Annotated in this window: 55 protein-coding genes and 1 pseudogene (2 of these 56 cut by a window edge); 37 read left to right on the top strand and 19 right to left on the bottom strand. The window is 61.6% G+C overall.

Features of this window, described 5'->3' with window-relative positions; translation table 11 throughout:
- The 7 genes from HB676_RS09805 to HB676_RS09775 all read left to right on the top strand — a co-directional run.
- Nucleotides 1-127 carry the end of an isobutyryl-CoA dehydrogenase gene (locus tag HB676_RS09805; protein WP_213737588.1) on the top strand. It extends 1,019 nt beyond the left edge of the window, so 127 of the gene's 1,146 nt are visible here — the last part of the coding sequence; its start codon lies off the left edge, out of view; the stop codon is at nt 125-127.
- Nucleotides 124-1,206 (top strand): enoyl-CoA hydratase/isomerase family protein, encoded by a 1,083-nt coding sequence (locus tag HB676_RS09800; protein WP_213737587.1) that lies wholly within the window; start codon nt 124-126, stop codon nt 1,204-1,206. The genes HB676_RS09805 and HB676_RS09800 overlap by 4 nt, the downstream gene beginning before the upstream one ends.
- A gap of 38 nt (nt 1,207-1,244) precedes the next feature.
- Nucleotides 1,245-2,132, top strand: a complete 888-nt coding sequence (gene mmsB / locus HB676_RS09795; protein WP_213737586.1) for a 3-hydroxyisobutyrate dehydrogenase — start codon at nt 1,245-1,247, stop codon at nt 2,130-2,132.
- A gap of 9 nt (nt 2,133-2,141) precedes the next feature.
- Nucleotides 2,142-3,878 (top strand): AMP-binding protein, encoded by a 1,737-nt coding sequence (locus HB676_RS09790; protein WP_213737585.1) that lies wholly within the window; start codon nt 2,142-2,144, stop codon nt 3,876-3,878.
- 3 nt (nt 3,879-3,881) lie between these two features.
- Nucleotides 3,882-4,361, top strand: coding sequence for a MaoC family dehydratase (locus HB676_RS09785; protein ID WP_213737584.1), 480 nt, complete (start codon nt 3,882-3,884; stop codon nt 4,359-4,361).
- A gap of 135 nt (nt 4,362-4,496) precedes the next feature.
- Entirely contained in the window at nt 4,497-5,414 is a 918-nt protein-coding gene (locus HB676_RS09780; protein ID WP_213737583.1) for an SDR family NAD(P)-dependent oxidoreductase, read from the top strand.
- Nucleotides 5,415-5,566: 152 nt separating this feature from the next.
- Nucleotides 5,567-6,805, top strand: coding sequence for a TIGR03862 family flavoprotein (locus HB676_RS09775; protein ID WP_213737582.1), 1,239 nt, complete (start codon nt 5,567-5,569; stop codon nt 6,803-6,805).
- A gap of 102 nt (nt 6,806-6,907) precedes the next feature.
- Here HB676_RS09775 and HB676_RS09770 read toward each other — a convergent pair whose 3' ends face one another.
- From HB676_RS09770 to HB676_RS09760, 3 genes are all read right to left on the bottom strand, one after another.
- Entirely contained in the window at nt 6,908-7,990 is a 1,083-nt protein-coding gene (locus HB676_RS09770) for a D-TA family PLP-dependent enzyme (protein WP_213737581.1), read from the bottom strand.
- A 146-nt stretch (nt 7,991-8,136) separates the two neighbouring features.
- Nucleotides 8,137-9,948, bottom strand: a complete 1,812-nt coding sequence (locus HB676_RS09765; RefSeq protein WP_213737580.1) for an ATP-binding cassette domain-containing protein — start codon at nt 9,946-9,948, stop codon at nt 8,137-8,139.
- Nucleotides 9,949-9,959: 11 nt separating this feature from the next.
- Nucleotides 9,960-10,457: a YaiI/YqxD family protein gene (locus tag HB676_RS09760; protein ID WP_213737579.1), complete on the bottom strand. Its 498-nt coding sequence runs from the start codon at nt 10,455-10,457 to the stop codon at nt 9,960-9,962.
- Nucleotides 10,458-10,622: 165 nt separating this feature from the next.
- On the opposite strand from HB676_RS09760, the gene HB676_RS09755 reads away from it, so the two are divergent.
- Nucleotides 10,623-11,423 carry a hypothetical protein gene (locus tag HB676_RS09755; protein WP_213737578.1) on the top strand — a complete coding sequence of 267 codons (801 nt, stop codon included), beginning with the start codon at nt 10,623-10,625 and terminating at the stop codon, nt 11,421-11,423.
- A gap of 163 nt (nt 11,424-11,586) precedes the next feature.
- Here the strand turns inward: HB676_RS09755 and HB676_RS09750 are convergent, their stop codons facing one another.
- The gene (locus tag HB676_RS09750) at nt 11,587-13,953 is read right to left on the bottom strand and encodes a xanthine dehydrogenase family protein molybdopterin-binding subunit (protein ID WP_213737577.1); all 2,367 of its coding nucleotides are present in this window, start codon (nt 13,951-13,953) and stop codon (nt 11,587-11,589) included.
- Between the two features lie 193 nt (nt 13,954-14,146).
- Between HB676_RS09750 and HB676_RS09745 the strand changes: the two genes are divergently transcribed.
- Nucleotides 14,147-15,217 carry a Ppx/GppA phosphatase family protein gene (locus HB676_RS09745; protein ID WP_213737576.1) on the top strand — a complete coding sequence of 357 codons (1,071 nt, stop codon included), beginning with the start codon at nt 14,147-14,149 and terminating at the stop codon, nt 15,215-15,217.
- Between the two features lie 166 nt (nt 15,218-15,383).
- On the top strand, nt 15,384-16,076 hold the full coding sequence (locus HB676_RS09740) for an RlmE family RNA methyltransferase (RefSeq protein ID WP_213737575.1): 693 nt from the start codon (nt 15,384-15,386) through the stop codon (nt 16,074-16,076).
- Between the two features lie 99 nt (nt 16,077-16,175).
- On the opposite strand, the gene HB676_RS09735 is transcribed toward HB676_RS09740, so the two are convergent.
- Nucleotides 16,176-17,648: a DHA2 family efflux MFS transporter permease subunit gene (locus HB676_RS09735; RefSeq protein WP_213737574.1), complete on the bottom strand. Its 1,473-nt coding sequence runs from the start codon at nt 17,646-17,648 to the stop codon at nt 16,176-16,178.
- Between the two features lie 302 nt (nt 17,649-17,950).
- Between HB676_RS09735 and HB676_RS33770 the strand changes: the two genes are divergently transcribed.
- The 5 genes from HB676_RS33770 to HB676_RS09715 all read left to right on the top strand — a co-directional run bounded on the left by HB676_RS33770 (nt 17,951) and on the right by HB676_RS09715 (nt 23,411).
- Nucleotides 17,951-18,202 (top strand): hypothetical protein, encoded by a 252-nt coding sequence (locus HB676_RS33770; RefSeq protein ID WP_249780153.1) that lies wholly within the window; start codon nt 17,951-17,953, stop codon nt 18,200-18,202.
- Between the two features lie 275 nt (nt 18,203-18,477).
- The gene (gene guaB / locus HB676_RS09730; protein ID WP_213737573.1) at nt 18,478-19,974 is read left to right on the top strand and encodes an IMP dehydrogenase; all 1,497 of its coding nucleotides are present in this window, start codon (nt 18,478-18,480) and stop codon (nt 19,972-19,974) included.
- Between the two features lie 149 nt (nt 19,975-20,123).
- A complete protein-coding gene (locus HB676_RS09725; RefSeq protein WP_213737572.1) occupies nt 20,124-20,747 on the top strand; it encodes a hypothetical protein in 624 nt (207 codons plus the stop codon).
- 114 nt (nt 20,748-20,861) lie between these two features.
- Nucleotides 20,862-21,887, top strand: coding sequence for an NADP-dependent oxidoreductase (locus tag HB676_RS09720; RefSeq protein ID WP_213737571.1), 1,026 nt, complete (start codon nt 20,862-20,864; stop codon nt 21,885-21,887).
- 123 nt (nt 21,888-22,010) lie between these two features.
- Nucleotides 22,011-23,411: an MFS transporter gene (locus HB676_RS09715; protein ID WP_213737570.1), complete on the top strand. Its 1,401-nt coding sequence runs from the start codon at nt 22,011-22,013 to the stop codon at nt 23,409-23,411.
- Between the two features lie 100 nt (nt 23,412-23,511).
- On the opposite strand, the gene HB676_RS09710 is transcribed toward HB676_RS09715, so the two are convergent.
- From HB676_RS09710 to HB676_RS09700, 3 genes are all read right to left on the bottom strand, one after another.
- Entirely contained in the window at nt 23,512-24,312 is an 801-nt protein-coding gene (locus HB676_RS09710) for an SDR family NAD(P)-dependent oxidoreductase (RefSeq protein WP_213737569.1), read from the bottom strand.
- Nucleotides 24,313-24,447: 135 nt separating this feature from the next.
- Nucleotides 24,448-25,281, bottom strand: a complete 834-nt coding sequence (locus HB676_RS09705) for a metallophosphoesterase (protein ID WP_213737568.1) — start codon at nt 25,279-25,281, stop codon at nt 24,448-24,450.
- Nucleotides 25,282-25,473: 192 nt separating this feature from the next.
- Nucleotides 25,474-26,178 carry an acriflavin resistance protein gene (locus HB676_RS09700; protein ID WP_346347307.1) on the bottom strand — a complete coding sequence of 235 codons (705 nt, stop codon included), beginning with the start codon at nt 26,176-26,178 and terminating at the stop codon, nt 25,474-25,476.
- Between the two features lie 221 nt (nt 26,179-26,399).
- Between HB676_RS09700 and HB676_RS09695 the strand changes: the two genes are divergently transcribed.
- The 3 genes from HB676_RS09695 (at nt 26,400) to guaA (ending at nt 29,934) form a co-directional block, all read left to right on the top strand.
- Nucleotides 26,400-26,822: an MAPEG family protein gene (locus tag HB676_RS09695; protein WP_213737567.1), complete on the top strand. Its 423-nt coding sequence runs from the start codon at nt 26,400-26,402 to the stop codon at nt 26,820-26,822.
- Between the two features lie 43 nt (nt 26,823-26,865).
- Entirely contained in the window at nt 26,866-28,167 is a 1,302-nt protein-coding gene (locus tag HB676_RS09690; RefSeq protein WP_213737566.1) for an RsmB/NOP family class I SAM-dependent RNA methyltransferase, read from the top strand.
- 171 nt (nt 28,168-28,338) lie between these two features.
- Nucleotides 28,339-29,934: a glutamine-hydrolyzing GMP synthase gene (gene guaA, locus HB676_RS09685; RefSeq protein ID WP_213737565.1), complete on the top strand. Its 1,596-nt coding sequence runs from the start codon at nt 28,339-28,341 to the stop codon at nt 29,932-29,934.
- Nucleotides 29,935-30,072: 138 nt separating this feature from the next.
- On the opposite strand, the gene HB676_RS33765 is transcribed toward guaA, so the two are convergent.
- Nucleotides 30,073-30,642, bottom strand: coding sequence for a hypothetical protein (locus HB676_RS33765; RefSeq protein ID WP_249780152.1), 570 nt, complete (start codon nt 30,640-30,642; stop codon nt 30,073-30,075).
- 667 nt (nt 30,643-31,309) lie between these two features.
- On the opposite strand from HB676_RS33765, the gene HB676_RS33760 reads away from it, so the two are divergent.
- Entirely contained in the window at nt 31,310-32,251 is a 942-nt protein-coding gene (locus HB676_RS33760; RefSeq protein ID WP_249780151.1) for an autotransporter outer membrane beta-barrel domain-containing protein, read from the top strand.
- Nucleotides 32,252-32,687: 436 nt separating this feature from the next.
- On the opposite strand, the gene HB676_RS09675 is transcribed toward HB676_RS33760, so the two are convergent.
- Together HB676_RS09675 and HB676_RS09670 are read right to left on the bottom strand one after the other, a co-directional pair.
- Nucleotides 32,688-33,287, bottom strand: a complete 600-nt coding sequence (locus tag HB676_RS09675; RefSeq protein ID WP_213737563.1) for an NAD(P)-binding domain-containing protein — start codon at nt 33,285-33,287, stop codon at nt 32,688-32,690.
- Nucleotides 33,288-33,341: 54 nt separating this feature from the next.
- The gene (locus HB676_RS09670) at nt 33,342-34,076 is read right to left on the bottom strand and encodes an SDR family oxidoreductase (protein WP_213737562.1); all 735 of its coding nucleotides are present in this window, start codon (nt 34,074-34,076) and stop codon (nt 33,342-33,344) included.
- A 275-nt stretch (nt 34,077-34,351) separates the two neighbouring features.
- On the opposite strand from HB676_RS09670, the gene HB676_RS09665 reads away from it, so the two are divergent.
- Nucleotides 34,352-35,248 (top strand): LysR family transcriptional regulator, encoded by an 897-nt coding sequence (locus tag HB676_RS09665; protein ID WP_213737561.1) that lies wholly within the window; start codon nt 34,352-34,354, stop codon nt 35,246-35,248.
- A 225-nt stretch (nt 35,249-35,473) separates the two neighbouring features.
- Nucleotides 35,474-35,839: a nuclear transport factor 2 family protein gene (locus HB676_RS09660; protein WP_213737560.1), complete on the top strand. Its 366-nt coding sequence runs from the start codon at nt 35,474-35,476 to the stop codon at nt 35,837-35,839.
- A 49-nt stretch (nt 35,840-35,888) separates the two neighbouring features.
- Here HB676_RS09660 and HB676_RS09655 read toward each other — a convergent pair whose 3' ends face one another.
- Nucleotides 35,889-36,791: a LysR family transcriptional regulator gene (locus tag HB676_RS09655; RefSeq protein WP_213737559.1), complete on the bottom strand. Its 903-nt coding sequence runs from the start codon at nt 36,789-36,791 to the stop codon at nt 35,889-35,891.
- A gap of 109 nt (nt 36,792-36,900) precedes the next feature.
- Here HB676_RS09655 and HB676_RS09650 point away from each other — a divergent pair, with 109 nt between their 5' ends.
- Nucleotides 36,901-37,221, top strand: a complete 321-nt coding sequence (locus HB676_RS09650) for a nuclear transport factor 2 family protein (RefSeq protein WP_213737558.1) — start codon at nt 36,901-36,903, stop codon at nt 37,219-37,221.
- Nucleotides 37,221-38,000: an SDR family oxidoreductase gene (locus HB676_RS09645; RefSeq protein ID WP_213737557.1), complete on the top strand. Its 780-nt coding sequence runs from the start codon at nt 37,221-37,223 to the stop codon at nt 37,998-38,000. Before HB676_RS09650 ends, HB676_RS09645 begins: the two co-directional genes overlap by 1 nt.
- Nucleotides 38,001-38,064: 64 nt before the next feature.
- Here HB676_RS09645 and HB676_RS09640 read toward each other — a convergent pair whose 3' ends face one another.
- Together HB676_RS09640 and HB676_RS09635 are read right to left on the bottom strand one after the other, a co-directional pair.
- Nucleotides 38,065-39,075, bottom strand: coding sequence for an MBL fold metallo-hydrolase (locus HB676_RS09640; protein WP_213737556.1), 1,011 nt, complete (start codon nt 39,073-39,075; stop codon nt 38,065-38,067).
- Between the two features lie 92 nt (nt 39,076-39,167).
- A pseudogene (locus HB676_RS09635) lies at nt 39,168-39,664 on the bottom strand (peptide deformylase).
- Between the two features lie 461 nt (nt 39,665-40,125).
- Between HB676_RS09635 and HB676_RS09630 the strand changes: the two are divergent.
- From HB676_RS09630 to HB676_RS09605, 6 genes are all read left to right on the top strand, one after another.
- On the top strand, nt 40,126-40,461 hold the full coding sequence (locus HB676_RS09630; RefSeq protein ID WP_213737555.1) for a hypothetical protein: 336 nt from the start codon (nt 40,126-40,128) through the stop codon (nt 40,459-40,461).
- A gap of 44 nt (nt 40,462-40,505) precedes the next feature.
- The gene (locus HB676_RS09625) at nt 40,506-40,937 is read left to right on the top strand and encodes a curli assembly protein CsgF (RefSeq protein WP_346347306.1); all 432 of its coding nucleotides are present in this window, start codon (nt 40,506-40,508) and stop codon (nt 40,935-40,937) included.
- 36 nt (nt 40,938-40,973) lie between these two features.
- Nucleotides 40,974-41,864, top strand: coding sequence for a CsgG/HfaB family protein (locus HB676_RS09620; protein ID WP_213737553.1), 891 nt, complete (start codon nt 40,974-40,976; stop codon nt 41,862-41,864).
- A 246-nt stretch (nt 41,865-42,110) separates the two neighbouring features.
- Complete coding sequence (locus HB676_RS09615) at nt 42,111-43,961, top strand: hypothetical protein (protein WP_213737552.1); 1,851 nt, start codon at nt 42,111-42,113, stop codon at nt 43,959-43,961.
- Between the two features lie 296 nt (nt 43,962-44,257).
- A complete protein-coding gene (gene csgH, locus HB676_RS09610; protein ID WP_213737551.1) occupies nt 44,258-44,581 on the top strand; it encodes a curli-like amyloid fiber formation chaperone CsgH in 324 nt (107 codons plus the stop codon).
- An 84-nt stretch (nt 44,582-44,665) separates the two neighbouring features.
- On the top strand, nt 44,666-45,316 hold the full coding sequence (locus tag HB676_RS09605; RefSeq protein WP_213737550.1) for a hypothetical protein: 651 nt from the start codon (nt 44,666-44,668) through the stop codon (nt 45,314-45,316).
- A gap of 47 nt (nt 45,317-45,363) precedes the next feature.
- Here HB676_RS09605 and HB676_RS09600 read toward each other — a convergent pair whose 3' ends face one another.
- Complete coding sequence (locus tag HB676_RS09600; protein ID WP_213737549.1) at nt 45,364-46,200, bottom strand: hypothetical protein; 837 nt, start codon at nt 46,198-46,200, stop codon at nt 45,364-45,366.
- 112 nt (nt 46,201-46,312) lie between these two features.
- Here HB676_RS09600 and HB676_RS09595 point away from each other — a divergent pair, with 112 nt between their 5' ends.
- Nucleotides 46,313-46,894 (top strand): YdeI/OmpD-associated family protein, encoded by a 582-nt coding sequence (locus tag HB676_RS09595; RefSeq protein WP_213737548.1) that lies wholly within the window; start codon nt 46,313-46,315, stop codon nt 46,892-46,894.
- Between the two features lie 50 nt (nt 46,895-46,944).
- Here the strand turns inward: HB676_RS09595 and HB676_RS09590 are convergent, their stop codons facing one another.
- Nucleotides 46,945-47,595: a dihydrofolate reductase family protein gene (locus HB676_RS09590; RefSeq protein ID WP_213737547.1), complete on the bottom strand. Its 651-nt coding sequence runs from the start codon at nt 47,593-47,595 to the stop codon at nt 46,945-46,947.
- Nucleotides 47,596-47,678: 83 nt separating this feature from the next.
- On the bottom strand, nt 47,679-48,170 hold the full coding sequence (locus HB676_RS09585; RefSeq protein WP_213737546.1) for an SMP-30/gluconolactonase/LRE family protein: 492 nt from the start codon (nt 48,168-48,170) through the stop codon (nt 47,679-47,681).
- 290 nt (nt 48,171-48,460) lie between these two features.
- Between HB676_RS09585 and HB676_RS09580 the strand changes: the two genes are divergently transcribed.
- Nucleotides 48,461-49,441 (top strand): hypothetical protein, encoded by a 981-nt coding sequence (locus HB676_RS09580; protein ID WP_213737545.1) that lies wholly within the window; start codon nt 48,461-48,463, stop codon nt 49,439-49,441.
- A gap of 44 nt (nt 49,442-49,485) precedes the next feature.
- On the opposite strand, the gene HB676_RS09575 is transcribed toward HB676_RS09580, so the two are convergent.
- Nucleotides 49,486-49,944: an SRPBCC family protein gene (locus HB676_RS09575; protein ID WP_213737544.1), complete on the bottom strand. Its 459-nt coding sequence runs from the start codon at nt 49,942-49,944 to the stop codon at nt 49,486-49,488.
- Nucleotides 49,945-50,859: 915 nt separating this feature from the next.
- Between HB676_RS09575 and HB676_RS09570 the strand changes: the two genes are divergently transcribed.
- Genes HB676_RS09570 through HB676_RS09560 form a run of 3 tightly spaced genes read left to right on the top strand, consistent with a single transcriptional unit; the run spans nt 50,860 to nt 52,098 of the window.
- Entirely contained in the window at nt 50,860-51,183 is a 324-nt protein-coding gene (locus HB676_RS09570; protein ID WP_213737543.1) for a metalloregulator ArsR/SmtB family transcription factor, read from the top strand.
- On the top strand, nt 51,180-51,647 hold the full coding sequence (locus HB676_RS09565; protein ID WP_213737542.1) for a DUF1801 domain-containing protein: 468 nt from the start codon (nt 51,180-51,182) through the stop codon (nt 51,645-51,647). Before HB676_RS09570 ends, HB676_RS09565 begins: the two co-directional genes overlap by 4 nt.
- A 43-nt stretch (nt 51,648-51,690) precedes the next feature.
- Entirely contained in the window at nt 51,691-52,098 is a 408-nt protein-coding gene (locus tag HB676_RS09560) for an SRPBCC domain-containing protein (protein WP_213737541.1), read from the top strand.
- 53 nt (nt 52,099-52,151) lie between these two features.
- On the opposite strand, the gene HB676_RS09555 is transcribed toward HB676_RS09560, so the two are convergent.
- On the bottom strand, nt 52,152-53,123 hold the full coding sequence (locus tag HB676_RS09555; protein ID WP_213737540.1) for an SDR family NAD(P)-dependent oxidoreductase: 972 nt from the start codon (nt 53,121-53,123) through the stop codon (nt 52,152-52,154).
- Nucleotides 53,124-53,263: 140 nt separating this feature from the next.
- Between HB676_RS09555 and HB676_RS09550 the strand changes: the two genes are divergently transcribed.
- The 3 genes from HB676_RS09550 to HB676_RS09540 form a co-directional block, all read left to right on the top strand.
- Nucleotides 53,264-53,851: a TetR/AcrR family transcriptional regulator gene (locus tag HB676_RS09550; RefSeq protein WP_213737539.1), complete on the top strand. Its 588-nt coding sequence runs from the start codon at nt 53,264-53,266 to the stop codon at nt 53,849-53,851.
- Nucleotides 53,852-53,939: 88 nt separating this feature from the next.
- On the top strand, nt 53,940-54,290 hold the full coding sequence (locus HB676_RS09545; protein ID WP_213737538.1) for a Lin0512 family protein: 351 nt from the start codon (nt 53,940-53,942) through the stop codon (nt 54,288-54,290).
- 358 nt (nt 54,291-54,648) lie between these two features.
- Nucleotides 54,649-56,248, top strand: partial view of a DEAD/DEAH box helicase gene (locus HB676_RS09540; protein ID WP_346347305.1) — the 5' portion only. It continues 773 nt past the right edge of the window; 1,600 of the gene's 2,373 nt are visible here — the first part of the coding sequence; its start codon is at nt 54,649-54,651; its stop codon lies beyond the right edge, outside the window.

Below are 56,248 nucleotides of genomic sequence, written 5' to 3'. Positions count from 1 at the left end.
CGGCTATCTCAGCGAATACGGCATCGAAAAGATCGTGCGCGATCTGCGCGTGCACCAGATCCTCGAAGGCACCAACGAAATCATGCGGCTGATTGTGTCGCGCAAGCTGATCGAGGGCGCTCGATGACGGCGCCGGCCGCGGTCGTGGACACCGAAGGCGATCTGATCGTCCGGCGCGAAGGGTCGGCCGGCATCATCAGGCTGAACCGGCCGAAGGCGCTCAACGCGCTGACGCTGGAAATGTCCATCAGCATCGACGCGGCGCTGGATCAATTTGAATCCGATCCTGCGATCGCGGTGGTGGTGCTGGAAGGAGCGGGTGAGCGCGGTCTATGCGCCGGTGGCGATATTCGCGGCCTTTATGAGAGCTCGCGCGCCGGTGGCGATCTTGGCAAGATGTTCTGGCGCCAGGAATACATCGTGAATGCGCGCATCGCGAAATATCCCAAACCCTATGTCGCGTTCATGGACGGGCTGGTGATGGGCGGCGGCGTCGGCCTGTCCGCGCACAGCGCGCACCGCGTCGTCACCGAGCGGACAAAGTTGGCGATGCCCGAAGTCGGTCTCGGCTTCTTTCCGGATGTCGGCGGCACCTGGCTATTGTCGCGCTCGCCCGGCGAGGTCGGGACTTATTTCGGATTGACCGGCCAGACCATGAATGGCCCGGATGCGATCTACGCCAAATTCGCCGACGCCGTTGTGCCTTCAAGCCGGCTTCCGGCCTTGCGCGAAGTTCTCACCAAAATCCAACCCGGCACAACCTCAGGAGAGGTGGGAACGCTCATCAAGGGCTTTTCGACCAGCGAGACTTTAGGTCCCGTCGCCGCGATGCAGGCGAGGATCGACGGCTGGTTCGCCGGCGACCGGATGGAAGATATCTTCGCATCTTTGCAGCGCGACGGTTCGGAACTGGCGCTGGCGACGCTGAAAACGCTGAACGAGAAATCGCCCCGCGGCATGGTTGTGACCCTGAAACTGTTGCGGCTGGCGCGCTCATCGTCTTCGCTGGAACAATGCCTGGTGCGGGAATATCGTGCCGCATTGGAAGTGTTCCGGAGCGACGATTTTCGCGAGGGCGTGCGCGCGGCCGTGATCGACAAGGATCGCAATCCCCGCTGGTCGCCGCCGCGGATTGAGGATGTGACACCTGCGATGCTGGCGCCTTATCTCGCGACGGTCGGCGCCGACGAACTCGTATTTGAATAAACAACAAAACAGAAACGCCTGAGCGGAGGAAGTTAGAGATGGCCAACATCGCATTCATCGGTCTCGGCAATATGGGTGGCCCGATGGCGGCCAATCTGGTCAGGGCCGGCCACAAGGTGGTCGCGTTCGATCTGGCCGGCGCCGCGCGCAATCAGGCGCAGGCCGACGGAGCCGGGATAGCTGATAGTTCGGTGGCCGCCGTCAAGGGCAATGATGTCGTCATCACCATGTTGCCGGCGGGCAAGCATGTGCTGTCGGTCTGGAACGAGATCTTGCCCGCCATGACAAAAGGCGCGCTGATCATCGATTGCTCGACCATCGATGTCGAAAGCGCGGTGCAGGCGCATGGTCTGGCCGCGAAACATAATATTGCGTCGGTCGATGCGCCGGTGTCCGGCGGTACCGGCGGCGCCAAGGGCGCGACGCTGACCTTCATGGCGGGCGGCGAGGCAAAGGCGTTTGCGGCGGCGAAGCCGGTGTTGGAAAACATGGGCAAGAAGATCGTGCATTGCGGCGGCGCCGGCGCGGGGCAGGCGGCCAAGATTTGCAACAACATGATCCTCGGCATTTCCATGATCGCGGTCAGCGAGGCCTTTACGCTTGCCGAAAAATTGGGGCTGTCGCATCAGGCCCTTTTTGATGTGGCCTCGACTTCATCAGGGCAATGCTGGTCGCTGACGACCTATTGCCCGGTGCCGGGCCCGGTGCCGACATCGCCGGCCAACAACGAATACAAGCCGGGCTTTGCGTCAGCGCTGATGGTGAAGGATCTCACGCTGGCGCAGGACGCGGCCAAGGCCGCCGGCGCGGCAACGCCACTCGGTAAGCATGCGCAGGAAATCTACAAGGCATTCGACGCAGCCGGACATGGCGGCGTCGATTTCTCCGGGATCATCCAGCATGTCCGTGACCTCGCGGGGAAATAACCAACGCCGATGACAAGTTTCCAGGAAGCGCGCGAATTCCTGCTCCGGCATCGGACGGATTACGACAAGGCTGTCGCGGACTTCCGTTGGCCCGATCCCGTCCCGTTCAACTGGGCGCTGGACTGGTTCGACGCGGAACTGGCGCGCAACGCCGACAGCAGGGATCGTCCGGCGCTCTGGATTGTCGATGCCGGCGGCAACCGCGAGACAAAATTGTCTTTTGCAGCATTGTCCAGCCGGTCCAATCAGGTCGCGAATTTTCTGCGCGCGCAGGGACTGAAGCGCGGCGATCATCTGCTGTTATTGCTCGGCAACGTCATTCCATTGTGGGAAACCATGCTGGCGGCGATGAAGCTCGGGGTGGTGGTGATCCCCGCGACCACGCTGTTGACGCCGGATGAGCTGTACGACCGGCTCGATCGCGGCCGCGCCAGGGTTGTCGTGGCGGCACAGGATCAGATCGCCAAATTGGCCGGGCTCGGTGGCGACGATCTCGTCCGTATCGTTGTCAATGCATCGTCGAAGCCTGGGGGCTGGCTGGCCTATGAGCAGGCCGCGGAATTTCCGGAAGCCTTTACGCCGGATGGTCCGACCGGGGCGGAAGATCCCATGCTGCTGTATTTCACGTCGGGCACGACAGCAAAACCAAAACTGGTGCGGCACAGCCAGCGCAGCTATCCCGTCGGTGGATTGTCGACAATGTACTGGCTCGGGTTGCAGCCGGGCGATGTCCATCTGAACATTTCCTCGCCGGGCTGGGCCAAGCATGCCTGGAGCTGCTTTTTCGCGCCGTGGAATGCCGGCGCCACGGTATTCGTGGTCAATCAGCCGCGCTTCGACGCCAAGGGATTGCTCGCGACCATCGGCCGATGTGGCGTCACCACGCTGTGCGCGCCGCCGACGGTATGGCGGCTGTTCATCCAGGAGAAGCTCGCGACGTTCAAAGTATCGCTGCGCGAGGTCTGCGGCGCCGGTGAGCCGCTCAATCCTGAAGTGATCGATCAGGTTCGCACGGCGTGGGGGCTGACGATCCGCGACGGCTATGGCCAGACCGAAACCACGGCGCTGGCGGGAAATTCGCCTGGCCAGAAAGTGAAGATCGGCTCGATGGGCCGTCCGCTGCCCGGATACCGCGTGCGGATCACCGACAGCGACGGGCAGCCAACCAGGGAGGGCGAGGTCAGCCTGGTGCTGGGCGATGCGCGGCCCGCGGGCCTGATGCAGGGCTATCAGGGCGACGACGGCAGCCTGAGCGGCGCCGACGGCGATCTCTATCGCAGCGGCGACGTGGTATTCGCCGACGACGAGGGGTATCTGACGTTTGTCGGCCGTTCCGATGACGTCTTCAAATCATCGGACTATCGCATCAGCCCATTTGAATTGGAAAGCATCCTGCTCGAACACGAGTGGGTCGCCGAGGCCGCGGTGGTTCCCAGTCCCGACCCGATCCGGTTGGCGATCCCCAAGGCCTATGTACTGCTGGTGGCGGGCGCGGAGCGTTCGCCGGAAACCGCGTTGTCGATCTTCAGGCATTTGCACGTCCGGTTGGCGCCGTTCAAGCGCATCCGGCGGATCGAACTGGTGACGGAATTGCCGAAGACGATTTCCGGAAAAATCCGCCGCGTACAATTGCGGCGTCTCGAGCACGACAATAATCGCGACGATGCACTGCGCGGGCAGGAACATCGCGAAGAGGATTTCCCGGAATTGCAGAAAATAAGATCAGCCGGATCGGCGGAGAGCTAGTGCATGAATGAAGTCTGGAAGAAGCCGCCGATCTCGCTTGAGGCTTATCAGGCCATGGTCGGCCATGAGGTCGGAGTGTCGTCATGGCATATGGTCGATCAGGAGCGGATCAACGTCTATGCCGATGTGATCGAGGATCATCAATTCATCCATGTCGATCCCGAGCGAGCCAAACGCGAAACCGCGTTCGGCTCGACGATCGCGCACGGGTTTCTGACGATGTCGCTGATGAGCATCATGTCCTATGAGGTGATGCCGGTCATCGAAGGCACGACCATGGGGGTCAATTACGGTTTCGATAAACTGCGCTTCATCTCGCCGGTGCGCGCCGGTCGGCGCGTGCGCGGACGGTTCACCCTGATGGAAGCCAAGTTGCGCAAGCCCAGCGAGCTGCAGTCACGCACCAATGTCACCGTGGAAATCGAGGGCGAGGAAAAGCCCGCGCTGGTGGCCGACTGGATCGGCTTGATTTATTTTTCCTAAAAGTCATTCGTCATTGCCGGGCTTGACCCGGCAATCCATCACTGATCAAAAATAATCCATCATCCATTTTTCTTTTGATGGATGCCCGGATCAAGTCCGGGCATGACGAGACAACAAAATCCGGGAATTGTAATCATGACAATCAGGTTTGACGGACACGTCGCCATCGTCACCGGCGCGGGCAATGGTCTGGGGCGGGCGCATGCGCTGGGGCTGGCGGCACGCGGCGCCAAGGTTGTGGTCAATGATTTCGGCGGCGCCCGCGACGGCACCGGCGGCTCGTTGACCCCGGCCGAAAGCGTGGTCGAGGAAATCAAGAAGGCCGGCGGCGTTGCGATGGCCGATGGCGCCGATGTTTCCAATTTCGAGCAGGTCACGGCGATGGTGGATCGCGCCACCAAAGACTGGGGCAGCGTCGATCTGCTCTGCGCCAATGCCGGCATCCTGCGCGACAAGTCGTTTGCCAAAATGGAGGTCGCCGATTTCGCCAAGGTGTTGGACGTCCATCTCACCGGCACGTTCTACTGCTGCAAGGCGGTGTGGGATGGCATGCGCGCGCGCAATTACGGCCGCATCGTCGTCACCACCTCATCGTCGGGTCTCTACGGCAATTTCGGCCAGGCCAATTACGGCGCGGCCAAGTCCGGCATGATCGGCCTGATGAATGTGCTGGCCGAGGAGGGCCGCAAGAACAACATCCGTGTCAATACGATCTCGCCGACCGCGGCAACCCGGATGACGGAAGAACTGCTGCCACCGCAGGCGCTGGCGCTGATGAAACCGGAATCGATCACGCCGGCGGTGCTCTATCTTTTGGGCGAAGATGCTCCGACCCGTACCATCATGGGCGCCGGCGCGGGCTCGTTCGCAGTGATCAAGATACTGGAAACCGAAGGCATCAACCTCGCCGAGGCCGACTGGACGCCTGACGCGATCGCAGCGCATTTCGCCGAGATCAGCGACATGTCGACCGCCAAGGCGCTGGAGGGGGCGTTCCAGCAGACCCAGAAGTATGTGGCGCAGGCGGCGGCAAGGGCGGGCGTGAAGTTGTAGGAGCGAGACGGGCCTGGTGATGACCTCATGGTGAGGAGCGCGTCTTCGCGCGTCTCGAACCATGGGAGCTTGTTGCCATCCTTCGAGACGCGGCGAAGCCGCTCCTAAGGATGAGGGCCTTCGACGCTGAGAGGAAATGAGACTTGCCCCCCGTGAAGAGTTCACAAGCGAACATTGCCATCCTCGGCGCCGGCCCGGCGGGGCTGATGGCGGCTGAAGTCGCCGCGCAAGGTGGCGCCGCGGTCACCGTCTACGACGCGATGCCGTCCGCTGGCCGCAAGTTTCTGATGGCGGGGCGTGGCGGGCTTAATCTCACGCACAGCGAACCACTACCGGACTTCCTCAAACGCTACGGTCAAGCTCAGCCAAAACTCGCTCCCGTGATCACGGCGTTTCCGCCTGATAGCTTGCGCGAATGGAGCGAGGCATTGGGGCAGCCGACTTTTGTCGGTTCCAGCGGCCGGGTTTTCCCGCAAGCCTTCAAGGCGTCGCCCCTATTGCGGGCATGGTTGCGACGGCTTGATGCGCTCGGCGTGCAATTCGAGCTGCGCCGTCGCTGGACCGGCTGGGACAAGGACGGACGGCTGGTGTTCACGACATCTGATGGCCCGCGCATTGTCGAGGCGGGGGCAACTATACTCGCGCTCGGCGGCGCGAGCTGGTCGCGGCTCGGGTCCGACGGCGGTTGGGTCGATACGCTCACGGCCAAGAGCGTGGCGATCTCGCCGCTACGACCGGCCAATAGCGGCTTCATCGTCGCCTGGTCCGAGATCTTCCGCAACCGCTTCGAGGGCCAGCCGCTCAAAGGGATCGCACTGTCGTTTGGCCCGCACAAGCTGCGCGGCGAAGCCATGATCACGCGTAACGGGATAGAGGGCGGCGGGATTTATGCGCTGTCGGCGGAGTTGCGTGAAGCGATCATCCGTTCGGGAAAAGCGACGCTCCACGTCGCGTTGCGGCCCGATCTCGAAACCGGCGATCTGGTGGCGCGTTTGTCGACCCCGCGCGGCAAGCAATCCTTTTCCAACTGGCTGCGCAAAACTGCGCATCTTTCGCCGGTTGGGATCGGCCTGCTTCAAGAGGCGGCGATCGCGTCAGGTGTTTCGCTGCCGTCGCTCTCGGCCACAAGCCTAGCGGGATTGATCAACGCGGTGCCGGTCGAACTCAACGGCATCGCGCCGATCGCGCGGGCGATTTCGACCGCGGGTGGCATTTCCTTTGATGAACTCGATGCGGATTTCATGATTCGCCGCTTGCCCGGCGTGTTCGCGGCCGGCGAGATGCTCGATTGGGAAGCGCCGACGGGTGGCTATCTGTTGCAGGCGTCGTTCGCGACGGGGGCTGCGGCGGGGCGGGGTGCGGTGAAGTGGTTGGAGAAGCGAAGCCGGTGAAATTGAGTCTCGTCATTGCGAGGAGCGTTAGCGACGAAGCAATCCAGCTTGCTTGTTGAGGGATGGATTGCTTCGCTTTGCTCGCAATGACGGTGGGACTGTCTATCTCAACTTCCCCCGCGCCGCCACCGACAACACCCCGACAATCTCCTCGCCGCGCACCATCACGACTTCGTCCATCATGTTGACGACGACGCAAACGTGATTGGGTACGATCCGTACGACGTCGCCGACATTGGGACGGGTGTTGCTGCGCGTCAGATCGAGAAAGCCGTGCTCCTCGGCAAAGCGCGCGATTTTCGCTTCGGGGTGCTCCAAGATCAGCCCGTAGCCGTCGAGCCCGCTGCCGGTGTCGGCGGTCAGGGTTTTGGAGCCGGCATCGAGAATGCCGCGATCAGGGCCTGCGCGGCTCACGACGGTGGAATAGATATTCAGCGCGCAATCATCCCAGCTTGCGACGCCGGCGCCGACTTGCATCCGGTCGTTGTAGATGTAGGTGCCCGGCCGATGCTCGGTCGCTCCCTTGAGCTTGCCGACGTTCTTCAGGTTCGGCGAACCACCCGTAGAGACCATCGTCGCATCAAGGCCGTGTGCTCGAACGCCGGCCAGCGCCTCGTCGTAAAAGCGTTGCGCCTCGGTCCAGCCGGTCTCGGTCGGGTAGAGCATGAAGCCGGCGAATACGAGCCCCTTCGAGGCGGCGATCTCGCGCGCCAGCGCGATGGCCTCAGCGGGCGTTTCGACCCCGGCGCGCTTGCGGCCGGTGTCGCATTCGACCACCACCGACAGCGGACGGCCGGAAGCCGCCGCGGCTTGAGGCAGGCCCGCGATGACAACCGAATTGTCAGCCGCGACCGTCATGTGTGCCTTGGCTTGGAGCGCGCCGAGCCGGGCCATTTTCTCGTCGCCGATCAGATTGTAGCTGATCAGGATATTGTCGATGCCAGCCGCCGCCATCACCTCGGCCTCGCCGAGTTTCTGGCAGGTGATGCCTTTGGCGCCGGCGGCGATCTGCAGTTTTGCGAGCATCGGGCTCTTGTGAGTCTTGATGTGCGGCCGGTTGGCGACCCCGGCCGCCTCGCAGGTAGCCTGCACGCGCGCGATATTGCGCTCGACGCGGTCCATGTCGATTACGGCGACGGGCGTGCCGTATTCGCGGGCGATCTTGGCGGCGAGGGGGGTGGTCATCGGCAAGACCCTTCAGTTATTTTTCGTAGGATGGGTAGAGCGAAGCGAAACCCATCAAATCTCTTGTGTCGCGATGGGTATCGCTTCGCTCCACCCATCCTACGGTCTACGCTCCTCGCAATGACGGGAGAAAAGTACGTGCGATCTCAAGCCTGTTCAATCTCTTCGCGCAGCACCTCAAGCTCCAGCCATTTTTCTTCGGCGGCCTCGAGTTCCTTCTGCGCGGTCGAGAGCGCGGCGGAGGCCGTATCGAATTTCTTACGATCCTTCTTGTAGAGGTTAGGATCGTCAAGATGGCGCTGCTGCTTGGCGATCTCGGCCTGCAGTTTGGCCATCGTCTTGGGCAGGGTGTCCAGCGCGTGCTTTTCGTTGAACGTCAGCCGTCGCTTGGCGGTGCTGCCCGAAGCCGCATTACCTTTGTTGGCCTTTGTAGTTTCGGCGGCAGCCTTCACCGCGTCGCGCTTGAGATCGGCGCCGCGCTGCTTGAGCATGTCGGTATAGCCACCGGCATATTCGACCCAGCGGCCGTTGCCTTCCGGCGCGATCACCGAGGTCACCACGCGGTCGAGGAAGTCGCGGTCATGGCTGATCAGGATCACGGTGCCTTCATAATCGCCGAGCATTTCCTCGAGCACGTCGAGGGTTTCGAGATCGAGGTCGTTGGTGGGTTCGTCCAGCACCAGGAGGTTGGAGGGTTTGGCCAGCGCGCGCGCCAGCATCAGACGGCCGCGTTCGCCGCCGGAGAGCACCTCCAGCGGCGTGCGCATCTGCTCCTGCGCGAACAGGAAGTCCTTCATGTAGCTGACCACATGCTTCGGCTTGCCGCCGACCATCATGTTGTCGCTGCCGCCGCCGGTCAGCGCGTCGGCCAGCGTCGTCTTCGGGTCGAGGCTTTCGCGGTGCTGGTCGAGCGTCGCCATTTCGATATTGGCGCCGAACCGGATGGTGCCGCTGTCCGGCGGATTGGCGCCGGTCAGCATCTCGATCAGCGTGGTCTTGCCGGCGCCGTTGGGGCCGACAATGCCGATACGGTCGCCGCGCTGCACGCGGATCGAGAAGTCATCGACGATCTTGCGCTCGCCATAGGTCCGGCCAATGCCCTTGGCTTCGATGATCAGCTTGCCGGATTTATCGGCTTCCGCAGCCGCAAGATTGGCATTGCCGGCGGCGCCGCGATAATCGCGCCGCTGCTCGCGCAGCGCATAGAGATTGCCGAGCCGCTTGACGTTGCGCTTGCGGCGTCCGGAAACGCCGTAGCGCAGCCAGTGCTCTTCATTGACGATCTTGCGGTCGAGCTTGTGCTGGTCGCGCTCCTCTTCCGCCAGCACCTCGTCGCGCCAGGACTCGAACGCGCTGAAGCCGCGGTCGATCTGCTTGATCTGGCCGCGATCGAGCCACGCCGTCGAGCGCGACAGATTTGAGAGGAAGCGGCGGTCATGGCTGATGATCACAAGCGCGCTGCGGCGGCTCGCCAGTTCGCCTTCCAGCCATTCGATCGTGGTGAGATCGAGATGGTTGGTGGGCTCGTCCAGCAGCAGGATGTCAGGCGAGGGCGCCAGCACCCGCGCCAGCGCGGCACGGCGGGCTTCACCGCCGGACACATGCGCGGGGTCTTCATCGCCGTGCAGCCCGAGTTGCTCCAGAATATAGCGCGCCTGGTAGTGATCGTCGCCGGGCCCGAGGCCGGCTTCGACGTAGGACAGCGTGGTTTCGTGGCCGGTGAAATCCGGCTCCTGCGGTAGATAACGCACGGTCGCGCCCGGCTGCACAAAGCGGCTCCCGCTGTCGGGGTCGACCAGGCCGGCCGCGATCTTCAATAGTGTTGATTTGCCGGAACCGTTGCGGCCGATCAGGCACACGCGTTCGGCGGTGGACACGGACAATTCGACGCCCGACAACAGCGGCGTGCCGCCGAAGGTCAGCTTGATGTCTTTCAACTGGATGAGCGGAGGCGCCATGCTTTTTCGATTCAATTCTGTTTTTGCGCCGGCGCGTCAGCGCGCTGGCGCTGGAGGCGGCGAATGGTCTGGTCGAGCGCCGACAGAAATGTCGAGCGGTCGCGGGGTGCAAAAGATCTGGGACCGCCGGTGACTTCACCTGACGAACGTAAATCGGTCATCAGGTTGCGGACCGCCAGCGTCATGCCGATGGACGCTTCGGTGAACGGCTTGCCGTTCGGCGCGATCACCTCGGCGCCGGCCTTCACGCAACGGCTCGCCAGCGGGATGTCGGAGGTGACGACGATATCGCCCCGGCCGGCGCGTTCGGCGATCCAGTCGTCGGCGGCATCCATGCCAGAGCCGGCGGCAATGCGCTCGATCATCGGATCCTGCGGCACCCGGATGAACTGACCGGCGACCACGCTGACGGGCAGGCCGTGGCGGGCGGCGACGCGGTAGATTTCGTCTTTGACCGGACAGGCGTCGGCGTCGACATAGATGCGGGTGGTGTTCAAGGCTGGCGTCATCGGTTGGGGATTTGGCCGGGAAACGCTACCGCGCTCCCATGAGGCGCGTGGTACTCTATCGCAGCCCAAATTGCGAGCAAAACAGCGGCCGGAACATGCTTGCCACGGTCTTTTGTTCGCGTACGATTATCGACGGAAAATAGCCGAAATAAGGGAAGTATGGGGATGACCGACCGGCTAGAGGCCTACCGTGTACAGGCCTACAACACCGCCAAATTGTCCGAGAACAAGATGCATGACGACACCGTCGCCAAGCGGTTCGGGTTCAGCGGCGGCCTGGTGCCCGGCGTCGATGTCATGGCCTATATGCTGCACTTGCCGGTGGCCAGATGGGGCCGCGCCTTTCTGGAGCGCGGGCTGATCGAGGCGCGTTTCGTTAAGCCGGTTTATGACGGCGAGATCACCGATGTGACAGCCACCGAGAGCGACGGCGTGTTGTCGATCGAGGTCGAAAGCCGCGGCGAACTCTGCGCGACCGGCAGCGCGCTGTTGCCGGCATCCGCGCCGTCGTTTTCGATCGCGGATTACAGCGAGACCGCCGCGGTGGCCGAGCGCAAGCCGGTGAGCATCACATCCTACGAACCCGGCAAGTGGCTGGGAACGATCCCGCGGGTCTGGGCTGGCGAGGACGCGAGCGAATATCTGACCGATGTCCGTGAGACCGATGCGATTTACGCGCGCGAAGGGCTGGTTCATCCCGGTCTGCTGCAGCGGGTGATGAACAAGGTGCTGGTCGACAACGCCATTCTCGGGCCGTGGATTCACGCCGGCAGCCGGATGCAACTTCTGGCCGCGGGCGCGAGCGGTGACGAATTGACCGCGCGAGCCAAGGTCACCGGCAATTATGAAAAGAAGGGCCACCGTTTCGTCGAACTCGACGCGCTCCTGGTCGCCAACGGCCGCACGGCGCTGGCGCATTGCCAGCACATCGCGATCTACCAGCCGCGCGAGCAGGCGGCGGCGTAGGCGCGGAAACTCAACCTTCGTCATTGCCGGGCAAAAGCGCGAAGCGCGTCTTCGCGCTAGGTGACCCGGCAATCCATCCCTCGGGAAGACTCTTGCGAAGCTTGATGGATACGCGGGTCAAGCCCGCGTATGACGAGTGGGGGTGTTGCGTAACAACGCGCCCTCACGCCGCCTTCGTCTTCGCATCCTGGATCGCGCGCCAGACCCGTTCCGGCGTTAGCGGCATGTCGATCTCGGTGATGCCGTATTCCGACAATGCGTCGATCACCGCGTTGACCAGTGTGGCGAGGCTGCCGGCGCAGCCGGCTTCGCCGCAGCCCTTGGTGCCCAGCGGATTGGATTTGGCGGGCGAGGGATGGTCGCCGACGGTCATGAACGGAATGTCGCCAGCGCGGGGCAAGGCGTAATCCATGAACGAGCCTGTGATGGGCTGGCCGCTCTCGTCGTAGCTGACTTCTTCCATCAGCACCTGTCCGATGCCCTGTGCGACACCGCCATGCAACTGGCCCGCGACGATCATCGGATTGACGATGGTGCCGAAATCGTTGACGCCGGTGTAGCGCACGACCTGGATGACGCCGGTTTCGGGATCGATCTCGACTTCCGAAACATGGCAGCCGTTGGGGAAGGTCGAAGGCGTATCTTTGGTGTTGTGATCGACATCGAGCGAGGACGGCACGCCTTCCGGCATCGTGCCTTCGCGCAGGCGCTGCGATAGTTCCATGATATCGATGCTGCGGTCGGTGCCGGCGATCGTGAAGCGGCCGTTGGCGAATTCGATATCGCCTTCCGACGCCTCCATCAGATGCGCGGCGGCCTGCTTGCCCTTGGCGATCACCATCGCGGAGGATTCGACGATCGCTGTTCCCGTCGCGGTGATCGAGCGGGAGCCGCCGGTGCCGTTGCCGAAGCGCACGATATCGCTATCGCCCTGTTCGAGCTTGACCTGTTCGAAGGGCACGCCGAGCTGCGCGCACAATACCTGTGCGAACGAGACCGCATGGCCCTGGCCGTAATCGAGCGTGCCGGTGATCAGTTTCACCGAACCGTCAGCCTCGAACACGATCTTGCCGAGTTCGCCGCTGGGCGGTGCGGTGACTTCGAGATAGGAGCCGACCGCGATGCCGCGCAGCTTGCCCTGCTTGCGGCTCTCCTTTTTGCGTTTGGCGAAACCGGCGTGGTCGGAGATCGCCAACGCCTTGTCGAACACGCCCTGGAAATCACCGCTGTCATAGGTGACGCCCGACGCCGCCGCGAACGGGATCTGCGCCGGCTTGATGAAGTTGCGCTTGCGCAAAGTCAGCCGGTTGATGCCCATCTCATCGGCGGCACGGTCGATCAGCCGCTCCATGTAGTAATTGGCCTCGGGACGGCCCGCGCCGCGATAGGCGCCCATATGGGTGGTGTTGGTCACGACGCATTTGATATCGACGCTCAGCAACGGCGTCTTGTAGACGCTGGCGAGGTTCTTGCCGGTATTGAGTGATAGCGGCCCCGGTGCGACACCGGTGATATAGGCCCCGAGATTGCCGTAACCCGAAAGCTTGACGGCGAGGAATTTGCCATCGGCGTCGAGCGCTAGTTCGGCATGAATGTCTTGCGCGCGGCCCTGGCTGTCGGACAGAAAACTGATGGATCGCTCATCGGTCCACTTGACCGGTTTGCCCAATTCCTTTGTCGCATACAGGATGCACATGTATTCGGGGTAGTTGACGTTCTTCATGCCGAAGGATCCGCCGACATTCGCGGTCAGGATCCGAACTTTCTCGTTCGGCAGCTTCATGTTTTTGGCGAGGTTGACCCGGTTGCCGGCGACGCCCTGGGTCGGAACCTGAATCGTGAAACGCTCGCTCGCCTTGTCGTAGGAAGCGAGAGCGGCGCGGGGCTCCATCGACACCACGGCGACGCGGGTGTTGACGATGTCGAGCTTTGTCACGTGGGCGGCTGCCGCGAAGGCGGCATCGATCTTGGCGGCGTCGCCATAGTGATAGTCCAGCGCCACATTGTTGGGGATGTGATCGTAGAGCTGCGGCGCGCCGGGCTTTGTTGCGTCTTCGGCGCTGGTGACGGCCGGCAATGGCTCGATATCAAGCACAACAGCTTCACCGGCATCGCGCGCCTGCGCCAACGTTTCGGCAACGACGAAAGCCACGGCATCGCCGACATAGCGCACCTTGTCGGTCATCAGCGGCATGCGGTTGGTTTGCAGCAGCGGCGAGCCGTCGCGGTTCTTCAACGGCAGGCCGCAGGTAAAGGGCTCGTAATGGGCGAGGTCGGCGCCGGTCCACACGCCGAGCACGCCGGGCATCGCCTTCGCGTCCGTGGTGTCGATCTTGCGGATGATGCCGTGGGCATGGCTGGAACGGACGATCCAGGCATAGGCCTGTCCCGGCAGATTGAAGTCGTCGGTATATTTGCCCTTGCCGCGCACCAGCGTGTCATCTTCGGTGCGGCGAACCGGCTGCCCAACGCCATATTTTTGCAGTGCAATAGCGTTTTCGAGCGAGGACGCGGAGATTTGATCTTGCATTGAAAGAACCTGAAATGAGCTTTTTTTCGCTATTTAGCAGTGTCTTACCCAGATAATGCACCCATATGCCAACGACAACGGCTGATTGGGCATGGTGCCATGTGATGGGTTGTTGCGCCGCCCCTCGGCGCTGCTAGAGTTTCGCCGAAACGAAGCTCCTCGCCGGCCCTGATCGGCCCGGGAAAGACATTTGATGAATGATGACACGCGGCTTCGCGACGGCCTTTCGTCGCGCGAAAGCCCGATAGCGCCGGTTGCGGCTGGTGACGATGGAGAGGCCAGGCTGGTTCCGGGTTCCGGCGTTTACGCCGCACTCGACCTCGGGACCAACAATTGCCGGCTGCTGATCGCCTGTCCGACCGATGATGGATTCCGTGTGGTTGATTCGTTCTCCCGGATCATCCGGCTGGGTGAGGGCATCTCTGCGACCGGCTATATCAGCGAGGCCGCGATCGAACGCGCCGTCGCTGCGCTGAGTATCTGCCGCGACAAGATCAAGTCCAGGAACGCGACACGGTTGCGGCTGATCGCGACCGAAGCCTGCCGTGCCGCGTCGAACGCCGACGGCTTCCGGGATCGGGTCGCGGCCGAGACCGGCATCAATCTCGAAGTGATCGACCGCGAGACCGAGGCTGCATTGGCCGTGATCGGCTGCTCGCCGCTGCTCGATCCCAAGGGGCGGGGCGCCATCCTCTTTGATATCGGCGGCGGATCGTCCGAACTGGTTCGCATCGCGCGCGATCCGGCCGAGCAGGATGCGACACCGCGCATCAAAGCCTGGATGTCGATCCCGCTTGGCGTCGTCACGCTGGCCGAGCGTTTCGGCGGCCGCGACGTCACGCCGGAATCCTATGCCCGGATGGTGCAGGAAGTAGCCAAACATGTCGCGCCGTTTGCGGCCGAACATGGCGATGACCTCGGCGATATGCACCTGCTCGGCACTTCCGGCACCGTGACCACGCTGGCCGGGGTCCATCTCAATCTGGCGCGCTACGATCGCCGCCGGATCGATGGGGTGTGGATGAACAATGCGGAGGTGACCGCGACCATCGCGCGGCTGCTTGGCATGACCTATCAGGAACGCGCCGCCAATCATTGCATCAGCGTCGAGCGCGCCGATCTGGTGCTGGCGGGCTGCGCCATTCTCGATGCGATCCGCAACGCGTTCCCGCTGCCGCGCCTGCGCGTCGCCGACCGCGGCCTGCGCGAGGGCATGCTGGTCGAGATGATGCGCGAGGACGGCGTGCTCAGCGCAAGCCGTTAGGCGCGACGGGCCGGGGTGTGCTAGAGCCTTGTGGCTTCATCCTTCGAGACGCATCGCTTCGCGAAGCTCCTCAGGATGAGGTCCACCAATCCCTCATGGTGAGGAGCGCGGCAACGCCGCGCGTCTCGAACCATCGGGCACAAAAAAAAGCACGATTGAAATCGACATGGCGAAAGATACCACCGGGCGATTGCACGTCACCGTCAGGAGCGGCGGCAGGCTGAAGCATTCGTCAAAGCTCTGGCTGGAGCGGCAGCTCAACGATCCCTATGTGGCGCAGGCCAAGCGGGACGGCTATCGCTCGCGCGCGGCCTACAAGCTGATCGAGATCGACGACAAGCACCGCTTCCTGAAATCCGGCATCACGGTGGTCGATCTTGGCGCAGCCCCCGGCGGCTGGAGCCAGATCGCGGCCAAACGCGTCGGCGCGGCCGACGGAAGGGGCAAGGTGATCGCGATCGATTTGTTGGAAATGCCTGATATCGCCGGCGTCAGCTTTGCGCAGCTCGATTTTCTCGCCGACGATGCGCCGGATAAATTGCTGGCCATGATGGGCGGCCGCGCCGACGTGGTATTGTCGGACATGGCCGCCAATACCACGGGCCACCGCAAGACCGATCAACTGCGCATTTTGGGTCTGGTGGAAGGTGCTGCAGCCTTTGCCGCCGACGTGCTCAATCCCGGCGGCACGTTCGTGGCCAAGGTATTTCAAAGCGGCGCCGATGCCGAATTGATGACGCAGCTCAAGCGCGATTTCGCCACCGTCAAACACGTCAAGCCGGCTTCGAGCCGCAAGGACTCGTCCGAGCGCTACGTGCTGGCGATGGGATTTCGGGGGCAGGGGAAGGCGGCAGTATAGGAGTTCGTCATTGCGAGCGAAGCGAAGCAATCCATAATCGCGAAGCAAGAAAGAATGGATTGCTTCGTCGCTGCGCTCCTCGCAATGACGGGGTGAAATCTACCCCAGCCGCTGATCCCTCGCATTCGCCGTCTCGGTCGCGGCGGTTTCTTCCGGCTCGGCATCGCGTTCCGGGCTAGGGATGACGATCACGCCGCGGCCGGAGACCTGATGGCCGGCATCGGGCGGCATCTTGTAGAAGAAGTACGCCGAAGCGGTCGAGATGATCGACACCACGATGAAGGCCGGCGCGAAATCGCCCGCGCTGAGCTGGCTCGCATGCTGCCATAACAAAGTGGATTCCACCGAGAACGCGCCGACCGCAACGCCGGCCGACACCGCGAGCTGCTGGTTGACGCTGACCAATGTGGTGGCGCGGCTCATCTGCGCCGGCTCGACTTCGGCGTAGGCCAGCGTGTTGATCGCGGTGAATTGCAATGAGCGGAAGAAGCCGCCGACCACCAGGAGAATCATGATCAGCAATAGCGGCGTCGAGATCGTGAACAGCGCGCAGGCGGCAAGGAAGATCGAACTCACGACCGCGTTGATCACCATGATGTTGCGAAAGCCGAACGTCTTGATGATGCGCGCGGCCAGCGTCTTCATGCCCATCGCCCCGACCGCCGAGGCAAAGGTCACAAGCCCCGAGCGCAGCGGTGACAGGCCGAACCCGATCTGCATCAACAACGGCAGCAGAAACGGCAGCGAGCCGATGCCGAGGCGGAACATGAAGCCGCCGATGATGGAGGCGCGCATGGTCGGCAAGTTTAACAGCGAGAAATCCAGCACCGGCGAGGCGGTTCGTCTGGCGTACATCACATAAAGCGTCATCGAAATCGTGCCGATCACGATCAGCGCGATCACGATGGTCCATGGCACGAGGTTGAGGCCCGCGATCGACAGGCCGAACGCGATGCCGCCAAGCCCGATTCCGGCCAGCACCAGCCCGTACAGATCGAACCGCTCGGGATTTTCGCTGCGGACCGGATCGATGTAGCGCAGCGCCATGAAAATGCCGAGCAGGCCGATCGGAAGATTGATCAGGAATATCCAGTGCCACGACAGATAGGTGGTGATGAAGCCGCCGAGCGGAGGCCCGATCACCGGTCCGACCAGCGCGGGGACCGTGACCCAGGCCATCGCGTTCACCAGCGCGCTCTTGTCGATCGAGCGTACCAGCACCAGCCGTCCGACCGGCGTCATCATGGCGCCGCCGATGCCTTGCAGCGTGCGCGCGATAACGAAGTCGGTGACCGAACTCGACAACGCGCAGCCGATCGAGCCGATCATGAACACAGCGATTGCAAGCGAGAACACCGTGCGCGCGCCGAAGCGATCCGCGGTCCAGCCGCTTGCCGGAATGAACACCGCCAGCGCCAACAGATACGACGTGATCGCGAGCTTCAGCGTCAGCGCGCTGGTGCCGATATCGGCCGCGATCGCTGGCAACGAGGTCGCAATCACGGTCGAATCCATGTTCTCCATGAACAGGGCAGTGGCCACGATCAGCGGAATCAGGCGTTCTTTGTTCATCAGGATTCGGAAATGAGGGGAAAATATTCGGCGGTTGCGCTGTAACATTCCCAATGCGCATAGGCCATTGCGGAACCGTGAAAAATGGCCAAAAAGTGCGCGACAAACGATTTCAATGCTTTGCGAGATGATGCTTGCCCCATTCGCATCACAATTCGCTTTTGGTTACGCAACAACCTTAACGGACCGCGGCATGCATGGCTCCTCCGCTTGAGATGAGGTTGCCTCACTCACGTCGCTGTGAGACCACGCGGCCATAGCCGTTAGGCTACCCCATCAATTCTAGGAAGGAACAACCCGGAATGGGATTACGTTGGCTTTTTGCTGTCGCGCTGGTTTTTGGATTTTCTCCGGAGGCATCTGCCGGTGAGTCCGGCGGCATTTTTCATCGGGCTTCATGCTCCGTCGTTCGTTATTATGTCGCCAAGTACAGCGCGTCGGCCGCTGAGGCGTGGGCGCGCAGCAAGGGCGCGACCGAGGGCGAGATTGAAGCCGCCCGGCGCTGCATTACGCCCACAGGGCCGAATGTGCGGACCGCTCAGGGACCGAACTAAGCTTACATCTGCGGGACTGCGGCAGCGCCGCGCCCGCGATCCTCAGGGGGTGGCGAACCACCCCCTCGGCTCCTAAATATGCTTCCCATGACGTTATCCGCAGTGAAGCGAGATTCGGGGCTGCGGCCCCTTTGATTCGTCATGGTGGCGTGCTATCGACCACCGCCAACCCTACCGATGGGCTCTGATTCGACGGTGACGCCAATGGCGCCGCCGGCGTATCCGCTCATCCCGAGGTCTTATCGCGGCGAATGTGCCGCTGAATGGAGTTGGTAATGGCTGCCGAGCAGGGACATCAGAGAATACGCGAAGCCTATACGTTCGACGATGTGCTTCTGAAGCCCAGCCTGTCGGATATTCTGCCTTCGGAGGCCGATATCCGTACGCACCTGACGCGGGCCATTCCCCTCAACATTCCAATCATCGCCTCGGCGATGGACACCGTCACCGAAGCGCGCATGGCGATCGCGATGGCGCAGTCCGGCGGCATCGGCGTTATCCACCGTAATTTCGATGTCGATGGCCAGGCCGCCCAAGTGCGCCAAGTCAAGAAGTTCGAATCCGGCATGGTCGTCAATCCCTTGACCATCGGCCCCGACGCGATGCTGTCGGATGCGATGGCGCTGATGAAGGATCACGGCTTCTCCGGCATCCCTGTTGTCACCGGCGCCAGCAAGGGCGTCCCGGGCAAGCTGGTCGGCATTCTCACCAACCGCGATGTGCGGTTTGCGACCGATCCGCGCCAGAAGATTTCCGAACTGATGACGCACGAAAATCTCGTCACGGTGCGCGAAGGCGTCAGCCAGGACGAGGCGAAGCGGATGCTGCACAAGCACCGCATCGAGAAACTGCTGGTGGTCGACGACCAATACCGCTGCGTCGGACTGATCACCGTCAAGGACATGGAGAAGGCGGTCGCGCATCCGCTGGCCTGCAAGGATGCGCAAGGACGGTTGCGGGTCGCCGCGGCGACCACGGTCGGCGAGGGCGGCTATGAGCGCACGGAGCGGCTGATCGACGCCGGCGTCGATGTGATCGTGGTGGACACCGCGCACGGCCATTCCTCGCGGGTGCTCGAGGCCGTCAACCGCATCAAGCGGCTTTCCAACGCGGTGCAGGTCATCGCCGGCAATATCGCGACGCAAGAGGGCGCGCAGGCGCTGATCGATGCCGGCGCGGACTCGATCAAGGTCGGCATCGGACCGGGCTCGATCTGCACCACGCGGATTGTCGCCGGCGTCGGCGTGCCGCAACTGACCGCGATCATGGACGCGGTCGAAGCCGCCAAGAAAGCCAACGTGCCTGTGATCGCCGATGGCGGCATCAAATATTCCGGCGACCTCGCCAAGGCGCTCGCCGCCGGCGCCGATATCGTCATGGTCGGCTCGCTCCTGGCCGGCACCGACGAGACGCCGGGCGAAGTGTTCCTGTGGCAGGGCCGTTCCTACAAGGCCTATCGTGGCATGGGTTCGGTGGGAGCGATGGCGCGCGGATCCGCCGATCGTTACTTCCAGCAGGACATCAAGGATACGCTCAAGCTGGTGCCGGAGGGCATCGAGGGCCAGGTGCCCTATAAGGGCCCGGTCGGCAACGTCATGCATCAGCTCGCCGGCGGCCTTCGCGCGGCAATGGGATATGTCGGCGCGCGGAACATGGCTGAATTCCATGAGAAGGCGCAGTTCGTGCGCATCACCGGCGCGGGCCTGCGCGAAAGCCACGTCCACGACGTCACCATCACCCGCGAAGCCCCGAATTATCCCGGCGGGAGTTAAGCCTGCGGGCTCAAATTGAGCCCCACAGGTCAGGGGAAACGCGGTAGTGTCCTGTTCGGCGCTGCCGCGTCGCCTTAGGTTTTGCGCGCGCGCGTGCAGCCGTTTTTGCAAGATTCATCTCATCACTTTTAGAAAAGAAGTTGGTCATCATGGTCGATTGGTCGGACGACAGGATTGCGGCGCTTTCGGATCAGGATCTGAAAAACCTGCTGGTCAACGCGGAGCGGAAATCCGTCGAGGGCGTGATCGCGCAGTGCAAGGCCGAGATGGAAAAGCGCGATGCCGCCAAGCCGCGCAAGGCCTCAAAGCCGCGCACGGAGCTGAAGGAATTCGAACACGACGTGTCCGGGCAACTCGCCGAAGTCGGCAAGGAAATGGCCGCGAAGTATGATTTGTCGGAAGAGACCGCGAAAGCGAACTCAGTGGGCGTGAAGGGTTTCAAGGCCCACAAGCTGCTGGATGCCAAGGGCTACGCCAAGCTCGGCGGCATGCAGCGCGACGGGTCGGTCGCGGTCGATCGCTACATCTCCTACCGGCGCGGCAAAGACATCGTTTCGCTCAGCGTCTTTCTCCTGAAGGACCAGCCGATCGAGGCCCATGAATTCCAGGTGATCGCGCCGCTGGCGATGCTCGACGGCGGAAAACCCGTCGCCGAAATTCGCCCGACCGCCACCGCAGCGCAAAAGCAATCCGCCGATGGCGGATTGGCGTTCAAGGACCTGCCGAGCGCGGCAGCGTCGTTCGACGCTGCGCTGGCGAAGATCACGGCGTAGGGTTCACGGTCGTCATTGCGAGCGCAGCGAAGCAATCCAACTTCCTTCCTTCACAACGATGGATTGCTTCATCGCTTCGCTCCTCGCAATGACGAGGAAAACGGAGCAAACCTCATGTCCCAATCCGCAAAGCGCGTCGTTCTGGTCTCTCGCCCCATTGGCGAGCCCAAGGCGTCCGATTTCCGCATCGAGGAATATGCGCCGCCGTTGCCCGGCGAGGGCCAAGTCCTGCTGCGCACGATCTGGCTGTCGCTCGATCCCTATATGCGCGGGCGGATGAGCGATGCGCCGTCCTATGCGACGCCGGTGCCGATCGGTGGGGTGATGGAGGGCGGCACGGTGGGCGAGATAATCGCCTCGAACAATCCGGGCTTTGCGAAAGGCGACATCGTGGTGTCACGCGCGGGCTGGCAAACGCATGCGCTGTCCAACGGCAAGGATCTGCGCAAGGTCGATCCGAAACTCGGTCCGATCTCGACCGCGGTGGGTGTGCTCGGCATGCCCGGCATGACCGCCTACACCGGGCTGCTCGATATCGGCAAGCCGCAAGCCGGTGAAACTGTCGTCGTGGCTGCGGCCTCCGGCGCGGTCGGCTCGGCGGTCGGCCAGATTGCGCGGATCAAGGGCGCGCGCGCCATCGGCATCGCCGGTGGTCCGGACAAATGCGACTACGTCAAGCGGGAGCTTGGCTTTGACGACTGCCTCGATCATCGCGATCCAGATTTGGCCGCGAAGCTGAGGGAAGCCTGCCCTGATGGCATCGACGTCTATTTCGAGAATGTCGGCGGTGCGGTGTTCGAGGCAGTGTTTCCGCTGCTCAATGCGTTTGCGCGCGTGCCGGTGTGTGGCTTGATCGCGCATTACAACGATACGGAAGCCACCACGCCGAAATGGGCTGCAACGATGATGCGCTCGGTGCTGACCAAACGTTTGACCATCCGGGGCTTTATCGTCAGCGATTTCGCCGCACGCCATGCGGATTTCCTGCAGGACATGTCGGAGTGGGTACGCGAGGGCAAGATCAAGCATCGTGAATGCGTCACCGAGGGGCTCGACAGCGCGCCGGCAGCGTTCATGGGGCTTCTGAAGGGCGCTAATTTCGGCAAGCAACTCGTGCGCGTCGGCCCGGACGTAGGCTGAACGGGTTCAATCCTCGTCGCTTCGCATACGCATCATGCAACAGGGTGACTGTGGACGGCTGCCCATCCATAGTACATCCCCGTTGACGGCGGCTGGCGTCGGCGATCCGGAGAGTTTTGAGGAATGTCAGTGGAGGCAACGGCGGTGAAGCAGGCATCACCGCCCGTGATGGACGGGTTGCCCCCGGAGCGGCGGCAATGGGCCGTGGCTGCGATCTTCGTGGCGGTCGCGATGGCCTCGCTGGATACCGCGATCGCCAATGTCGCCTTGCCCGCCATAGCTGCTAATCTCCATGTTAGCCCAGCCGACGCGGTCTGGGTGGTCAACGTCTATCAGATCGCGCTGGTCGCGACATTGCTGCCGCTCGGCGCACTCGGCGAAATCATTGGCCATGAGCGTATCTATATCGGCGGTCTCGTGCTGTTCACGCTGGCGTCGCTGGGATGCGCCTGCGCGTGGTCACTGGAAAGCCTGCTGGTTGCGCGGGCGCTGCAGGGACTGGGCGCGAGCGGGATCATGGCGGTGAATTCGGCGTTGATCCGTTTCGTCTATCCCGTTCGCATCCTCGGCCGTGGCTTCGGTCAAAACGCAATGGTCGTTGGGACGGCGATGACACTCGGACCGACGATTGCTTCAGGGATTTTGTCGATCGGGACATGGCCCTGGCTGTTCGCAGTGAATATTCCCTTCGGCCTGATCGCAATTTTTATCGGCCTGAAAACCTTGCCGCGTCCGCCGCGCGCCGAGCATGCCTTTGATTTTCTCGGCGCCGTCTTGGCCTCGGGCTGTCTCAGCCTTTTCATCATCGGTATCGGCAGCGCCGCGCATCGTTCATCCCTGGGTCTGGTGGCGGCTGAGCTTGCCGGTGCGATCGTGCTGGGGGCGCTGTTGATGCGACGGCAGGCGGATCATCCGGCGCCGATGCTGCCGATCGATCTGTTTCGCCGTCCGTTGTTTGCGCTTTCCGCCGCGACCTCCGTCTGCTCGTTCTCCGTTCAGGGACTGGCGTTCGTGTCGTTGCCGTTTTATTTCGAGGACGTGCTGCTGCGGACCCAGGTCGAGACCGGTTTCTTCATGACGCCGTGGCCGCTGGTGGTCGCCATCATGGCGCCGATCGGCGGGCGGCTGTCCGACCGCTATCCCGCCGGAATTCTCGGCAGCCTCGGATTGGCGCTGCTGTGCGTGGGGATGGTGCTGCTGGCGACGCTCCCTCCCTCGCCAAGCGTTATCAATATCGTCTGGCGGATGGCGCTGTGCGGATGCGGTTTCGGCTTCTTTCAGACACCGAACCTGCGCACGCTGATGTCGAGCGCGCCGCCGGACCGCAGCGGCAGTGCTAGCGGCATCGTCGCGACCGCGCGCCTGACCGGGCAAACCACCGGCGCGGCGCTGGCCGCGTTGTGCTTCACGCTCGCCGGCCATGATGGGGCCACCGTGGCGCTGGCGCTCGGCGCCGGCTTTGCCGCGCTCGGCAGCGTGATGAGCGTCCTGCGTTTGGCCGTCGGGCCGCCACGGGCGGCTTAAAGCGCTTTTGTTTGCCGCGTTTTCTGTACGCGAACCGGTACCCACGGAGCCTGTCATCGGGCGCGCATTCGCGCGACCCGTTGGCTCGAAAACGCTTTGATTACCCCCGCCGCACGCTCGCGCCGCCGTCCACCGGCAGCGTCACGCCGGTAACAAAACTCGCTTCATCCGACGCTAGAAACAGCGCGGCGTTGGCGACGTCCCAGCCGGTGCCCATTTTCCGGCGCAGCGGCACCTTCGCATCGCGATCGGCTTCGACCTCGGCGCGGCTTTTCTTGAAGGCGCGGGCGCGGGTATCGACCGCCATCGGCGTGTTCATCAGTCCAGGCAGGATCACATTGGCGCGGATACCGTATTCCGCATTTTCGTAAGCCAGTTGTTCCGTGAAGGCGATCATCGCCGCTTTAGTGGCCTTGTAGGCGACATAGGGATAGGTGGTGATCGCGGCCATCGAGGAGATATTGATGATCGCGCCGCTCATCTGCCGGCGCATGATCGGGATTACATGCCGGCTGGCGAACATGCAGCTCTTGAGGTTGACCGCGACACAACGATCAAGCGCTTCTTCGGTGATATCCAGCAACTGCGCATCGCCGCCTGCGAGACTGACGCCGACATTGTTGTGCAGGATATCAACGCGGCCCCAGCGCGCGTGCGCGTCGGCGACCATCGCCTTGAGCTCGGCCTCCCGGGTAACGTCGGCTTTGAACGCGACCGCCGCGCCGCCTTTGGCGCTGATCAGGTCCACGGTCTCCTGTGCCGATGCAAGATTGTGATCCACGCATAGCACGTTGGCGCCTTCGCGCGCGAAGGTGAGGGCGGTGGCGCGGCCGTTGCCGATGCCTTCGCCGGGGCTTTGGCCGGCACCAACGACGATGGCGACGCGATCTTTCAGGCGCATAAGTTCACTCCCGCTTGTTGGGTACCATTCAGTACCTCTTTTCATCGGCGGTGCTGACCGCCGCGGAGAGCCTAGTTGAATCGCGGGGAAGACGCCAAGAGAGATGCCAATAGAGAGATCAAGCCTGAGACGGTACTACCGGCCAGGCTTCAGCAGCGAATCCAGATCGATATCGATCTGGCCGGGAGCTCTGACGTGACGGACTTCAAAACTGTCGGGCTGGAAACGATACTCCACCAGTCCGGTCTCTTTGATCCCGATCACTTCCTGTCTTGCATCCGAAATGACAAAACCCGCCGAAGGCGACCAGACGTGGCGGATGTGTGCATACGTAAAATCCCGGCGCTGATGAACATGGCCGCTGGCGATCAGCCGGAGATCGGCCGTGCGCAGCATTTCCACGAGTTGGGTCCGTGCCTGCATCGGAACATAGCGGAACGATGTCGCCACAAGCTCCGGATCGTCGGGCGCATTCAGATAAAGCGGCTTATGCAGGAACAGCGCCACCGGTTTGCCGCTGGCGTGCGCGAGCTGCGACGCGAGCCAGTCGAATTGCTCGGTCTCGCTGGCGAGACCCGTGTTCATGATCAGCGAATTGAGGCCGATAAAACGCCAGCCGGCCGCATCGAAACTCCAGCGGTCTTCGCCGAAAATATCCAGAAAAGTCTGGCGGTGCGTTTCGGTGGCCGGTTGCGACGGTACCGCGCCCACCGCCGTCGGATTATCGCCGATGTCGTGATTGCCGGGCAGATAGCGGCAGGGAACCGCAAGTGCGTCGTGCAGCGTTTTGGCGAATTCGAGATCGGCGCGGCTGGTTGGCCCGTCAAAGGCGAGGTCGCCGGAATTGATGACAAGATCGGGCCGCTTCGCGTCGATATATTGGCGCACCCGGTCGAAGTTGGCGGTCAATGTCGGCAGGCGGCGGGCCAGATGGGTGTCTGAAATCTGGGTCAGGCGAAATTCGGACATGCGCAATTCCTCCCCACACGATCATACATTCGGCGCAAGTCGAAATCGTGAAATGGTGCGGCTGAGCCGGGTTTTCCTGATGCCGCAATGGGCTCGAGAGGCTGCAGCGTGCTGGACCTCTCGCTGCAGCCTCTCATCGGGCTCGCCGAAGCGAGGCCCGGTCTGAAACATGATGGCAACCTTGGGGGATGCTCAGAGCACGCGGTATCGGATCGCAAAGGCGTCGTTCTGCTCGGTGCGGCTCTCTTCGCCTTTACCGGGCAGGGCGACGCGATCGGCCAGATGCCATGGCCCGAATTCGTCGGAGTGGCTGGGGTCGGCCGCCAGCCGCAGCTTGAACTGGCACTGAACCTGGCCGGGCACATCCAGGATCACGATGCGGTCGGTAGTGCGATATTCCAGCGCGACCGATCCCTTCAGCACGCTGCGGCCGTCTCCGTCGGCCATCGCGCCCTGGATCTGCGCCAGTTCCTGGTTCCTGTCGGTATGCAGCTCAATCTGGCTGTCGGCGAGCGTGGTTGCGGCGGCCTTCGGCAGCCGGATTTCAAACTCGACCGCAGGCTTTGTCGGGTTGATGCCGAGATAGGCCAGCGCGGCATGCCGCATGTCATAGACAACAAAGGCCAGAAGCCCGAGCGCCAGCGCGGCGGCGAGGCCATGCCGGACGATATCGCGCAGGCTCCGATAGCCGGTCCGGAAATACACCGTCAAAAGGATCGCGACCGAGAGCGCCGCCGCGACGCCGGCGAGACCCGACATCAAGAGGCCGAATGAACTGTCGTCCGGGAACAGCCCGAGGCTGTCGGCGACCGTCCGCAGCAGCGAACTCATGGACGCGCCGGGCAGACCGGCGATTTCGGCTGCGCCTTTCAGGACGGGAGATGATGGAAGGTTCATTGCAGGCAGCTTGTGAACGTCTGGACCGGTTCGAGCCCGAAATGGCTGAAACCGCTGCGAGTTGGTCACCGCAGCGGTGATCAGGGTTCAACGGGCAGTGCGTATTCCGCAAAAGTGGTTACCGGTTTTGCGGAATGAGGACGCGGAAACGGGCTGTTTTATTGTCACATGAGGGCGCGGTCGCTATAGCGGGGGTTCGCGCTCAATCCGGGGAGATTTCGATGTCGGTTCCAATGGTTCTGCTGCCGGTCTTCGTCCTGATCGGGCTCACCTTTGCGTTGCTGTTGGGCATGGCCGGCGCCCGCCGCAGCGCGCTGGTCGGTGGCCAAACCAAGGTCAGGGATATCGTGATGGGGCAGCCGAACTGGCCAACCCGCGCCATGCAGATCGGCAATTGCTTCAGGAACCAGTTCGAACTGCCTGTTTTGTTTTACATTCTGATCGCCATCGCGCTGCCGTTGCGGCATGCCGATTTGATCATCGTGCTATTGTCCTGGGTGTTCGTGGTGACGCGCTTTATCCATGCCGGGATTTTTGTGACCTCCAACGATCTCAACCAGCGCTCGCTGGCGTGGTTCGCGGGCGTATTGGTGCTGCTGGCGATGTGGCTCTATTTCGCGCTCCGGATCATGCTGTTGATCTAAACGCTCGGATCGCTTCTCGCTCTTCTCGAACTGAAAGCTCTAAATGACTCCCGCAGCGCGCCTTTCGGCGGCCATCGAACTGATCGACACCATCGACGCCCAACGCGTCCCGGCCGCCAAGGCGCTGAAGGAGTGGGGCACCGCGCATCGCTATGCCGGCTCGGGCGACCGCGCCGCGATCTCAGGCCTGATCTGGGACGTGCTGCGCCGGCGCGCCTCCAGCGCCTGGATCATGGACGAGGACACGCCGCGTGCGCGCATGCTGGGCATGCTGAAGCTTGAGCGCGGGCTCGACACTGAGGCGATCGCGGCGCTATGCGACGGCAGCCGTTTCGCGCCGGCGCCGCTCAGCGACGGCGAGCGCTCGGCACTCACCTCGCGTTCACTCGACGCGGCGCCCGCTCATGTTGCCGGTGACTACCCGGAATGGCTCGATGCGACCCTGGCGCAGGTGTTCGGCGAGGACCGGGTCGCCGAGGCGACCGCGATGGCAAGCCGGGCGCCGCTCGACCTGCGCGTCAATACGCTGAAAGCCAAGCGCGAGAAGATCGCGGCATCGACCGCGCATCTGGGCACCACGCTGACGCCGTGGTCGCCGATAGGCTTGCGCATCGATCTCGGCGCCGATGCCCGCAACCCCGGCATCCATGCCGAGGAAGACTTTATCAAGGGCGCTATTGAAGTTCAGGACGAAGGCTCGCAACTGGCGGCGCTGTTATCCGCCGCCAAACCCGGCGAGCAGGTTATCGATCTCTGTGCCGGGGCCGGCGGCAAGACGCTGGCGCTGGCGGCGATGATGCAGGGCAAGGGCCGGCTGATCGCGACCGATCACGACAAGCGCCAGCTTGCGCCGATCTACGAGCGGCTGTCGCGCGCCGGCGTGCATAATTGCGACGTGCGCACCCCGAAGGGCCCCGATGACACGCTGAGCGATATTCATTCGTCCGCCGATCTGGTGCTGATCGACGCGCCCTGCACGGGGACCGGCACCTGGCGGCGCAATCCCGACGCCAAATGGCGGATGCGCCCCGGCGCGCTCGAAGTCCGGCTCAAGGACCAGGTCACGGTGCTGGACCGCGCCGCGGCGCTGGTCAAACCCGGCGGCCGGATCGCCTACATTACTTGTTCAGTATTGCCGCCGGAGAATAACGACCAGATCCGCAACTTTGTCGGCCGCTATCCCGACTTTTCGGTCATCCCCCCGTCGCAGACCATGTCCGTGCTGTGGGACAAGGCCGACGACTTTGCGGATGCGACAATCCAGTCGCCGGAGGGCCTCCTGATGACCCCGCGCCGGACCGGAACCGACGGGTTTTTCGTGTCGGTGATGAAGCGGGCGGGTTGAACTCTAACCACGTCATTCCGGGGCGATGCGAAGCATCGAGCCCGGAATCTCGAGATTCCGGGTCTGGTCCTTCGGACCATCCCGGAATGACGGAGGCATATCCCCAATAAGCCTGTCTCATCGGCCTTTCCGGGGGTTGCGACCCCACCCCCGGTCGCGTAATTCCTTCCCATGACAGCAGCACAGCCAGCCAGCGAGTCGGCGCCATCAGTGGCCTCGGCGCATGACAAGATTCTGATTGTCGATTTCGGCAGTCAGGTGACGCAACTGATCGCGCGCCGGGTGCGCGAAGAGGGCGTCTATTCCGAAATCGTGCCGTTCCAGAAAGCCGAAGCGGCCTTCGCGCAGATGAAACCGAAAGCCGTGATCCTCTCCGGCGGCCCGGAATCGGTGCACGAGGAAGGCTCGCCGCGCGCGCCGCAGGCGATCTTCGATTCAGGAGTTCCGGTGCTCGGCATCTGCTACGGCCAGATGACCATGGCGGCCCAGCTCGGCGGCCATGTCGAGGGCGGGCACCATCGCGAATTCGGCCGCGCCGACGTCGAGGTCAAGGCCGAGAGCCGGTTGTTCGATTCTACCTGGGGCATGGGCGAAAAGCATCCGGTCTGGATGAGCCATGGCGACCGCATCACGAAGATGCCGCCGGGTTTTGTCGTCGCCGGCACCTCGCCGAATGCGCCGTTCGCCGTCATCCAGGACGAGACGCGCGGCTATTACGGCCTGATGTTCCACCCCGAAGTGGTGCACACGCCGGATGGCGCGAGGCTGATCCGCAATTTCGTGCGCAAGGTCGCGGGCCTCACCGGCGACTGGACCATGCGTGCGTTTCGCGAGGAAGCGATCGAGAAAATCCGCGCCCAGGTCGGCAAGGGCAGGGTGATCTGTGGGCTCTCAGGCGGCGTCGATTCCGCGGTCGCCGCGGTATTGATCCACGAAGCGATCGGCGATCAGCTCACCTGCGTGTTTGTCGATCACGGGCTGCTGCGCAAGGACGAAGGCAAGACCGTCGTCGATATGTTCCGCAACCATTACAATATTCCGCTGGTGCATGTGGATGCTGCAAAACAGTTTCTCGGCGAACTCGCCGGGGTCACCGATCCCGAACAAAAGCGCAAGACCATCGGCCGCCTGTTCATCGATGTGTTCGACGCCGAAGCAAAGAAAATCGGCGGCGCAGAGTTTCTGGCGCAGGGCACGCTTTATCCCGATGTGATCGAGAGCGTGTCGTTCACCGGCGGCCCCTCGGTGACGATCAAGTCGCACCATAATGTCGGCGGGCTGCCCGCGCGCATGAACATGAAGCTGGTCGAGCCGCTGCGCGAACTGTTCAAGGATGAAGTGCGCGTGCTCGGCCGCGAACTCGGCCTGCCGGATATTTTCGTCGGCCGCCATCCGTTCCCGGGCCCGGGCCTCGCGATCCGCTGTCCCGGCGATATCACGCCGGAAAAACTCGAAATCCTGCGCAACGCCGACGCCGTCTATATCGATCAAATTCGAAAGGCCGGTCTCTACGACAAGATCTGGCAGGCCTTTGCGGTTCTATTGCCCGTCAAAACCGTCGGCGTGATGGGCGACGGCCGCACCTATGAATACGTCGTGGGCCTGCGCGCGGTGACCTCGACCGACGGCATGACCGCCGACTTCTATTCCTTCGAGATGAAGTTTTTGGGCGAAACCGCGACCCGCATCATCAACGAAGTCAAGGGCGTCAACCGCGTGGTCTATGACATCACGAGCAAGCCGCCGGGGACGATTGAGTGGGAGTAGGGGACACGCGGAGCGATCATGGCACACACCGCGACTTTTTTCCTTTGTTGTGCCCGGAGGAACTCTCGCGTCATTGGACGCGACCGGACGATTTTCAGATTTCCAAATCGTGCGGACTCTGATTCGACGACTGTCATCTCAACGAGATGTCGCGCTGATCGGCGGCGTCGGCTCGGGATAAGCTTTCTTCGAAAAAGTTATGCGGCGCCTTCGCAAGCATGCAGGCTTCGTCTCGGTTTCGATTTTACGTTGGTGACAAGTGCTGATCAGGCTGTGTTTCTTTCTTGACGCATCTGGAACCCGTGTTGGATACTCCGAGCCGGGAATCGTTGGTGCCTTGGTAGCGACGATGTTGGCTGAAGCGGCGCGTTGAGCGTTTGCGTGGGGTGGGTTCAAAATGTCGCGAAGTATTTCGCGGGCGGCGCGCATGGGCGCCGCCTCGAGGGTGGTTGCGTGTGTTATTCTGTTGGCGGGGTTATTTAGCGTAGCGGGCAAGGCCAATGCAGCGTCGCTCACCACCACGACGACCATTACGGGCGCTCCCAGTTCCAGCAGCGCCGGACATACCATCACGTTCACCATCACGGTGCTCTGCAGCCCGAGTAATGTTAGTTGCAGCGATTCCCCAATCGGCTTCACATCACCGACTGGCACCGTCACAATAAAGGATAATGGTAGCGCGTTGGGCAGCGCCACCTTCGGCGCCACGTCAAATTCGTTCCAAACGGTGGTGACCTTTCAAACCTCGGCGCTTGCCGTCGGGTCCCATACGATCACCGCTGCATACGGTGGTGACGCGAACTTCTTTACTTCTAACGGCACAACAACAGTAACGGTGGGCGGGAGTAGCAGCGGTAGCAGCAGTTCAAATCTCAGCTCGGTGCAGACGCAGGGGTCCACGGTGGTCGCGACCTTTTCCGGTCAGACGCTCCAAAGCGCAGTCGACGATGCCACCAACACGCAACTGACGTCGACCACCACGGCGACCAATAACAATACCACGATTACTTTCTCGAGTGCGCCAGCCGGCCCGCAACCGCTGAGTGAAGACGCTTTCATCACGCTGATTACAAACTTTTTGACGTCCTTTAAGTGTAGCGTTGCTAATTGTGCAGGTAGTACTCCTACCTTTATTTATACAATGATTGCACAAGGGGGTGCCGGAGCGGCAATTCCACCTGAAATTTCAAACATCGCGTATCTTGCGAACTATCAAGCAGCAAATGGACTAGTGGCCCCCCACGGTGACGTATTGGGTTATCCAAATTTATCGGCTGCTCAAAAGATAGCTGCCATAAATTTGTTTAAGGGCTTGTACACTGCAGCAGTGAGTAAGGGATATTCATTTGTCCCATCATCCAGTACCGGGTACGGTTTGGCGGTCGTAGCCCCTGCCTCGTCATCATCGAGTTCGTCGAACTCTTCCCGGTCGAACTACGCCCCCGAAGATTCGCCCTCCGCGACCGCGCGCCGCGCCAATGAAGCTTTCGCCAAGATCGGCGATGGCGTGCTGGTGACGAAAGCGCCGGGCAAGGTGCAATATGTGTGGGGGCCGTGGAGTGTGTGGGGCGATCTCGCAGGCTCGGGCTTCAATCAATCCTCAGGCGGCGGGTTGAACGGCACCCAGGTCAACGCCACCGCGGGCATCGGTTACAAGATCAAGCCCGATGTCGTGGTCGGCGCGTTCGGTGGCTATGAGAATTTCAATTACGATTTCGCCGCGCTTCAGGGACGTCTCAGGGGCAATGGTGGCACGATCGGCACTTATGCCGGCTGGGCGATCACCCCGGCATTGCGCTGGACCGGGATGATCGGTTGGACCGGCGAGGCTTACGACGACTCGGCCGGTACCGCGTCGGGTAGCTTCACCGGCTCGCGCTGGCTGTTCTCGACCGGCCTGACCGGCAGCTACCGCATTCAGCAATTCGTGCTGGAGCCGACGGCGACAGTCTTCGTGCTGACCGAGCATCAATCATCCTATACCGACTCACTTGGCACGGCGCATGGTACCTTCAATTTTTCCGCGGGCCGCGTGTCGCTTGGTAGTCGGGTGTTGCTGCCGCCGCTGGTGCAATCGTCCTTTGTCGTCGTGCCCTATGTCGGCCTCTATGAGGAGCGATATTTCACCTCGAACAGCGCCGCGATTGCCGGCTCGGCAGCCGCGGGCTTTGGCGATAGTTGGTCGGCGCGCGCCTCCGCCGGCGTTTCGATACCGGTGGCAAAAGGCGGAACCTTGTCGGTTGGCGGCGACTATGGCGGCATTGGCGCCGACTTCAAGACCTGGAGCGCCACCGCGCGCGCGAATATACCACTCTGAGAGGACAGACCGCGCGGACTTCCGAAGATCGCGGAGGCGCGGTCGGCGGGAGTTGAGGGTGCCGGGCAAGGCCGGTGTCCGGCTGGTCTCGATCACCCGGAGCTCGGTGACGATCCCATGAGCAACATGGTCCGAGATCATGGCGCTGAAGCTGAAGAACGATGTGCCGCAGCGACAAGCTCAGGATCAATTGTTTCTGGGTTCATCAAGTCGTACTAGCTATTGAAGATGGGATGGCTTGGGAGCCGAACGCGAAATCCGCTCAACTAAAGTCGCGACTGAGGTCGATAGGTGCCGAAGGCGTAATCCACCACATGCTTTCTTCGAGGCGTATTTTTCATGGCGGGTTACGCGTTTCAAATATTCGGTCGCGCGCTGCTCGAAGAAGTTAGCGCGCGCGACCAGTTCCTGGCGTCGATCCACGGTCATAGATCGATTACTGCTCCTTTTTGAACAAATCCTGGAAGATAAGCGGGCCCCAGACCCGGTCGCGTGCATGTACCAGCGCGCCACCCTCGTTGAGCTTTCCCAGCTTGACGGGTGCAAACCCGAGTTGTTTGGCCAAGGCCGCCACGGCAGCGGTCGCGTCCTCCTCGTCACTCGACAGAAAGACGACGCGGTGCCCGCCTTCGACGATCGGATCGGCAGCCAGCTTGGCCGCAACCAGATGATTGAACGCTTTCACGAGCTTGGCGCCGGTGAATGCCTTGGCGACAAAGGCGGAGGACGGCAGACCGTCCAGCTCCCCAGCGGGGACTAACGCGTTCATCGCGTCGATGATTATCTTGCCTCTCCAGTTTGGCAGGGCCTTCGCAATTTCGCGATGTTCAGCGAATGGGACCGCCAAGATGATTGTGTCGGCCTCGAGTGCATCCCGCAGCGACTTGGCGACGACCGTGGGTCCAATCGCTCGAGCCTGTGGCGTCAACGCCTCAGGCGGCCGGCGGCTCGCGACGGTCACGTCGATGTTTTTACGGGCGAAGGCGTGGGCGAGGGCCTGGCCTATCTTACCGAATCCTACAATCGCGTAGCTCATCATATTTCTCCAATCCGTGTTGATATTGATTCCCCGGCCTTCAACGGCGCGATTTCAGATGGCCGAGAAACCGCCGTCGACGGACAACTCCAGCCCATTCACGAAGCTCGAATCGTCTGAAGCGAGAAACAGCGCGACCGCCGCAATTTCCTCGGGACGCCCCATCGTGCCCCGCGGGATCAGGGACTCGAACATCTGCTTTGCCTCAGGGGTGAGAACCTGGTCCTGCATTGGTGTGGCGATCGGCCCCGGGTGCAGCACGTTCACCCGAATATTCCGGCCCTTCAGCTCGTTGAGCCACCCGCGTGCGAATGCGTGCAGCGCCGCCTTGCTCGCCGCATACACGCTGTAACCGGGAAAACCCTTCAGCGAAGCAACGGAGCCGGTCATGAAGATCGATCCGCCATCGTTGAACAGCGGCAGCGCCTTTTGCACGGTGAACAGCGTACCTCGCGTGTTCAGGCCGAACGTCGCGTCGAAATGCTGCTCGGTAATCTCGCCCAGTGGGACGGCTTCACCAGTACCAGCGCTCGCGTACAGGATGTCGATCCTGCCCTTTTCCCGCTTGACCGTGTCGAACAGACGGTCGAGGTCGCCGAGATTGGCCGCGTCGCCGCGCACGCCGGTCACGTTCCGGCCAATCAGCTTGACGGCCTCGTCGAGTACCTCCTGCCTGCGGCCCGTGATGAAGACATAGGCGCCTTCTTCAACGAACCGCCTGGCGCTCGCCAGCGCCATGCCGCTCGATCCGCCCGTGATGACTGCAATCTTACCGTCTAGTTTTCCCATGACATTCTCCTTCCAAGCGTTGCCTTTGGTCGTCCGGGGAAGGGCCCCGAGACCCTGAAATAGGGGCGCGGCGTCAGGCGTTGAGTGCGAAAGCGTGCACAGCGGTGGTGCGAAATCCATCCGGCTGGACCATTGATGTCGGCCGTTACCATCGGGGTTCGCCGTTTGAAATCGGGCCGCGCTGGGCGGCATGGGCTATGATCTCAGCCTTTATTGCCGTTCGATGTGCTAGATAGGGGTTTGGAAGGCGCACCGGAGCGGTGCCGGATTGCACCATGATCGACTGGGATGACGTTCGCTATTTTCTTGCCGTCGCGCGCGGGGGCTCGGTGCGTGCTGCCGCCGAGCACCTCGGGGTGAACCACTCGACGGTGCTACGACGCATCGCCCAGCTCGAGGATCGCCTCGGGGTGCGCACGTTCGAGAAGCTGCCTTCGGGCTACCGCCTGACCGCTGCGGGCGAGGAGATCCTCGGGTTTGCGGAGCAGATGAAAACGTCGTCGCACCTGCTGGAGACGCGCGTATTCGGGCGCGACCAGGGCGTGCGCGGGCTTCTGCGGGTGACGTTGGCACCGCCCCTCGCAACCCACCTGCTCATGCCGGACTTCGCCGATTTCGCGCGTCTGCATCCGGACATCGAGATGGAAGTCTTGTCGTTCGGCGAGCTGGCAAATCTGACCAACCGAGAGGCCGATGTCGCGATCCGAGTCGTTTACGACCGCAAAACTCTGCCGCTCAATCTTCACGGCCTGAAGGGACCGGAGCTGTTCGGCGGCGTCTACATGTCCCGCGATCGACTAGCCGCGTGGAGAGCCGGTGTGCCTGATCCCATCCGGTGGATCGTCATAAGCATTCATGGAATTCCGGATTGGGCCAGCGAGGGTGAGGTTCGCACCACGGGGGTTCCATTCAGGACCACGGACGCCGAGGCGCAGATCGTTGCAGTAAGGCAAGGGATCGGGATGACGACACTGCCGTGTTTCGTTGGCGATGCCGACCCCCTGCTGGTGAGGGTGCCGGGCACCGACCTGCACATGTACGGAACGCTTTGGCTTCTCACACAGGGGGAGACACGCAAGACGAAGCGCGTGCGGCTCTTCACGGAGTTCGTATCCCGCAGGCTCGCCGCGTACGCTCCGCTTCTCGCGGGGCTGTCCATATCGGGCGACTGACGCCCGACAGGTCGCCGGATGGATTAGCCGAAGGCGTAATCCACCATATCTTCTCATCAAGCCGCGCCGTGATGGCGGGTTACGCTTTCGCTAACCCGCCCTACGGATTACACGCTTGGTTCGCAGGGTCGATCAACCGAAGGCATGATCCCCGCATCCCTTTGCAGGCTTGCGTTAACCCGCCGTAAGCCTGAAAACCGGCATCCCGAGTTGGAGCACCCGATCATGCCCACCAAAACCACCCTCGAAGCTTTCGTTGCCCAGGTGATTTCGGGCGATCATGTCGGCGCGATCCGCGACTGGTATCACGAGGACGCGTGGATGCAGGAAAACCAGGCTCCGCGTCGCGAGGGCGGCCGGGAAGCGCTGATGAAGCAGGAGGCTGCGATGTTGGAACGCAGCGAGTCCGTTGTCACCGAGTTGCTTGGTGGTCCGACAGTTGCGGGTGATCAGGTCGCCATCCGCTGGCGCTTCTCCTTCGTTTTCAAGGATGGCAGAAAATTGCAGCAGGAAGAGGTCGCCTGGCAAACCTGGCGAGGTGAGAAGATTGCCACCGAGACATTTTTCTATGACACGGCGCAGCGCAAATGAGTGACGGCTGCATCGCCGCAGGGTCCCGTCACCGCTTTGAATGCGCCGTTCAATCTCGTTGGGCTGCCAATTCCTTTGCCAGGGCGACCAACGCTCGCACTGCAGCAGACTGATTTCGACGGCCCGGATAGTAAAGGCAAAGACCCGGGAAAGGTGGCGTCCAGTCTTCCAGCACGCGGACAAGTCGGCCATCGGCGATGTCGGTCAAAACAGAATACTCGTGGATGAAGATCAACCCCAGCCCCTCAAGTGCGACCGTCCGCGCGAGACCGCCATCATCGAGCATGATCGGACCACGCACGTCGATCTGCAGGCTCTCCGCATTCTTCTCGAACTGCCACCTGTAGTGCGCGCCATTCGGCAAGCGGACACGAACACAGGAATGCGATAGAAGATCAGCAGGTGTGCGCGGATTTTTGCGGTTCGCAAAATAACTTGGCGATCCAACTACGGCGTAGCGTTGCGGGCGGCCAAGGGGGACCGCAATCATGTCACCAGGCACCAAATCGTAAACCCTCACTCCCAGATCGAAGCCTGAAGCGACGATATCGATCAGCCTTCCCTCGGTCACGAGATCGATCTCCACGTCTGGGTACCGGCGCAGAAACTCAAGCACCAATGGCGACAGGATTTCTTGTGCCGCAGGTAGGGCGACGTTGATGCGCAGGACACCAGACGGCTTTTCTTGCTGCGATCGTACAACCTCCATTGCGTCGTGAATTTCAGCAAGTGCTGGTCCGACCCGTTCGACGAATGTACGGCCAGCGTCGGTCAGAGAAACGCTTCGTGTAGTGCGGTTGAAAAGGCGTACGCCCAGCCCGGCCTCGAGCTTGGCAATTGAATGGCTAAAGGCGGTGGTGGACATGCCAAGATCGATCGCCGCTGCGCGGAACGATCCGTACCGTGCGACGGCAATGACAGCATTCAGCTCGGGGAGTCCAGTTCGAATCATTGTCCCGATCCATTCATCTTCGCATGCCGAATTGTCCCTCTAATCAGAACCTATGTCCATGCCGATATTCGAACGGTCGAGCTCGGACGAGCAAAAATGAAAGGACAAAATGAAACTCCCTCCCGCAATCGAGATTTACTTCGCGGCCGACCGCCGCATGGACGCTTCAGCTTTGACGAGCAACTTTGCGGCAAACGCCAAGGTCACCGACGAAGGCGTCGTTCATTCCGGACATGACCAGATTCGCGACTGGTGGCTGGCCGCCAAGGCGAAGTACCAGTACATTGCCGAACCGATTGAAGTGACACGTGACGGCACCCGCATCACCGTCCGTTGCCGCGTGAGTGGCCAATTTCCCAATAGTCCAGCGACAATCGATTTCGCCTTCACTCTATCCGGCGACAAGATCTCTAATCTGGAGATCGGGTGATGAAGAACTTTCTTGATTTAACGGGCAAGCGCGCACTGATCACTTCCGGCACTCGAGGCGCGGGAGCTGCGACTGTGGTGTTGTTCCGCGAACTCGGCGCCCGCGTTGTGACGACAGCACGCGCCCGGCCTGATACTGAGGCGAAAGAAGATTTCGTGGCTGCCGACCTGACAACAGAGGCGGGTTGCGCTGATTTGGTCGGTGCCGTTCGCGAACGATTGGGCGGCCTAGACATCCTGGTCCATGTTCTTGGTGGCTCGGTCGCTCCTGCCGGCGGTTTTGCTGCGCTCGATGACGCGGAATGGCGGAAGGAACTCGACCTCAACCTGTTCCCCGCGGTTCGGCTCGATCGCATACTTGTTCCGGCTATGGTGGCGCGAGGAACCGGCGTTGTCATACACGTCACGTCCATCCAAAGCCGTCTGCCTCTTCCGGAAGCGACAACCGCCTACGCGGCTGCTAAGGCAGCGCTTTCGACCTACAGCAAGAGCTTGGCCAAGGAAGTCTCGCCGAAGGGCGTGCGCGTGGTGCGGGTCTCCCCCGGCTGGATCGAGACTGAGGCCTCGATCCGGCTGGCCGAGCGGCTCGCGAAGGATGCCGGTATCGACTATGAGGGCGGCAAGCAAATCATCATGAACTCGCTCGGCGGCATCCCGCTCGGCCGACCGTGCAAGCCGGAAGAGGTAGCTAACCTGATTGCCTTCCTGGCCTCTGACCGCGCCGCGGCCATCACCGGCACCGAATACCTAATCGACGGCGGGACCGTCCCCACCGTGTGAACGGTGGTCGCTTTTGACGCGAACACTCTTTCACTTGTGGTCACTCCAATGCACCGGGCCGCTATCAATGCCCGCCTTGCGCAATCACCTTCAACCGTTGCGCCTGGGCGCATTCGTCCTCGATCCTGAAATAGCGTGCCACCGCTTGCGCGCCGACGTCGAGCGGGTGGCGTTCGCTGGCTTGCCGGTCGGCCAATATCCGCAGCTTGTCGGCGGCGCCGTTGAACTGGGATTGGTTGTTGATGATGATGGTCGCGCCGGCCTTGATGGCCAGCGCGGCGAGCTTTCGTTCCGACGCCAGATATTGATCGAAATGCGCGACGTCGTTGGGGAAGTTGAATTCCGTTCCGCCTGAATAAACCACCGTCAGCGGCTTGCCGTGATCATGGACCTGGAAGATACCGGATATCGTTCCCGGCGTATGCCCGGGCGTCAAATACAGCGTCACCGTGCGATCGCCCAATGTGATCTTCATTCCGTCGGTGGCGACGACGTCGCGCTTCGGTTTGCCGGTCGGGTATCCATAAACCGAGCCTTCGATCAGGTCCCAATCCGCCGTCACGATATGCGCGCCGTAGCGCGACTGGAAAAGATAGGCCCCGCCGGATTCACCGCGGTGGCCGTGCGAGACGATCACGTATTTCACTTTCGCCGGATCGAGGCCCAGCTTCTTCATGCCGCCGACCAGCACATCCTCGGCGTCATAGACGTTCGACGTATCGTAGAGAATGTAGCCTTCGCTCGACGTCAGCAGCCACGCGGAGACGCCTTCGGTCCCCATCCAGCAGACGTCGTCGAAAGCTTTCTTCGGCGCCATATAAGCCGCCCTGCGATTGGGTTCCTCGCGCGGGGCAGGGGCGTCGGGCGCCGGCGCGCCGCGCTGTGGCGCGACGCAGATCGCCGTCACCAGGCCATAGAAATCAGGTGTGTTGTCACGTCCGCCGGCGAGATTTTTACCCGCGGCCAGATGGCCTTCAATTGTATCTGGTACCGATTCCGGCGATTGGGCGTTGGCGGGGGGCAGCAGCAGCACGAAGGCCAACAGGCCAATAGCTTTGCAGATTGACAGCGGCATGGCGCTTCCTATTTTGTTTCTTGGTTGGCCGTGAGCCTATTTCATTTTGCAACGCCGATCTACATAGGGAAGGTCTCGACGACGGGGTACTTTCAACCCCGCGACATCTTCTCAAATCGCTTGATCAGCCGCTCGCGTTTCAGGCGCGATAACCGCTTGATCCAGAACAGGCCGTTGAGCTGATCGATCTCATGCTGATGGCAGACCGCGCGCAGGCCTTCCGATTCTTCAGTCTGCAGGTTGCCGTGATGTCCTGATAGCTGATCCGGACGCGCGCGTGGCGGCTGATCTCGTCGTTGACGCCGGGCATCGAGACGCTGCCTTCCTGATGCAGGATCATGTCAGGCGATGCCCAGATAATCTCCGGGTTAATGTAGGTCCGCACGCCATCGACGGGATCGAGGTCCAGCACCACAACCCGCTGCGAGATGCCGATATGAGACGCGGTGATGCCGATACCGGACGCGGCGTGCATCGTCTCGAGCAAGTCACGGGCGAGATCGCGCAGCGCGCCGTCAAACGCGGTCACGGGCTGCGCGGGGAGCGCGAGGCGAGGGTCGGGATAGCGGATGATGGAACGGATGGGCATGATCTATATTCGCATCATACCAGCTAATACCTCGTAGGGTGGATTAGCCGAAGGCGTAATCCACCACATCCTTTCATCGGCTCGTGTTGCGATGGCGGATGACGCGGAGTTTATCATCGGGTGCGCATTCGCACGACCCGTTGGCTACCCCCCTATGATCTGTGCTTGTCGAACTGCGCGTCGCATTATTCTATGCTGATACTTTAGTTTCCTGAACAATCACGACGATCGATCGCAAGAAAACGCTGTCGCAAAACTGTTGTACGACATGTGTTAGTCCCTTTTTGAAATTGGGGATCTACATCGTGAAAATCGGGCGTGCGCGTTCGTTAAATGCTTTTGACGCCGCGTTGGTGTGCGTGTTTGGCTTGGCCGGTGCGTGCGTTCATGCGCAGCAGCAAAACGGGCCGGCGCCGAGCTCCTTTACCGACTTGTCCAAATATATCCTGACGGGAAATCAGGTGGTTCCGCAGCCAAATGCGGCTCCGGTTGCCAATCTGTCCTCGACCGTCACGCAGATCGGGCAGGGGAATACAGCGAGCGCGACGCTAAACGGCACTTCCAACGTCACGACGCAGTACCAGTTTGGATCGCAGAATTCGTCGGTTCTGTCGGCAAGCGGCGTCCAGAATACGCTGACGACGTCGCAGATCGGCAATTCCAATTCGACGTCGATCAGCGTTGAAGGCAATGGCAACAATATCAGTAACCTTCAGGTTGGCTCCGGCCTGAGCTATCAGCTCAAGGTCGTCGGAACGGCGGTTCCTGTTTCCGTCCAGCAGTTCGGGCGAAAATGAAAAGCGTGTCGGCCTTTGATTTCCTTGCGACGAAGGGGTGCCCCGTGAGCCGGGTTGCGATCACATGTGCTGTGCTTGTTACTGTGCTTGTCGCGATGCTGAGCCCGGTGCAGGCCGGCACCATCGTTTACACGCCAACCAATCCGACGTTCGGCGGCAATCCGTTGAACGGCGCTTATCTTTTCAACAATGCCCAGGCGCAAAATCAGCATCAGCCCACGACGCCCTCCGCCGGGACGGGTGCCGGTGCGGCGCTGACGCCTGGACAGATCTTCGCGCAACAATTGACGAGCCAGCTCTACTCGTCGCTCGCCAATAAAATCACCACGGCCATCTTCGGGGAAAATGCCGCGCAGAACGGTACATTTTCCTTTGAGGGAACCACGATCACGTTTCAGCGTGTCGGCAGCAACATCAATGTCAGCATCAACGATGGTCAGACCATCACCAACGTCACGGTCCCGGCCGGACCGTAGTTGATGCGTGGATGAATTCTTGAACTGAGTAGGGTGATGTCGAAAAATTTCGTGCGTTTGGCGCTGTTGTCGGCCGCTCTGTCGCTGGCGGGCTGCTTTCCGCAAAAAAATGGTCGCGAACTGCTTGAGGAAGCGCCGATCCTCACTCCGGCTTCGCCGACCGCGCTCGATCTTGAAGGCTTGCCGCGGCCGAAGCGCAAGCTCGATATCGCCGTCTATCAATTCCCCGATCTGACCGGCAAGAACGAACCGAACGACAACGTCGCGGTGTTTTCGCGCGCCGTCACCCAAGGCGCCACCGGCTTTGTAGTCGATTCGCTGCAACGCGCGGGCCACGGACGCTGGTTCACGGTGGACGAGCGCACGGGGCTGAACGATCTCTTGCAGGAGCGTCAGCTTGTCCGCGCGACGCGCGCCGAATTCGAGGCGGAGTCGGCCCGGCCATTGCCGCCGATGCGTTTCGCGGGGCTGCTTCTGGAAGGCGGCATCATCGGTTTCGACGGTAACGTCGTCACCGGCGGCGCGGGCGCGAACTATCTGAACATCGGCGGCAATGTTCAGTACCGTCAGGATTCCGTGACCGTCGCGATGCGCGTCGTCTCGGTTCAGACCGGTGAAATCCTCACCAGCATCACGACCACGAAGACGGTTTACTCGATTGCCATTCAGGCGAACGTCTATCAGTTCGTCTCGCTCAACAAGCTGCTGCAGACCGAAGCCGGCATCACGCGGACGGAGCCGACGCAGCTTGCCGTGCGCCAGGCGATCGATCTCGGTGTGTATGCCACGGTGATGCAGGGCGCCTTGAAGGGGCTCTGGAGTTTCTCCGATCCAAACAGCGGCCGCGCGCTGCTGGAAAACTATCGGTTGCTGGACGCCGTGACGCCGGTTCAATCGTTCAACGCGCCGAAGAAGTCGGAAGGCTGACCTAGCCGGCGCCGTTTCTCCAAATATAAAACAGTTTTATTACGTATCTCTGACAGTAAATTTGTCGAATTATTTCATCTATATTAAATTTTAAAGTAATCGCTATCGTTAGACCTTCCTTACATTGCGATTTATATTTCAGCATGATTGAGTGTTAACCGAGCGTTAACGATGTGTCGGGGCTGGCCTGACGGTTGCGCTCGCGTGGGCCCGGGCAGAATGCCCGCCCGATAACGGAGTCACTCGATGAAAAAGCAGTTTTTACTCGCCTCGGTGAGCGTCATTGCCGCGTTGGCAGTTACGTCGGCCTATGCAGGCGACCTCAACCAGACCAACATCAATCAGACCGGCAGCAACGGCCAGGTCACCATCAACCAGACCGGCGACGGCAACATTGCCGGCACCTCCAGCAACAGCCCGACGGCGGTTCCCTCGATCAGCAACTCGCTGGTTCAGGCCGGCAACAATGAACAGCTCAACGTGACCCAGTCGGGCACCAACAACACATTCCAGGGCGCAACGCCGAACAATCCGGCGCCGGGCTCGCTGGTTCAGTCCGGTTCGGGCAACGTCGCCAACGTGACGCAGTCCGGTGTCGCCAGCACCGTGACGCTGTCGCAGACCGGCAAAAAGAATGGCGTATTCAATCAGAATAAATCGCTGCAGTTCACGCCGAACACCCCGATCAGCGCGATCGACCAGAGTGCCAGCAACAGCACCACGACGCTGACGCAGAACGGCAACCACAACATCTTCGGCATCAGCCAGGGCGGCGCGACCAACACGATCGCTGTCACGCAAACCAACGACGCCAACGAAGCGCACGCCACCCAGGACGGCGCCTCGGCGAGCGACAACATCACCATCAAACAGACCCAGAATAACGGCCTCGGCAACCTCGCCATCGCCACCCAGAACGGCGGCACCAACACGGTTGCGGCGATCACCCAGAACGGTGCGGCCAACTCGGTCAGCAGCACCCAGACCGCGACCAGCAGCACCACCACCATCAGCCAGGTCGGTGAATCCAACGTATCGTCGGGTTCGCAGGGCGGTTCGTTCAACACCCTCAACGTGACCCAGACCAATACGGGCACCAATCCGTTCGACGGCCATCGCGTGCTTTACACGCAGGGCGGCGGCACGGGTAACAACATGACCCTCGGTCAGACCGGTTCGGCGCAGTCCGCCATCGTCGGCCAGTCCGGCGACAACAACATGATGACGTCGACGCAGAGCGGTGCATCCAACAACTTCGCTTTGAACCAGAGCGGTGCGAACAACGGCGTGACCAACAGCCAGGCCGGCTCGTCGAACTCGTTGCAGAACAGCAACCAGACCGGCAACGGCAACACGATCTCGAACTTCCAGTCGGGTGACGTTCAAATCGCCTCGATCTCGCAGGTCGGTAACGCCAACCTCGCGGTCAACACCCAGATCACCTCGGTCAACAACAGCAACAACAGCGTCAGCATCACGCAGGGTACCAGCGCTGGTGCATCGAACAACGGCACTGTGTTCTCGCTTCAGGAAGGCAGCTTCGACAGCCTCACTGTGACCCAGGCCGGTTCGCTGAACAATGTGAACTCGAAGCAGAGCCTGATCGGCGGTTCGAACGTTTCGTTCAACGTCGCCCAGACCGGTAACAGCAACATTGTCGTCAACGCCCAGAACGGCACAAACGACTATGCCGGCGGTCCGCAGTTCGTTCTGTTTCCGGGCGTCAGCCTTCCGACCAATGGCGCCCAGACCGGCAATGGCAACACCATCAACAACACCCAGAGTGCTGCCAACGACAGCCTGAGCTTCACCCAGATTGGCAATGGCAACACCCTGAACAACACTCAGGCAACCGCCAGCGACACGCTGATCACGGTGCAGATGGGCAACAACAACCTCATCAACTCCACCCAGAACGGCTTCTTGCTGGCAAGTGCTACGGTCACGCAGGTTGGCAACAGCAACATCGTGAACGGCACGCAAACCGGCGGCAGCAACACTGCGACCGTTGGACAGTATGGCAACTTCAACAGCGCCACTTACTTCCAGAACGGCGCCGGCAACACGGTCAGCATCGTTCAAGGCTTGAAGCACTAATTGGCTTGAAGCACTGATTGGTGCAAACGATATTGGAAGGGGCGCCTCGAGCGCCCCTTCCTTGACATCGATCGAACGCTGGAGCCGATGCCGGGGTAACCCAGCATTGGCTTTGGCCGTTTACGATCAAGGTTTCGATTGAGTGTGAGAAGAACGGTGAGAGACCCGCTATGCTTTTCGGATCTGAGAGAAAAAGCCGGCGTCTCCTTGCCAACGGGATGGCCGTGTCTGCGGCGTTTTTGGCTGCCGCTTGTGTGTCCGCCAATGAGGACCGCGCGCTCGCGCAGGATCATGACATGACAGTACTTGCCCACGCCTCATCCGGCCCCCTCCGTTGCGAGATCCGCGAGAGCAAAACCGAAGGGACCGTGCAACTGACCGGGGTCGTTTCCAGTTCGGTGGCTTTGTCCGGCCGGTTCCGGTTCTCGATCATCAAGTCGGGAGTATCGGGATCTTCGAACGTCAATCAGGCCAATCCGTTTGCCGTGGAAGCCGGCAAGGAGATTTATGTCGGCCATGTGACAATCAATCTCGCAAACGACGATCGGGCGACGATCGAACTGTCCGTTTCGTCTGATGATGGCGTCGACTGTCGCGCAAACGCATCAATCGGGCGATGAAATGCATGCGGCGCTGGCGCGGGCATTGCCGCGCTCATCGCGCCGGTTATAAGAACGGTCGGTAGATGTGATGGATATCGGACGATGACTTTTTCCAAAGCGGTTCGCGTTTTTGCTCTTGCTGCGAATGTTGCAGTGGGTGTGCTGGGCTGCGGCGTGGCGTATGCGCAGCAGGCGTCCCCGCCGGTTGCGACGTCGAGCGGGGTTTCATCGGGCGCGGCGGTCGGTGCCGCTGCGCCGCCACGCTGCGATGTCAATTGCGTGCGTTCCAATGCGGGAAGGGCCAGCGAAGCCTGCGCACCGCAGATTGAGTTGAAGTCTCCCAGCGATTTCGACTGGATCGCGCGTCCGACGCCCGGCATCTTTCAGCAGGCCGATCCGTCATCGCCCGCCGATGCCATCGTCCGCTACCGCGGCGATTCCGTTCGCTTCATGAGTCCGGAGAAGGGCTGGGTCCGGGTCAGCTACGAATGCAGCTATGATGTCGAGGCGCAGAGGGTCGTGGCCGTGATCGTGCGCGCCGGCCGGCTGGATCAGCCGACGTCCACCGCGCAGCCGATCGATGCCAGCGCCGCCGCCGCGATCCCGGCCAATGCAACTCAAGCCGCCGCACATCCGGCTGCGGCTCCATCCGCCGCCGCGCCGCAGGCCGCAGCAAAACCTAAACCGAAAGTCTGGGAGCCGAGCCGCGTTGAAATCCAGCAGCAGCCGGCTAATCCGAAGCGGAACATGTAACCAGCCGCGCGCGCGGGCTTTCCGCGTCGCTCCCGCCGGCGTCAGCGCTATGCGAACGTCGAGAGCGCCGATCCCGGCTGGTTGATACGGGTCGCTTGTGCCGACACCGATGCTGCGGATTGCGCAACGCTGATCTGGCCGGTCGCGTAATTGACCAGGAACGTGATCTGCGAAGATTGCGCGCTCACCGCGCTTGTAGAAATAGAGCCTGATGAGGACGAGGAGATCGAAGCGCTGCTCGCGGTGGCGGTGTTCTGCGTGATCGTGATGGCTTCTTCGGCCTCGTTGTTGTCGACCATCGCGGTGCCGATCGCGACACCGGCAGGCGCGCCGCTGCCGCCACCGGCCTGGTCACTCGGCCCGAAATGCTTGTCGAATATCGCGGTGCCGTTGCCATCGAGCGAAACGCCGTAAAATTGCGTGCTGGCATTGGTCTGAAGCGACAAAGTGTAGCCGTCGAAGGTCACGCTGTTGGACAGGCTTTTGGTCGGCGTGAACGCCTGGAACGGCGGCGGCTCGTTGGCATCGGCGAGCGCCTTGATCTGCGCCACGATGGCCTCGACCTTCGAACCCGCTGTCGGCTGCGCGTCAGGCGTTCCGGTGCTGGCCGTATCGGTCGTGGATGTTGCGGCGCCGGTGTTGTTGGTGCGGTGTGCCTCGACATAGGCTTGCAAGGTGTCGGCGGCGACCTGGTCGGACTCCGCCTTGGTGGCGGCCGCGGCCTTTGCCTGATCGGAGAAGGTGACGAAGACGGCCGCTCCGCTTGATGCGGTGGTGGACGGGGCGGCGGCATTGGTTGCCGCGGCTGCCGGAGCCGGGGTTCCAATGACGGAAATCAGTTGAGCCAGCGAGACGCTGACCGATGTCGTGGAAATCGTTGTCAACAGACCCTCCGCGCATCGCGGATTTCATTGACGCAACCCTCCCGGATGTTAGTTAAAAATGCCTGAATTTGGCGATGTCCCGGCCGGAAAATACGACGCTGGAAAACGTGCGATGCCAGAGACGCGATCGGATCTGTCGATACTTCGCTTTACCACTGCCGGGGAGTTCAAAACCTGGCTCGCCAAACAACCCGGCGATGCGGCGGGCCTTTGGATCAAGTTCGCCAGGAAAACGTCGACGAGCACCACGCTGACGAAGGCCGAGGCGATCGATGTCGCACTCTGTCACGGATGGATCGACGGCCAGATCGACACATACGACGACACGCATTGGCTCGTCCGCTTCACGCCGCGCAAACCGCGCAGCAAGTGGTCGGCGCTCAACCGCAAGCGCGCGCTGGAACTGATTGAGGAAGGCCGGATGCGCCCCGCGGGGCTGGCGCAAATCGAAGCCGCGAAGGCGGATGGCCGGTGGGACAGCGCCTACGCGCCGGCCAAAACCGCCGAAGTTCCCGATGACCTTCAAAAGGCGTTGAATAAAAGCCGGAAGGCTTCCGCATTCTTTGCGACGCTGAACAGCAGAAACCGCTTTGCGATTCTGTATCGTATCGGCGCCGTCAAAAAAGCCGAGACAAGGGCGCGCAAGATCGTCGAATTCGTCGCGATGCTCGAGCGCGGCGAAACGATCCACTGACGCCGAGCCGGGTCCCGCGCGGCATCCACCTCAACGCGCCGCGATTTGCATCAACCGGCGCCTTTGCCAAGGACGATATGCGTCGCGAATTCGGTCGCGGCACGTTCGGTCACGCGAAAGCCGAGGCCGGGCAGGTCTATGTTCCAGAACATCGCCTCGCCACGCCCAAGCACGACCGGCGCGATTGCAAAATGCAGTTCATCCACCAGTCCGGCGTGCAGATACTGCCGCACCGTGCTGACGCCGCCGCCGATCTTCACGTCCTGCTGGCCGGCCGCCGCCTTGGCTTTTTCAAGTGCGGCTTCGATGCCCTCGGTGATGAAGTGGAAGGTCGTTCCTCCTTCCATGACGATGGGATCGCGAGCATGGTGCGTAAGGATGAAGGTTGGCGCATGGTATGGCGGGTTGTCACCCCACCAGCCTTTCCAGGAATCGTCCGGCCAGTCTCCGCGAATGGGGCCGAACATGTTGCGCCCGAGAATGAAGGCGCCGAAGCCGCTCATGCTGCGCGTGGCGTAGTCGTTATCGACGCCGGTCGAGCCGCCTTCCTTGCCGAACATGGCCTGAAAGTTCCGCGTGCCGAATGCCCATTGATGCAATTCCTTGCCACGCTTGCCGAGCGGATCGGCAAGACTCTGCTCCGGCCCGGCGCCGAAACCATCGAGGGAAAGGGAAAATCCTGCCACGCGTACTCTTGTCATAGGTGACCTCCATCCTGCAATTGATCCCGTTTTCACAACCAGTCTTTCTGGCTCGACGCAACCAACCACCGGCGCGATCGAAGTTATGGCCAGCCCACGCCCGGCGTTACCGCCATGCCGTTGGGGAAGGCGACGCCGCCGGCGACCTGACGGGCGCTCCCATCGGGCAAAACGAGGGCGATGGTGCCGGGTGCGAAAGCGGCGCCGGCCATCATGTCGAAACCGACATTGTTGACATAGGCGTTGCCGCGGCCGTCCACCACGATCTCGTTCCAGCCCAGGTGCGAAAGATGATTCAGATCGGCGTGGACCACCAGCGCGCCGCCGCCTTCCCGGCGCAGCACGCGCCGGCCGCTCATGACGAGCATGCGGCCATCCGGCAGGAAGTCCATGCACAGGGGAATGGACGGCTCGCGCACCACGACCCCGTGCCGGCCATCCGGATCGATCGCGATGATCTCGTGCGCGGCCCAGTCGGAAACCCAGAACCGACCCTCCCGCCAACGCGGCGACTCGCCGAACATCAGGCCGGACAACAGGATTTTCGGTTCGGGCGCGGAGGATTTCGGGGACATCAGTGCTCCTTAGGGGGCATTGCGGTGTCTTGGTAGGCATCTTGCCGCCTTGCGTCTTGAGCGGCTATCTCCAAGACGAATGAGCTGGGTCCGCGCCGACATGGCTGCTTGAATTAATTTGCGGCGGGAGGAGTCTGGCTCGCAGGGTGGATTAGCCCGCCGGGTCCGCGCAACGCGCGGCCCGATGTCGGCGGGTTGCGCTTCGCTCATCCGCCCTACGTGCTATAACCATCGGCAGCAGCCGATCGTGCTCGGCGTGATGCGATGTCTTTTCGAACGGGGCGATAATGATGGCTGGTCGGCAAGTCGCGTTGTATTTCGCCTGGAGCCGTCCGGATGAGGTCGCAGCCCCGCTCGGCATTCTGGAGGATCGGTTTCCGGCCTTGTTCGAATTGCGCCGGACGTTCTGGCCGCGGTTCGAGCAATTCGCCGATCCCGCGAAGTTCGATCAGGGCGTCGGCGGTTTTCTCGACAACATCCAGCTAGCGAATTTCAAGGAGTTCGCCGATCTGGCAGGTTCATGGACCGGCAATCCCGTTCGTCATGCCGAACGCAGGACCGATGCCGGACTGTGCGCGCTCGATGGCGATTTTCTTGCCGGCGTCGACACGCTCGTCGTCATCAGCTTTGACTCGCACCGGACTGCGCAGCAGGCCAGCGACGCCGAGATCGCTGCTGTCAGGTCGTTTCTTGAAGACCCCGACCACACGCTTTTCATCTGCCCGCACCATGACATCGGCAGCGCCGACGAGTTGCCCGAGAACGAACGATTGGCGCGGCGGGAACTCGAATTCCATCATCACGGCGATGCGGCCATCCCGGCACGGCAGGCCTTCGGCGATTTCGGCCTTTCGCTTCTGAAGGGGCTCGGCCTGCATGTCAGGAACCGGTTCGGCCTACATCCGGCCAAACTGCCGGATGGCTTGCCGGCGCCGCTTGAAGTTGCCGCCGAGTTCGACCGGGCAGGGCTGCTGGAAGGTGTTGCGACCTTCAATCTTCATCCGCATCTGCCGCATTTCGAGCGGCTCGGCGATAGTGCGGCAAAGCTCGATGTGCTGGCCCGCCAGCCAATCGATCCCAATGCCCCGCCGCATCCATTTACGGCCGGCGGACGCCGCGACTTCGACGCCTTGCTGCAGTCGAAGCCCGGTGTATTCGGTGGCCGCCTGTTGATCTGCGACACCACGACGTGGAGCTCCACGGCCGGCGGCCTCGAAAGCTTGCAACGCTTCTGGAGAAACGTCGTGCTGTTGAAGCGGGGCGGTGAATAGCGCGCAGGCGCGTGAGCCCGTAGGAATGAGGTGAGGGATGACACTCAGTCCGGGTTTGCTTCGGCATAACGCTTGAGCGTCCGCAGCATTCTCTCGTTCTCGATGCGGAACATTCCCACCAGTAACGGCATGAATAACTTCACAGGCCCCCGGGGCGAAAGCTCCAGCGTCCGCAGCAGATGAACGGAGGCGCCATCAGGCGTCAGCATGTGCTGGAGCTTGATGCCGATCACGCCCAGCGCCCGGGGTTTCAATGTCATCGGCTGCTCGAACGCCAGACGCGTCGGCCGATCCATGGCCATGACAACGCCATGCCGCGTGCCGAAAGGTCCCGGCTCGACATAGGTCGTGCCGACCGCGATCGGCCCTTCCGAGATCCGGACCGTTCCGCGGAATGCCGGCGATGCTGGAAGCCAGCGGTCGTAGTCGCGCAGATCAGCCAGCAGCGAAAAAACGCGCTCCGCGCTTGCACGAATGTTCGTCTCGAATTTCAGCTCGACCATGGCGACCCCTCATCACCTGCTGAAATGACGTCGAAGCATAACGCAAACTACCCGACGGGCAAATCAAGCGCACGTCCGGCAGACCAAAGTCCAGTATGTTTGCGGAAATTGCGAAAAAATATTCCGCTTTAGCCGTTGCTAAAATCAAATGTAAAAATGCGCCATCCCGTCCCGCAAGAGGGGCGCTTCGCGGTCGTCACGGACGTTGGTGCGGGATGCGGTGGACGCTGTTGGTGCCTTTGACGAATGGCGCTGATGCGGACGGCGAAGTCGTGTGGTCCTGACGCCTCGACGCTGGCGTCAAGTTGGCGGATTCAATTCGCTGGCGACGGTGACAAAAAAGCCCGATCGCCGGGGAGAGCGCGAAATAAGCCGTAAAACCATTGCGCGGGGAATGCCGGACGTTTTCGGTGTGACCTGACTAACGCGTGTGCTCTTGCTTTCTACCATCGCACGCGCGGCGGCGGGCGCACCAGGCGCCCGGCATTCCCTGCGCCCTCTGTTTGGAGGGCGGGACGAGCAGGCCAAACCTCGGGCGGATTGCGCCGCGAGAAGGCGAAGGTGTGGGAAATTCCTCAGTCGTCGTCACGCGCGAAAGCGGGTGATCCAGTATTCCAGAGACATCAATTATAGAACCGAGAAGCCGCAGCGTACTGGATACGCGCTTTTCGCGGGTATGACGACTACGTGTGGAGCGGCATCGCGCGCTGTCTCTGCGGCAATCCGTAGGGTGGGCAAAGGCGCGCTTGCGCCGTGCCCACCATTCAAGCCGCGCAATACGAATGGTGGGCACGCTTACGCTTTGCCCACCCTACGATCATAGCTCTTTGGTTATATTTTTATCGAGGAGGATGCCATATTGACTTATATAACTCGAAGATTATACATAATCCATAGCCAGCGAGTTATAAATTGATGCCGCAGCCCCACGATATCCTTTTCCGCACACTCGCCGATCCGACGCGGCGGGCGATCTTCGAGCGGCTGTGTCGCGACGGCGAGCAGACGGTGGGCGCGCTGACGGCGCAAGCAGGGGTTTCTCAACCGGCGGTCTCGAAACATCTCGGGCTGTTGAAGCAGGCCGGGCTGGTGCGCGATCGCCATGAAGGACGACAGACGCATTACAGCGCGCAGCTCGGCACCCTGGCGCCGCTGATTGACTGGACCAGCCAGATGGCGGGGTTCTGGCAAAGCCGGTTCGATCGTCTCGAAGATCTCCTCAAAAGGATGGACCAATGAGCAAGCCTGCGAAAAAGGCGTCGACGGCGAAGGTCATCAAGAAGACTGCTGTCAAACCGGCCGTTGCAAAGCAGGTCGCCAAAGCAGGCGGTTCTCCCTCTGCGCTGATCGACGGCAGAATAAAAGAGCTCGGCGATTGGCGCGGCGAAATGCTGGCGCGGGTTCGCGCGATCATCAAGCAGGCAGATCCCGAGGTGATCGAGGAGTGGAAGTGGCGCGGCGTTCCGGTGTGGGAGCATGCCGGGATCATCTGCACCGGCGAGACCTACAAGAGCGTGGTGAAGCTGACGTTTGCGAAAGGCGCCTCATTGGACGATCCGTCGCGCCTGTTCAATTCCAGCCTCGAAGGCAACATGCGGCGCGCGATCGATATCCCCGAAGGCGGCAAGATCGATGAGAAAGCGCTGAAGGCGCTCATTCGCGCCGCGGTCGCGCTGAACGTGTCGAAGAAATCCAAAAGCTGAAAATCAAACCGCGCGTGAAGCGCGATCCACAAGGGAGTTAGCCATGAGCACTGTTGAGACCGAAAGCCGCTCCGTCATCATCGAGCGTGAGATGCCGCATCCGCCGGAAAAAATCTGGCGCGCGCTGACGCAGCCGCATCTGATCGAGGAGTGGCTGATGAAGGGCGACTTCAAGCCGGTCGTCGATCACCGTTTCAAGTTTACGGCGGATTGGGGTGCGGTCGATTGTCAGGTCATGGCGATCGAGCCGAACAAGACGCTGTCCTACACCTGGGCCGCCTATGGTCTCGAAAGTGTTGTCACCTGGACACTCACGCCGACGGGGAAGGGGACTCATCTGCGCATGGAGCAATCGGGCTTCCGGCCGGATCAGGAACAGGCCTATCAGGGCGCCAGGTTCGGCTGGCAGCAGTTTTTGGCCAAGCTGGAAGAGGTCACGGCGTGGGCGTGAACATGACCGCGCAGAAGCGGCGCCCGCCGATCGTGACGGGCGCCGTATTGGAGTTAGAACCGTTCGTTGACCATTGCCTCGCTCTTGGCCCACAGCGCCTTGGCGTGTTCGGGATCGAGTGCATAGCGGCGCACACCGCCGCGGATGCTGAGCGCGTCACCGCCTTCGACGATCTCGGCGACGTGGCAATCCTCGCAGTAACGGCCGCCGACATCTTCGGCCGCGGCAACCGCACCGGCCCACACGGACGTCGCCGCGCCCTGCGGGATGCTCTTCCACTCGAAAGCGGGCTGGCCGTTTTTCGCATTGGCGGCATTGAGTTGATCGACCAGCGCCTGCATCGCCTGCGGCGACATGTGGCGGCCGAGTTCGGTCTGGATGCCACCGGGATGCACGGCGGTCGCGCGCACGCCGCGGTCTTTGTGGCGGCGGTCGAATTCGACCGCGAACAGGATGTTGGCGGTCTTGGAGCGGCCATAGGCGAGGAATTCTTCGTAAGGCGTGCGTTCGAAGTTGGGATCTTCCAGATCGACATCGGAGAACCGGTGACCGGCGGAAGACAGATTCACGAGACGAGAGCCCGGCTTGAACAACGAGGCGATGCGGTTGACGAAGACAAAATGGCCGAGATGGTTGGTGCCGAACTGGGTTTCGAATCCGTCGCTGGTGGTGCCCTTGGGGCAAGCCATCACGCCGGCATTGGCGATCACGAGATCGAAAGGCTTGCCGACTTTGAGCAGCGCATCGGCGCAGGCGCGCACGCTCGCCAGCGAGGCGAGGTCGAGTTCGACCAGCTCAAGTCCGCCTTTGGGAGCGGCACCGGCGCGGACCTGTTCGGTTGCGGCGAACGCCTTGTTGAGATCGCGCGCGGCGCCGACCACCTGCGCGCCATGGGCGGCCAGTGTGCGGGCGGTTTCGACCCCGAGACCGGCCGAGACGCCGGTGACCAGGATACGTTTGCCGCTGAGATCAATGCCTTTGAGAACGTCGTCCGTGGTAGAGGTGGCGCCATAGGGTCCGGGCATGATGAAATCCTTTCAAGATTGCGCACCCGCCGCGATTGCGGCGGCTCCATCAGCCAGCTATATAAGCGGAGGATGGCTCCGATTATATACGGAGGGGTCCTCCGTTTATCAAGGGGGCGATCTCTGGAGGGTGGACGCGCATGAAGGCGGAGGCTGAAGGGCGTAAGCCGCGCGCGGATGCCTTGCGTAACCGGGAACGGCTGATCGATGTCGCCAAGCTGGCGTTCGCCGAGGTCGGCCCGAACGTCAGCCTGGAAGAGATCGCCCGTCGCGCCGAAGTGGGCATCGGCACGCTCTATCGGCATTTCCCGACGCGCGACGACATCATCGCGGCGGTCTATCGCCGCGAGGTCACGCAACTCGCCGACGCCGCCAAGCGCCTGCTCGATACGCGTCCGGCCGGAGATGCCCTGCACGAATGGCTGCGATTGTTCGTGGATTACATCGCCACCAAGAAGGTGATCGCGCCGGCGCTGGCGTCGATGGCCGGCGGCACATCCGCGCTTTATGAATCCTCCATCGATCTCATGAAGGGCGCCATCGCCGATCTGGTCGAGAGAGCGATCGCAGCCGGTGACATCCGGCCCGATGTCGAGCCGTTCGATCTGGTTCAGGCGTTGGGAAGCTTTGCGATGGGTGTCTCGACCAGTCCGGGCTGGGAAACGCGCACGCTGCGGCTGATCGATATCTTGATGGATGGTTTGCGTTCGGGATCATCCGGGCGCTGACGCTGCGGCGGGCCATGTGAATTGACTTGATCTGCACGACACAAATATCCAGTGATGAGTTCTTTGATCCAACGAAAGCAGGACTCCGATGGCACGTGTGCGTTGTTTCACCGAAATGGGCATGGGCGTTGATGTTCACGGCCGCGATGCCACCAAGGCGGCGAGGCGGGCGGTCTCGGACGCGATCCGCCATTCCAGCGTCGGGTTCTTTCGGATGGTCGGCAAGACCGCCAACGACATGTTCGTCGATGTCACGATCGGCGTGCCGGATCCGGGCTCAGTCGATACCGCGGCGGTGGCGAAAGAATTACCTTACGGCACGGTGACCGTGACCGCGGTCAAAGGCGGGCTGGAAGTTCCGGCCGAGACCGGCGGCGATGCCATCATCATTGCCAACGCGGCTGTGGTGGTCAGTCTCGATGATGGCAAGGGCGGGTAGGGGCATTCAGGCGATCAAGGAGTTTGTTTCCATGAACCGATTTTCCAAACCACTGCCGGCATCCGCCGCGCTATGCCTTGTTGCATCCCTCTCGCCGGTTCATGCGCATGCGCGAGGTAAATGAGAGCAGGGCGCGGCGAGCGTCTTCGAAATCCTGCGGTTAAATCGCTTTGCCCCGTCATAATCGCTAACCGCTTTGTGGAATTTCCACTGGTATCTTAAAATCCAGTTGGATGATTGTGCTTTTTGTACGGAATGAACTTCGATGAAATCCAGGCGCCGAAATCTGAATGCCGCGGCCAAGCCGAACCAGGAAGCTAAGCTTTCGCGCATCCATGCGCCGGCCGATCTATCGCCCGTGGACTGGCAACGCGGCTTGCGCCGCCAGTTTGGCCGCGAGCAGGATTTCGGGCTTGAAAATCTAACCAGCGAACCGTTTTTCTCTGAATTTCGAGTCAGCAATCCGGTTTCGAAATCCAGTTATCGCGTAGTGATTCGAGGCTTGGGGCCGGGTGGCAATTTCTGTTCATGCCCGGATTATGCGACCAGCGAATTGGATACCTGCAAGCACATCGAATTCACGCTTGGCCGTCTGGAGAAAAAGCGCGGCGCCAGCGCGGCCTTTGTGCGCGGCTATCAGCCTGCGTTTTCCGAGCTGTATTTGCGCAACGACGGCAAACGCCGAGTGCATTTTCGCGCCGGAACGGATTGCCCACCAGCGCTGAGGGAGGCTGCCGCCGGTTTATTCGACGCTGAGCATAACGGGATGCTACCCGATGAGCGCTTCGGCGAGTTGGAACGTTTTATGACGATCGCGTCGAAGTCCGGTCATGAAATGCGCGCCTATGACGATGCCCTTGATTTCGTCGCGGGAAGGCGGGATGCGGACCGTCGGGCCGCGAAGCTTGCGCAATTGTTTCCACGCGGCGCTGCCGATCGCAAGCTGCAGGCGCTTCTGAAGGCGCCGCTCTATCCCTATCAGGCCGAGGGCGCGCTGTTCGCGGTGCGGATCGGCCGGGCGCTGATCGGCGATGATATGGGACTGGGCAAGACCATACAGGCAATTGCCGCGGCAGAAATACTGGCACGGAATTTTGGCGTCTCGAAAGTGCTGGTGATCTGCCCGACCTCGCTCAAATACCAGTGGCAAAGCGAGATTACGCGTTTCTCGGGGCGACAAGGTGAAAATGCGGCGCGCGTCATCAACGGTGGCCGGCCGCGGCGGCAGAAGGACTACGCCCTGGACGACTTCTGCAAGATCACAAACTACGAAAAAATCCAGCCCGACCTCGATCTGATCGCAGCTTGGGCGCCGGAACTGGTGATTGTCGATGAAGCGCAACGGGTGAAAAACTGGAATACCATCGCTGCGCGCGCCTTGAAACGCATCGATAGCTCCTATGCGATAGTGCTTACCGGCACGCCTCTGGAAAACAAGCTGGAAGAACTGGTCTCCATCGTCCAGTTTGTCGATCAGCATCGGCTGGGGCCGACCTGGAAACTGCTACACGAACATCAGGTCAAGGACGAAGCCGGGCGAGTCACTGGCTATACCGGGCTGGAGAAGATCGGCCAAACACTGGCGCCGGTCATGATCCGCCGGCGCAAATCCGAGGTGCTGCGGCAACTGCCCAACCGGACCGACCAGAACCTTCTCGTGCCGATGACCGAGATGCAAATGCGTTATCACCAGGAAAACGCCGATGAGGTGGCGAAAATCGTCCAGCGCTGGCGCAAGACCAAGTTTTTGTCGGACAAGGATCAGCGGAGGCTGATGATTGCCCTGCAGAACATGAGGATGTCATGCAACAGCACCTATCTGCTGGACCAGGAAACCGACCACGGGGTCAAAGCCGACGAGTTGGCGGCGCTGTTCGACGAATTGTTCGCCGAGCCGGAGGCCAAAGCGGTGGTATTTTCGCAATGGATGCGGACCCATGACATCGTTATCCGACGCC

The sequence above is a fragment of the Bradyrhizobium sp. dw_411 genome, from assembly GCF_018449695.1.
In the GTDB taxonomy this organism is placed as follows: domain Bacteria; phylum Pseudomonadota; class Alphaproteobacteria; order Rhizobiales; family Xanthobacteraceae; genus Bradyrhizobium.
Note: the sequence above shows the minus strand (reverse complement) of the source record. Positions and strands in the feature narration are given on the sequence as shown.

Coding starts and splice junctions, on each gene's coding strand:
- HB676_RS09590 (WP_213737547.1), bottom strand. CDS start 47,595: ATGACAAGAGTACGCGTGGCAGGATTTTCCCTTTCCCTCGATGGTTTC.
- HB676_RS09690 (WP_213737566.1), top strand. CDS start 26,866: ATGACTCCCGCAGCGCGCCTTTCGGCGGCCATCGAACTGATCGACACC.
- HB676_RS09555 (WP_213737540.1), bottom strand. CDS start 53,123: ATGCCCGGACCCTATGGCGCCACCTCTACCACGGACGACGTTCTCAAA.
- HB676_RS09570 (WP_213737543.1), top strand. CDS start 50,860: ATGCCGCAGCCCCACGATATCCTTTTCCGCACACTCGCCGATCCGACG.
- HB676_RS09750 (WP_213737577.1), bottom strand. CDS start 13,953: ATGCAAGATCAAATCTCCGCGTCCTCGCTCGAAAACGCTATTGCACTG.
- csgH (WP_213737551.1), top strand. CDS start 44,258: ATGACAGTACTTGCCCACGCCTCATCCGGCCCCCTCCGTTGCGAGATC.
- HB676_RS09765 (WP_213737580.1), bottom strand. CDS start 9,948: ATGGCGCCTCCGCTCATCCAGTTGAAAGACATCAAGCTGACCTTCGGC.
- HB676_RS09560 (WP_213737541.1), top strand. CDS start 51,691: ATGAGCACTGTTGAGACCGAAAGCCGCTCCGTCATCATCGAGCGTGAG.
- HB676_RS09545 (WP_213737538.1), top strand. CDS start 53,940: ATGGCACGTGTGCGTTGTTTCACCGAAATGGGCATGGGCGTTGATGTT.
- HB676_RS09640 (WP_213737556.1), bottom strand. CDS start 39,075: ATGCCGCTGTCAATCTGCAAAGCTATTGGCCTGTTGGCCTTCGTGCTG.
- HB676_RS09800 (WP_213737587.1), top strand. CDS start 124: ATGACGGCGCCGGCCGCGGTCGTGGACACCGAAGGCGATCTGATCGTC.
- HB676_RS09615 (WP_213737552.1), top strand. CDS start 42,111: ATGAAAAAGCAGTTTTTACTCGCCTCGGTGAGCGTCATTGCCGCGTTG.
- HB676_RS09735 (WP_213737574.1), bottom strand. CDS start 17,648: ATGAACAAAGAACGCCTGATTCCGCTGATCGTGGCCACTGCCCTGTTC.
- HB676_RS09705 (WP_213737568.1), bottom strand. CDS start 25,281: ATGTCCGAATTTCGCCTGACCCAGATTTCAGACACCCATCTGGCCCGC.
- HB676_RS09655 (WP_213737559.1), bottom strand. CDS start 36,791: ATGATTCGAACTGGACTCCCCGAGCTGAATGCTGTCATTGCCGTCGCA.
- HB676_RS09650 (WP_213737558.1), top strand. CDS start 36,901: ATGAAACTCCCTCCCGCAATCGAGATTTACTTCGCGGCCGACCGCCGC.
- HB676_RS09605 (WP_213737550.1), top strand. CDS start 44,666: ATGACTTTTTCCAAAGCGGTTCGCGTTTTTGCTCTTGCTGCGAATGTT.
- HB676_RS09760 (WP_213737579.1), bottom strand. CDS start 10,457: ATGACGCCAGCCTTGAACACCACCCGCATCTATGTCGACGCCGACGCC.
- HB676_RS09660 (WP_213737560.1), top strand. CDS start 35,474: ATGCCCACCAAAACCACCCTCGAAGCTTTCGTTGCCCAGGTGATTTCG.
- HB676_RS09720 (WP_213737571.1), top strand. CDS start 20,862: ATGTCCCAATCCGCAAAGCGCGTCGTTCTGGTCTCTCGCCCCATTGGC.
- HB676_RS09550 (WP_213737539.1), top strand. CDS start 53,264: ATGAAGGCGGAGGCTGAAGGGCGTAAGCCGCGCGCGGATGCCTTGCGT.
- HB676_RS09790 (WP_213737585.1), top strand. CDS start 2,142: ATGACAAGTTTCCAGGAAGCGCGCGAATTCCTGCTCCGGCATCGGACG.
- HB676_RS09575 (WP_213737544.1), bottom strand. CDS start 49,944: ATGGTCGAGCTGAAATTCGAGACGAACATTCGTGCAAGCGCGGAGCGC.
- HB676_RS09700 (WP_346347307.1), bottom strand. CDS start 26,178: ATGAACCTTCCATCATCTCCCGTCCTGAAAGGCGCAGCCGAAATCGCC.
- HB676_RS09785 (WP_213737584.1), top strand. CDS start 3,882: ATGAATGAAGTCTGGAAGAAGCCGCCGATCTCGCTTGAGGCTTATCAG.
- HB676_RS09710 (WP_213737569.1), bottom strand. CDS start 24,312: ATGCGCCTGAAAGATCGCGTCGCCATCGTCGTTGGTGCCGGCCAAAGC.
- HB676_RS09755 (WP_213737578.1), top strand. CDS start 10,623: ATGACCGACCGGCTAGAGGCCTACCGTGTACAGGCCTACAACACCGCC.
- HB676_RS09675 (WP_213737563.1), bottom strand. CDS start 33,287: ATGAGCTACGCGATTGTAGGATTCGGTAAGATAGGCCAGGCCCTCGCC.
- guaA (WP_213737565.1), top strand. CDS start 28,339: ATGACAGCAGCACAGCCAGCCAGCGAGTCGGCGCCATCAGTGGCCTCG.
- mmsB (WP_213737586.1), top strand. CDS start 1,245: ATGGCCAACATCGCATTCATCGGTCTCGGCAATATGGGTGGCCCGATG.
- HB676_RS09580 (WP_213737545.1), top strand. CDS start 48,461: ATGGCTGGTCGGCAAGTCGCGTTGTATTTCGCCTGGAGCCGTCCGGAT.
- guaB (WP_213737573.1), top strand. CDS start 18,478: ATGGCTGCCGAGCAGGGACATCAGAGAATACGCGAAGCCTATACGTTC.
- HB676_RS09565 (WP_213737542.1), top strand. CDS start 51,180: ATGAGCAAGCCTGCGAAAAAGGCGTCGACGGCGAAGGTCATCAAGAAG.
- HB676_RS09665 (WP_213737561.1), top strand. CDS start 34,352: ATGATCGACTGGGATGACGTTCGCTATTTTCTTGCCGTCGCGCGCGGG.
- HB676_RS09740 (WP_213737575.1), top strand. CDS start 15,384: ATGGCGAAAGATACCACCGGGCGATTGCACGTCACCGTCAGGAGCGGC.
- HB676_RS09585 (WP_213737546.1), bottom strand. CDS start 48,170: ATGTCCCCGAAATCCTCCGCGCCCGAACCGAAAATCCTGTTGTCCGGC.
- HB676_RS09670 (WP_213737562.1), bottom strand. CDS start 34,076: ATGGGAAAACTAGACGGTAAGATTGCAGTCATCACGGGCGGATCGAGC.
- HB676_RS09780 (WP_213737583.1), top strand. CDS start 4,497: ATGACAATCAGGTTTGACGGACACGTCGCCATCGTCACCGGCGCGGGC.
- HB676_RS09595 (WP_213737548.1), top strand. CDS start 46,313: ATGCCAGAGACGCGATCGGATCTGTCGATACTTCGCTTTACCACTGCC.
- HB676_RS09695 (WP_213737567.1), top strand. CDS start 26,400: ATGTCGGTTCCAATGGTTCTGCTGCCGGTCTTCGTCCTGATCGGGCTC.
- HB676_RS09770 (WP_213737581.1), bottom strand. CDS start 7,990: ATGACCACCCCCCTCGCCGCCAAGATCGCCCGCGAATACGGCACGCCC.
- HB676_RS09725 (WP_213737572.1), top strand. CDS start 20,124: ATGGTCGATTGGTCGGACGACAGGATTGCGGCGCTTTCGGATCAGGAT.
- HB676_RS33770 (WP_249780153.1), top strand. CDS start 17,951: ATGGGATTACGTTGGCTTTTTGCTGTCGCGCTGGTTTTTGGATTTTCT.
- HB676_RS09620 (WP_213737553.1), top strand. CDS start 40,974: ATGTCGAAAAATTTCGTGCGTTTGGCGCTGTTGTCGGCCGCTCTGTCG.
- HB676_RS09745 (WP_213737576.1), top strand. CDS start 14,147: ATGAATGATGACACGCGGCTTCGCGACGGCCTTTCGTCGCGCGAAAGC.
- HB676_RS09715 (WP_213737570.1), top strand. CDS start 22,011: ATGTCAGTGGAGGCAACGGCGGTGAAGCAGGCATCACCGCCCGTGATG.
- HB676_RS09645 (WP_213737557.1), top strand. CDS start 37,221: ATGAAGAACTTTCTTGATTTAACGGGCAAGCGCGCACTGATCACTTCC.